Consider the following 57,671-nt stretch of genomic DNA (forward strand, 5'->3'; position numbering starts at 1 on the left):
GTGTCGTCGCGATCGCCCTCCCCGTGCTCCTGCCGCTCTTCGCCGTGCCGCTCATCGCTCTCGACTCCACGCTCTGGATAGCGCGCGCCCGGGCCGAGGAGCAACTGCGTGACCCCCTCACCGGACTGCCCAACCGACAGTGGCTGCTCGAACGGACCTGGCGGGCGCTGGACGACGCCGAACGGATCGGTGCGCGTTCCGCTCTGATGCTGATCGACCTGGACCGCTTCCGGTCCGTGAATGACACGCTCGGGCATCTCGCGGGCGACCGGCTGCTGTTGCAGATAGCGGACCGGCTGCGGATCGCCCTGCCGCGCGGGGCGGAGGCCGCGCGGCTCGGCGGGGACGAGTTCGCCGTGCTGCTGCCCGTCGCCGACTCGACGACGTCCGCGACGCGGGTGGCCCGCAACCTCGTGACCGCGCTCGGGTCGCCTCTCGACCTCGACGGCCTGACGCTCGTGCTCGAGGCCAGCGCCGGGCTCGCCGTCTTCCCCGATCACGCGCTGGACGCGGAGGGGCTGCTGCGGCGGGCGGACGTCGCGATGTACCAGGCGAAGAGGGACCGCACGGGGGTGGAGGTCTACGAGTCCAAGCGGGACTCCAACACTCCCGACCGGCTCGGCCTCCTGGGGGATCTGCGGCGGGCGCTCGACGCGGGGGACGTCGAACTGCACTACCAGCCGAAGGTGCGCTTCGACGGACAGGTCGCCGGTCTGGAGGCGCTCGTACGGTGGGTGCACCCCGAGCGCGGGAAGGTACCGCCGGACGAGTTCATAGCCATCGCCGAGTCCTCCGGTCTGATGCCGCATCTCACCGAGTACGTACTGGAGGCGGCCCTCGCGCAGGTGGCGCGCTGGCGGGCGCAGGGGCTTCGGGTCCCGGTCGCCGTCAACGTGTCGCCCCGGGACGTGCACACGCCCGGGTTCGCCGGTTCGGTGGCCGCGCGGCTCGCTCGGCACGGGGTCCCCGCGGGGGCGCTGCAGCTGGAGATCACGGAACACGTCCTGCTGGAGGACCCGCAGCGGGCCGGGGACACCCTGGCCGCGCTGACCGGGCACGGCGTGAAGATGTCGCTCGACGACTTCGGGACCGGGTACTCGTCGCTGGTGCACCTGCGGCGGCTGCCGGTGAGCGAGCTGAAGATCGACCGGTCGTTCGTGGCCCGGCTCGCCGTGGACACCGAGGACGCGGAGATCGTGCGCTGCACGGTCGATCTCGCCCATTCGCTGGGGCTGCTGGTCGTGGCCGAGGGCGTCGAGGACGACGAGACGTGGGAGCGGTTGCGGGACCTCGGGTGCGACGCGGTGCAGGGGTGGCTGGTGGCCGCGGCGATGCCTCCGGAGGAGGCCACGGCGTGGCTGCTGGCGCGGGGGTCGCGGGGGTGGCAACGGCCGAAGGCCGCGTTGCCTGCGGCGGCGGGGGACGAATGAAAGACCTTTCCCACCCGCCCGCCCGCCCGTCGTACGGCCCACCGGGAAACCGATGTACGGGGACGTTCGTGTGCCCCATAGGATTGGGGCACATCACACGTACTCACCCCTGAGGATCGCTGCATGGCTGGCATCACGCGCGAGGAGGTCGCCCACCTCGCCCGACTGGCGCGTCTGGAGCTGAAAAGCGAAGAGCTCGACCACTTCGCCGGGCAGCTCGACGACATCATCGGCGCGGTCGCCCGCGTCAGCGAGGTCGCCGACCAAGACGTACCGCCGACCTCCCACCCGCTGCCGCTGACGAACGTCATGCGCGCGGACGAGGTCCGTCCGTCGCTCACCCCCGAGCAGGCGCTCTCCGGCGCCCCGGCCCAGGAGCAGCAGCGTTTCAAGGTGCCGCAGATCCTGGGGGAGGACTAATCACCATGACGGACAGCACGATCGACCACGTCAAGAACGTCGACATCATCAAGCTCACCGCCGCCGAGATCGCCGCCGCGATCGCCGCCGGCGAGCTCACCGCGGTCGAGGTCACCGAGGCCCACCTCGCGCGCATCGGCGCCGTCGACGAGAAGGTGCACGCCTTCCTGCACGTCGACCGCGAAGGGGCGCTCGCCCAGGCCCGCGCCGTCGACGAGAAGCGGGAGCGGGGCGAGAAGCTCGGCCCGCTGGCCGGCGTACCGCTCGCCCTCAAGGACATCTTCACCACCGAGGGCATCCCGACCACGGTCGGCTCCAAGATGCTCGAAGGGTGGATCCCGCCCTACGACGCCACGGTGACCAAGCGGCTGAAGGACGCCGACGTCGTCATCCTCGGCAAGACCAACATGGACGAGTTCGCCATGGGGTCCAGCACCGAGAACAGCGCGTACGGGGTCACCGGCAACCCCTGGGACCTGACGCGCATCCCCGGCGGCTCCGGCGGCGGCTCGTCCGCGGCCATCGCCTCCTACCAGGCGCCCCTCGCCATCGGCACCGACACCGGCGGCTCCATCCGCCAGCCCGCCGCCGTCACCGGCACGGTCGGCGTGAAGCCCACCTACGGCGCGGTGTCGCGGTACGGCATGGTGGCCTTCTCGTCCTCCCTCGACCAGGGCGGGCCCTGCGCCCGTACCGTCCTGGACGCGGCCCTCCTGCACGAGGTCATCGCCGGGCACGACCCGCTCGACTCGACCTCCGTCGACGAGCCGGTCCCGGCCGTCGTCGAGGCCGCCCGCAACGGCAGCGTGGCCGGCATGCGCGTCGGTGTCGTCAAGCAGTTCCGCGGCGAGGGCTACCAGGCCGGTGTCGTGCAGCGCTTCGACGAGTCGGTGGAGCTCCTCAAGGAACTGGGCGCCGAGATCGTCGAGCTGGACTGCCCGTCCTTCGACCTGGCCCTGTCGGCGTACTACCTGATCGCCCCGTCCGAGTGTTCGAGCAACCTCGCCCGCTTCGACGGCCTGCGCTACGGCCTGCGCGTCGGTGACGACGGCACGCACTCCGCCGAGGAGGTCACCGCCCTCACCCGTGAGGCGGGCTTCGGCGACGAGGTCAAGCGCCGCATCATGCTCGGCACGTACGCCCTCAGCTCCGGCTACTACGACGCGTACTACGGCAGCGCCCAGAAGGTCCGTACGCTCATCACGCGCGACTTCGAGAAGGCGTTCGAGCAGGTCGACGTGATCGTCTCCCCGACGACCCCGACCACCGCCTTCCCGATCGGCGAGCGCGCCGACGACCCGATGGCGATGTACCTCGCGGACCTGTGCACCATTCCGACCAACCTCGCGGGCAACGCCGCGATGTCGCTGCCCTGCGGCCTCGCGCCCGAGGACAACCTGCCCGTCGGCCTCCAGATCATCGCGCCGGCCCTCAAGGACGACCGCCTCTACAAGGTGGGAGCCGCCGTCGAGGCCGCGTTCGTGGAACGCTGGGGTCACCCGCTGATCGAGGAGGCTCCGTCGCTGTGAGTGCCATGGCCAAGAAGGCAAAGAACTTCAAGAAGTCGAAGACCGGGCTGTACGTGTCGCTCGGCAGTACCGCGTTCGGCATGATCAGTGTCGCCAAGCAGGCCAAGCTGGCCCGCAGTGACGGCGACACGCTGAGGCTCGTCGACGCCGCCGTATCCGCCGCCGCCATCGTCACCGGCCTCGCCATCCTCTACCGGGAGCTCAAGCGCCTGGGCGACGAAGACGTCCTGCTGGGCTGAGAGGGAAAGTTTTCACCGTGACTGCCACGACTGACCTGGTGTCGTACGAGGACGCGCTGGCGTCGTACGACCCCGTCATGGGCCTGGAGGTCCATGTCGAACTCGGCACCAGGACCAAGATGTTCTGCGGGTGTTCCACCGAGCTGGGCGCCGAGCCCAACTCGCAGGCATGCCCGACCTGCCTCGGCATGCCCGGCGCGCTGCCGGTCGTCAACGCGATCGGCGTCGAGTCCGCCATCAAGATCGGTCTCGCGCTGCACTGCGAGATCGCCGAATGGTGCCGCTTCGCCCGGAAGAACTACTTCTACCCGGACATGCCGAAGAACTTCCAGACCTCCCAGTACGACGAGCCGATCGCCTTCAACGGCTACCTCGACGTGCAGCTGGAGGACGGCGAAACCTTCCGGGTGGAGATCGAGCGCGCCCACATGGAGGAGGACACCGGCAAGTCGCTGCACGTCGGCGGCGCGACGGGCCGTATCCACGGCGCCTCGCACTCCCTGCTCGACTACAACCGCGCCGGCATCCCGCTCATCGAGATCGTCACCAAGCCGATCGAGGGCGCCGGCGAGCGCGCCCCCGAGGTCGCCCGGGCGTACGTCGCCGAGCTGCGCGAGCTCATCAAGGCGCTCGGTGTCTCCGAGGCCCGGATGGAGCAGGGCCAGATGCGCTGCGACGTGAACCTGTCGCTGCGCCCGCACGGCCGGGAGAAGTTCGGTACGCGCAGCGAGACGAAGAACGTCAACTCGCTGCGCTCCGTCGAGCGTGCGGCCCGCTTCGAGATCCAGCGGCACGCGGCCGTGCTGAACGACGGCGGCACGATCATCCAGGAGACCCGGCACTTCCACGAGGACACGGGCTCCACGACCTCGGGCCGGGTCAAGGAGGAGGCGGAGGACTACCGCTACTTCCCCGAGCCGGACCTGGTGCCGGTCGCCCCGTCCCGTGAGTGGGTCGAGGAACTGCGCGCGGGGCTGCCCGAGCTGCCGCTGGCCCGCCGCAACCGGCTGCGCGAGGAGTGGGGGGTGGGCGCCCACGACATGCAGTCGATGCTCAACGCCGGGGCCATCGACCTGATCGTCGCCACCATCGAGGCGGGCGCCGACGCGGCGTCCGCGCGCAAGTGGTGGATGGGTGAGCTGGCGCGCACGGCCAACGAGTCCGGGGCGTCCCTGGACGCGCTGGCCATCACGCCCGAGCAGGTCGCCCGGGTGGCCGCCCTGGTCGACGAGGGTTCCCTCAACGACAAGCTGGCCCGTCAGGTCATCGAGGGCGTCGTCAAGGGCGAGGGCACGCCGGACGAGGTCGTCGACAAGCGCGGTCTGAAGGTCGTCTCGGACGAGGGCGCGCTGACGGCCGCCGTCGACGAGGCCATCGCCGGGAACCCGGGGGTCGCCGACAAGATCCGTGGCGGCAAGGTGGCGGCGGTCGGTGCGCTGGTCGGTGCCGTCATGAAGGCCACCCGTGGCCAGGCCGACGCCGCCCGTGTCAAGGAGCTGATCCTGGAGAAGCTGGGGGTCGAGGGCTAGCCCTCGGTCTCTCCCGTCTGCGCGGGAAGGGGCGGCGCGCCCGGCATCGGGCGCGCCGCCCCTTCCCGCGTTCCGCCCCCGGGCCGTTCTCCGGTTCCGCCGTCGGGTCACCTCGACGCCCGCGGGAAGAGCTGCTCCTGTTGTCGGTCGATCGGGGGGCGCGCCGAAACCGGTGTGCCTCTCCCTGGCGTGCCTGCGGACGCGGCGAGGGGCGACAGAGTTCAGTGGATTGTCGTGTGAACTGCCTCGCACTCTTGTGAGTAAGCCCACGAATGAGGCCAACGATCACTTTCGGCTGCAAGAGTGACAACGCATCGGTCATGCGTTCTTTGCGGGCAGTTCCCGATAAAGATCCACAAAACACCCAGGGAGCTCGTCCGTGGCAGCCCTAGCACGCTGGTGTGTCCAGCACCGCCTCGTCGCCCTCCTGCTCTGGCTCCTCGCCTTCGCCGGGACCACAGCCGCCGCCTCCGTCGTCGGCTCCGCGTACGCGAACGACTACCAGGTGCCGGGCACCGAGTCGGGCCGGGCCACCGAGCTCCTCCAGGACAACTTCCCCGGCCTCGGCGGTGACAGCGACACCGTCGTCTGGCGCTCCACCCCGGGCACGGTCCGCGCCGCCGACATCGAACAGACCATGACCCGCACCCTCGACGACATCGCCGACCTGCCCGGCGTGGCCGCGGTCGCCGGCCCGTACGAGGGCCGCGGCCAGGGCCAGATCAGCGGGGACGGCCGTACCGCCTACGCCACGGTGACCTTCGACGACCCGGCCGAGAGCATCGCCCGGGGCGAGGCCGCGGCGGTCGTCCGGACCGCGAAGGCCGCCGAGACCGACGGACTGCGGGTCGAACTGGGCGGGCAGGCCGTCGCCCTCACCGAGTCCTCGGGCGGACACCTCGCCGAGATCGTCGGCGTGGCCGTCGCCGCGGTGGTCCTCTTCCTCGCCTTCGGCTCCCTCGCCGCCTCACTGCTGCCCATCGCCACGGCCCTGGTCAGCGTCGGCACCGCCTACGCGGGCATCGTGCTCCTCGGGCACGTGATGACGGTCGCCGACTTCGCGCCCATGCTCGGCATGCTGATCGGTCTCGGCGTCGGCATCGACTACGCGCTGTTCATCGTGACCAGGCACCGCCGCGGCCTCAAACAGGGCCTCCCGGTCGAGGAGGCCGTACAGAACGCGGTGGCCACCACCGGGCGCGCCGTCGTCTTCGCCGGCGCCACCGTCTGCATCGCCCTGCTCGGCATGCTCATCCTGCGGCTCGGCTTCCTCAACGGCGTCGCGATCGCCGCGTCCCTCACCGTGGTCCTCACCGTCGCGGCCTCCGTGACCCTGCTGCCCGCGCTGCTGTCCCTCATCGGCATGCGGGCACTGAGCCGCCGCGAACGCCGCCGCCTGGCCGAGCACGGGCCCCGGCCGGAGGTCCCCACCGGGCTGGCCGCCCGCTGGTCCGCCTTCGTCGAACGCCACCCGAAGCTCCTCGGCGGCGCCGCCCTCGGCGTCATGGCGTTGCTCGCGCTGCCGATGTTCTCCCTGCACCTCGGCACCTCCGACCAGGGCAACAACCCGGGAACGGCCACCACCCGGCAGGCGTACGACCTGCTCGCGGACGGCTTCGGACCCGGCCTGAACGGACCGCTGACCCTCGTCACACCCGTCTCCGGCGCCCAGGACCGGCTCGCTCTCGACAACCTCGACGCCACGCTCCGCGCGACCGAGGGCGTGCGGGCCGCGACCCCGGTGACGTACGACAGCGACGGGGACACCGCCCACCTCGCCGTCGTGCCGGAGACGTCACCGCAGTCCCAGCGGACCAGCGAACTCGTCGACCGGCTGCGCGGCGAGGTGCTGCCGCGGGCCGAGACCGGGACCGGGCTCGACCTGCACGTCGGCGGCATGACCGCCGGACACGACGACTTCGCCGACGTCATCGTCGGCAAGCTGCCCCTCTTCGTGGGCGTGGTCGTCGGCCTCGGCTGCGTCCTGCTGCTGCTCGCCTTCCGGTCCGTCGGCATCCCCCTCAAGGCCGCCGCGATGAACGTCGCGGCCGTCGCCGCCGCCTTCGGAGTCGTCGTCGCGATCTTCCAGTGGGGCTGGGGCAGCGAACTCCTGGGGCTGGGCCGGGCGGGCCCGATCGAACCCTTCCTGCCGGTGATCATGGTCGCCGTGCTCTTCGGGCTCTCCATGGACTACCAGGTGTTCCTGGTCAGCCGGATGTACGAGGAGTGGCTGGAGACCGGCGACAACCGGCGGGCCGTCCGCGTGGGCCTCGCGGAGACCGGCCGGGTGATCAACTCCGCCGCCGTGATCATGATCTCGGTCTTCCTGGCCTTCGTGCTCAGCGGCGACCGCGTCATCGCGATGTTCGGCATAGCGCTGGCCGCCGCCGTCGCCCTGGACGCCTTCGTGCTCCGTACGCTCCTGGTGCCCGCCCTGATGCACCTGCTGGGCGGGGCCAACTGGTGGCTGCCCGCCTGGCTCGACAGGCGCCTGCCGCGCCTCAGCATCGAGCCGCCGGACATCCGTACCGCGGGCGGGGACCACCGTGCGAGGATCCCCGGGGCGCGCGACGACGCGCTCGTCGACGTGAGCGTGAAGGAGCGGCAGGCGGATGTACGCGATATCCCTGGGTGACGACGGCGCCGAACTGCGGCCCCTGGAACCCTGGCACGCCGAGGAGTTCCTCGCCCACCTCGACCGGGGACGCGAGTTCGTCCAGCGGTACATCCCCTTCGGGTCGAAGGCCACGGACGCCGCCTCCGCGCGCGGGCTGCTCCAGACGTACGCCGACAAGAAGGCCGCCGACACGGGCAGCCTGCACGGGGTGTGGCTGGAGGGAACGCTCGTCGGCGGCGTGCTCTTCCGGGTCTTCGACGCCGAACAGGGCACCTGCGAGGTCGGCTGCTGGCTGGAGCCCGCCGCGGCGGGCCGCGGCCTGGTCACACGCGCGGCACGCGTGCTCATCGACTGGGCGGTCGACGAACGCGGCATCCACCGCGTGGAGTGGTACGCCGCCTCCACCAACGAGCCCAGCCTGAACGTGGCACGGCGGCTCGGCATGAGCCGCGAGGGCGTCCTCCGGCAGAACTATCCGCACCGGGGCGAACGCCAGGACACAGAGGTGTGGTCGGTGCTCGCGGACGAGTGGCGGGCCGCCCGCGCGTGACGATCCGGGGAAGTTGAGGAAATTCTCATACAGCGTCCGTACGGTGCGGAGCATGGGAACCAAGACAGAGAACGAGGCCGGGATCGAGACCGGCACCGAGGCACAGCGCGACAAGGCCGGAGAACCGGGCAAGGGCGACGGGACGCCCGCGATCGGCGAGGTCGAGGAGGTCCGGGCCGCCGGAGAGGACGAGGACGGCGGGCCGGCCGGTGACCGTGCCGACTCCGAGGTCCTGGACGCCGGCGCCGACGAGGACGCCGCCGACGACACCGGGCGGGACGCGGCCACGGCGGGGACCGGCTCCGGAGTGGCCATGGGCGCCGCCGCGGTCGTCTCCGCCGGACTCGGCATCGTCTCGCTGACCGGCGGCTGGCTCGGCGGCGTCGCCCAGGCCCGCAGCTCACTGAAGGGCCAGCTGGAGACGGCCCAGGGCGCCGACGTGGCCGCACAGGTCAAGGTGCTCACCGACTCCTGGAACGCCAACGCGCTGGTCGCCGGCTTCTTCGCGCTGGCCGCGCTGGTCATCGGAGTCGTCGTGCTGGTGCGGCCCGCGTTCGGCAACCCGGACCGCATCCCCGCCCAGTCCCCGTGGATCAAGTCCGTCGCCTGGGCGGGCGTCGCACTCGGCGTCGTCGGCCTGCTGCTGGCCGCCCTCAAGTACTCCGACATTCTGCTCGGCATGCCGAGCACCGGCTGACCCGACCGCACGTCCCGAGGGGCCTTAGTCCCGCCGTGAGTCACCTACGGCGGGACTAAGGCCCCTCGCGCGTACAAGATGCGGAACTCTCCCGATGTGGCGCACCCCCCTCACGGACGAAGGTTGAGACATCGCAGACGAGCGAAGCCGACCGTCACTCTCCACGAGTGACCCAGCCCCAGGGGTACGAGATGTTCGAGTACGAGCGCCAGCAGTTCCGTTCCGCCGAACTGATCCGGGACGCCGACAACTACCGCCTCGCCCGGGAGGCCGTCCGCAGCCGTCGTGCCGCGAGGCGCGAGGCCGCCCGATCCGGTCGCGACGACAGCGAGAGGCGGGTGAAGGGCCACCGTCCGCGCGGGCCCCGGTTCGCGCGCGCCGCGTGAGCGCCGGAGCACGCAGGGGAGGCCGCACGGGGGGTGGCCGTCCGGAGCGGGACGAGGGCACGGTGACCGCTCTCCCGGTCACGGACGAGCCCTCGGTGACCTCGGGCCCGGCCGCCGTCGTGGCCGGGCCCGAGGCCGTGGCGGGGTTCGGGACCGTGGCCGGGCCCGGGATAACCAGTGCCGCGCTGTCGGACCCCTGTGCGATGCTCGGCGCTGTGGAGACCAGGTCCGTCAGTCCGGTCTTCGTCGGCCGGACCGACGAACTGGACGTACTGCACGACGCGCTCGCCCGCGCCGCCGCGGGCGAGCCGCAGGCGCTGCTCCTCGGCGGTGAGGCCGGCGTCGGAAAGACCCGGCTCATCGAGGAGTTCGCGACGGGCGCCTGCCGCGAGGGCGCCGTCGTGGCGGTCGGCGGCTGCGTCGAGATCGGCGCCGACGGGCTGCCCTTCGCACCGTTCTCCACCGCCCTGCGGGCCCTGCGCCGCCACCTGCCCGACGAAGTCACCGCGGCCGCCGCGGGGCAGGAGGAGGAACTGGCCAGGCTGCTGCCCGAACTGGGGGAGACCGCGCGCGACCGGCACGGCGAGGACGGCATGGCCCGCCTCTTCGAACTCACCGCCCGCCTCCTGGAGCGCGTCGCCGCCGACCGCCCCGTCGTCGTCCTCCTGGAGGACCTGCACTGGGCCGACGCCTCCACCCGCCACCTCCTCGCCTACCTCTTCCGGACCCTGCGCAGCGGCCGCCTCCTCGTCGTCGCCACCTACCGCGCCGACGACATCCACCGCCGCCACCCGCTGCGCCCGCTGCTCGCCGAACTCGACCGGCTGCGCACCGTCCGCCGGATCGAACTCGGCCGCTTCAGCCGCGCCGAAGTCAGCCGCCAGATCACCGGGATCCTCGCCTGTGAACCCGACCCGGCCCAGGTGGACGACATCTTCGCCCGCTCCGACGGGAACGCCTTCTTCGTCGAGGAACTGGCCGTGGCCGCCCAGGACGGCTGCCGCACCGGCCTCACCGACTCCCTGCGCGACCTGCTCCTCGTCCGCGTCGAGAGTCTGCCCGAGAGCTCCCAACGGGTCGCCAGGATCGTCGCCGAGGGCGGCTCGACCGTGGAGTACCGGCTGCTCGCCGCGGTGGCGCGGCTCTCCGAGGACGACCTCATCGAGGCACTGCGCGCCGCGGTCGGCGCCAACATCCTGCTCGCGACACCCGACGGGGACGGCTACCGCTTCCGCCACTCCCTGGTCCGCGAGGCCGTCGGCGACGACCTGCTGCCCGGCGAGCGCTCCCGCCTCAACCGCCGGTACGCCGAGGCACTGGAGGCGGACCCCTCGCTCGTCCCGGCCGGGGAGCGCGCCGCCCGGCTGGCCAGCCACTGGTACCACGCGCACGACGCCGCCAAAGCCCTGCCCGCCGTCCTCGACGCCTCCGTGGCCGCCCGCCGCCGGCACGCCTACTCGGAGCAACTGCGCCTGCTGGAACGGGCCATGGAGCTGTGGGAGACGGCCCCCGAGGCGGTCCGCGCCGAACTGCGCGCCGCCGACCACACCGAGGTCTACCCTCCCCCACAGCCGAAGAGCCGTGCGGGGACCACCGGCGACCACGACCGGGCCACCGCACCACTGCGCTACCTCGACCTGATGGCCGAAGCCGCGGTGGCGGGCCGGTTCTGCGGGGAACGCAAGCGCGCGCTGAAGATCACCAAACGGGCCCTGCGCCTCCTGGAGGACGAACGCGACCCCCTGCGCGCCGCCTGGTTCTGGATCCAGCGCTCCCGCCTCACCGAGGCACAGGGCCTCGGCGACGGCTGGCAGGAACTCGGCACCGCACAGGAGCTGGTCCGGGGACTGCCGCCGTCCGAGGTGCACGCCGACGTCCTCGCCCACGTCGCCAACTGGTCCATGGTGCACCGCCCCGGCCCGGACGCGCTGCTGGCCGCCGAGCGCGCCGTGCAGTACGCCCGCATGGTCGGCGCCCGCGACATCGAGCTGAACGCCCGGCTCACCCTGGGCGGACTCCTGGTCGAGTCGGGCGACATCGAGGCCGGACTCGCCGAGGTGCACGAGGTCAAGGACCGGGCCACGGAACTCGGCGCCGCCTATGTGCTGGGCCGCGCCCATGTGAACCTCCCGTCCCACCTGGAGGGCGTCGGCCGCTCCCTGGACGCCGTCCGCATCCTCCAGGAGGGCACCGAACTCACCCGCCGGCTCGGCCTGCTGGACACCGAGGCATGGGTCTGGGGCAACCTCGGCGACTCCCTCTTCTCCCTGGGCCGCTGGGACGAGGCCGCCGAGGCCGGGTACAACTCGGAGCGGGTCGGCCAGAGCGCCAGGCCCCGCGGCTTCCGCGCGACCCTCCACGCCCGCCTCGCACTCGCCCGCGGCGACCTGGCCGCCGCCGCGGACCAACTGGAGCAGGCACGCGGCCACTTCGGCACCCACGACACCGTCCCCCAGCAGGCGCTGCCGCTGACCACGATCGCGATCGGCATCGCCGCCGGGGAGGACCGCCTCGCCGACGCCCGCGCGGACCTGGACGAGGCCCTGAACCTCGGCTTCCCGCCCGGCACCCACCGCTACGGCTGGCCCATGCTGCTCGCCGCGGCCACCGCCGAGGCCGACGCCCGCGAGCTGCCCGCCGCCGAACCGGGTCGCGCCCAACTCGTCGAACGCCTCCGCGCCACCGCCAAGGCCCTCGCCACCAACGCGCCCGTCTGGCGGGCACACGAGCGCTGGGTGCGCGCCGAACTGCTGCGCGCCGAGGGCCGCGACACCGCCGACGACTGGTTCGAGGTGGTCTGCGCCTTCGAACCGCTGGAGCGTCCCTACGACCTGGCCCGCGTCCGGTACCGGCTCGCGCAATCCCTGCTGGGCCTCGCCGGTACGGAGGAGGGACGGGCCCGCGCCACCGAGCTCCTGCGGCTGACCGGGGCCGTCGCCGACCACCTCGGCGCGCGCCCGCTCGCCGACGCCGTCTCCCTGCTCGCGCAGCGCGCCCGCCTCACCCTCACCCGTGCGCCGGGGCGGACCCCCGCCGCGCCCGCCGACCCGGCCGAGGCATTGGGGCTCACCAGCCGCGAGCGCGACGTACTGCGCCTGGTGGCCGCCGGCCGCAGCAACCGGCAGATCGCCGAGGAACTCTTCATCTCCCCGAAGACGGCCAGCGTCCACGTCTCGAACATCCTGGCCAAGCTCGGGGTCTCCGGCCGGGGCGAGGCGGCGGCGGTGGCGCACCGCATGCGGCTGTTCCCGCCGGAGACGGCCGCCGCCGGCCCGGCCGGCCGAGCCGGGTGAGCTCACCTCAACAGGTCAGCTCACCTCCAGTTCCAGGATTCTGTCGTCAGTGCCGTTCGGAGTGCCGCGCCCGTCCGTCTCACTCGTGACCAGCCACAGCTTGTTGCCGCCCGCCGCGACCACCGTGCGCAGACGGCCGTAGTCGCCCTCCAGGAAAGCCTGCGGCTCCGCGGACTTCGCGGTGCCGTCGAGCGGGATGCGCCACAGCCGCTTGCCGCGCAGGCCCGCCATCCAGACAGAGCCCTTCGCGTGGGCGATGCCGCTGGGAGACGCCTCGTCGGTGCTCCACTGGTCGACCGGGTTCTCGTACCGGGAGTCGTCGGCCTTGCCCTCCGCGTCCGGCCAGCCGTAGTTGCCGCCCGGCTTGATGTGATTCAACTCGTCCCAGGTGTCCTGGCCGAACTCCGAGGCGAACAGGCGCTGTTCGGTGTCCCAGGCCAGGCCCTGCACATTGCGGTGACCGTACGAGTAGACCGGTGAGCCGAACGGGTTGCCCGGCGCCGGTTCGCCGTCCGGTGTCAGCCGCAGGATCTTGCCGCCCGTCGACTTCTTGTCCTGCGCCAGCTCGGTGACGTAGGTCTCGCCCGTGCCCACGTACAGCATCTTGTCCGGGCCGAAGGCGATCCGGCCGCCGTTGTGGTTCGTGCCCTTGGGGATGCCTCTGAACACCGTGTCCGGCGCGCCCAGCTGCTCGCCGGCCGGCTTCTTCGCGTCGTACAGCATGCGCACGATGCGGTTGTCCGAGTCGGACGTGAAGTACGCGTAGACCATGTGGTCCGACGCGTACGACGGGGAGAGGGCGAGGCCCATCAGGCCGCCCTCGCCGGCGGGGGCGACCCCGGGCACCGAGCCCAGTTCGGTCTTCCTGCCGGTCTTCTCGTCGACCAGGGTGATCGTCCCCTCGTCGCGCGAGGACACCAGGAGGCCCCCTTCGGGCAGGGGCGCCAGGCCCCAGGGCGTCTTCAGGTCCTGGGCGACGGTCCGCACGACCTTCACGGAGCCCTTGGCGGGCGGTGTCTCCTCGGCCGCCTGCCCGGAGGCCGGCGCGGAGGAGCCCGGTTCCGGGCTGCCCGGAGACGTACTCCTGCCGGCGTCCGGCTTTTCCCCGTCGTCCGAGGAGCACCCGGCCGTCAGCAGGAGTGTGGCTGCGGCCAACACGGCCGTCACAGCTCGACGTTGCACGATGCAGGATCCCTTCGACGCGGCAGGTTCTCCTTTTCATACACCGCTCGGGTCCCACGGGTTCCCGATCACGGACATCGAATCGCCGGACCCGCCCGGGCCGGGCGGGTGAGCGGAGCCCCGCTCAGTCCCAGGACCCGAGCGCCGCGGGCAGCGCCGCCACCTCGGCGAGGTCCTCCGTCGTCAGCCGCAGCCCGGCCGCCGCCGCGTTCTCCACGACCCAGCACTCCCGCTTGGCGCCGGGCACCGGGACCACGTGCCGCCCGCGCGACAGCACCCACGCGAGAGCCACCTGGGCGGGCGTGACGTCCGCCCCTCCCACCGCCGAGTGGCGGGCGGCTATCCGGCGCAGGCCGACGACGATCGGCTGGTTCGCGGCCATCATCTCCGCGGTGAAACGGGGATGCCGGGCCCGGAGGTCGTCGGGTTCGAAACCCTCACCCGGGGTGAGGGTCCCGGTCAGGAAGCCGTTGCCGAGCGGCATCGCCGCGAGGAAGCCGACACCGCGCGCCTCGCACCACGGCAGCAGGGTCTCCAGCGCCTCCGGCGACCACACCGACAGCTCGGCCTGCACCGCGCTCACCGGGAAGACCTGCTGCACCCGCTCCAGCTTCCGGATCGTCGCGTCGTGCAGCCGCGCCCCCGCCCTGCGGCCCGAGCGGGCGCCCACCGCGCACAGCCCGAGGGCCCGCACCTTCCCCGCCGAGACGAGCTCCGCCATCGCGCCCCACGTCTCCTCGACCGGCACCTCCGGATCCTCGCGGTGCAGCTGGTAGAGGTCTATGACATCCGTCTGCAGCCGGCGCAGCGAGGCGTCGCACGCCCGCTTCACGTACCCGGGGCGGCCGTTGGCCACGATGTGCTGCTCACCCACCAGCAGGCCGACCTTGGTCGACACGAAGGCCGCCGCACGCCGTTCCTTCAGCGCCCGCCCCACCAGCAGCTCATTGGTGAAGGGCCCGTACATGTCGGCGGTGTCCAGAAGCGTCGTACCGCGGTCGAGGGCCGCGTGCACGGTCCGCAGCGATTCGGCACCCCGCTGCCGCGAACCCGAGTACGCCCAGTTCATCGGCATGCACCCGAGGCCGACGGCCCCCACCTCGAGCGCCGCCGCGCCGATCGTCCTGCGCTCCACCTGGCCGTGCCCTCCCTTTCCTGGCACCCCAAACTAACCTCTGCGTCCACGGGCGCTTCGCATAGCCTCCTGACCATGACGTACGAAGTGTGGCTCCCGTTTCCCGCAGACGAACTCGACGGCCTCCCCGAAGGGCCGGACTACCGCTTCTGGGACGGCGGGGACGACTTCCCCGCCGATCCCGCGGACTGCTCCTTCTATGTCGTGCCCTACATGAAAGGCGGCGACGTCTCGGTGCGCCCGATGGCCGGGATGACGTCCGTGGAGGTCGTGCAGACCCTGTCAACCGGCATAGACCACGTCGAGCCCGGCCTCCAACTCCTGCCCAAGGGCGTGCGGTTGTGCAACGCGCGCGGGGTGCACGACGCCAGCACCGCCGAACTCACCCTCACGCTGATCCTCGCGTCACTGCGGGGGATCCCCGACTTCGTCCGGGGTCAGGACAGCGAGGAGTGGCGGTCGGGCTTCCGTCCCGCGCTCGCGGACCGGAGCGTCCTGATCGTCGGCTACGGAGCGGTCGGTTCGGCCATCGAGGACCGGCTCGCGCCGTTCGAGCTCGCGCGGGTCACGCGCGTCGCGCGCTCCGCACGTGAGACGGCGCGCGGCCCGGTGCATCCGATCGCCGCCCTGCCCGAACTGCTCCCGGAAGCCGACGTGGTGGTCCTCATCACGCCCCTCACCGAGCAGACGAAGGGCATGGCCGGCGCCGACTTCCTGGCCCGCATGAAGGACGGGGCGCTCCTCGTGAACATGGCCCGCGGCGGCGTCGTCGACACCAAGGCGCTCCTCGCCGAGCTGGAGAGCGGCCGGCTCCGGGCGGCCCTGGACGTCACCGACCCCGAACCGCTGCCCGCGGGACACCCCTTGTGGCATGCGCCGGGCCTGCTCATCAGCCCTCATGTGGGGGGCCCGACCTCCGCGTTCTTCCCACGGGCCAAGCGGCTCCTCGTGGACCAGTTGAACCGTTTCGTGAACCGGGAGCCACTGCAGAACGTGGTCCTTACGACGGGCTCGTAGTCCTCCCCGCTCCCGGCCGCAGGCGGGCGGGAAGGACCGGTGAGTACCCTCCGCGGTCCTTCGAACGCACGCCGTGGCCGCGACCCCACTGATCGTCACGGAGCGTAGAGGAACTATGTCCCTGAGTGACGAGACTGGTGTATCGTCCCGACAGGGGCTGCGCCGCGAACCATTCGGCGCCGGGGACTGAGAGACAGCAACAGCGAGGGGGGCGACGGGCGATGCACGGCCTATGGACCAACGATCCGACGCGACGGGGCCGGCGACGGCGACCCTGGTGTCCACCCAAGCGCAGAAGCGGCCACAGCGGCCACCATCACCGGCGTCCGGGCTGCCGCAGGCGGCACGCGCATCCGGCGCGCCGGGACCAGAGGGACTCGGGGGCGGCCCGGACCGGGGAAGCGCAGTGAGCTCCCCGGGAGCGCTGCTGGCCCGCAGGCCGGTCGCCACGGGCGGGACGGGCATGGTCCCGCAGCTCCTCCTCGCCCTGCTGTGCGCGGGATACGCCGTCGGTTCCGCGCTCGGCTGGGGGTCGCCGAAACTCGCCCTCATCATGGGCGACTTCGGGCTGAGCGCGGCGGCCGCCGCCGCGGCCGTCTCCTGCTTCCTCGGCGCCCGCACCCGGCGGAGCCGCTTCCGTCCGGCCTGGCTGCTCTTCTCGCTCTCCTCGGCCATGGCGGCGGCGGGCAACCTCGTCTGGGGCTGGTACGAGGTCGTCCTGGACCGCCCGGTGCCCAACCCGAGCTACGCCGACCTGTTCTTCCTGTGCTTCGCGCCACCGGCCATCGTGGGCCTGCTCGTCCTCGCCAAGCGGCCGGTGCGCAAGGCGGGTTGGGTCTGCCTGGGCCTCGACGCATGGCTGATCGGCGGCTCGCTGCTCACCCTCTCCTGGAGTCTGGCGCTCGCCCAGGCGGCGAAGGCGGGAGGCCCCAGCGTCCCGCACACCGCGCTGTCGCTCGCGTACCCGCTGCTGGACATCGCGCTCGTCAGCATGGTGCTGGCGCTGCACTTCAGGCGCTCGGCGGTGAACCGCTCCGCGGTGAACACCGCGATCGGGGCACTGGCCCTGACGGTGATGTGCGACGCCCTGTTCACCTCGCCACTGCTGCACGACGACTACCGATCCGGGCAGCTGCTCGACGCGGGCTGGTTCGCCGGATCACTGCTTCTCGCCTACGCCCCCTGGATGGGGCACCGACACGGACACCCGGAAGAAGAGGGGCACACGCGCGTGGTGCACGGCTACGTGCCCGGGCCCCGGCAGGGAGGACAACCGGCATACGTGCCCCTCCAGGAAGGGGGTCACAGTCGGTATCCGGCCAGCCGGCCCATCACCAGTTCACTGGCGGCACTCACTCCCTACCTGGCCGCCGCCGTCTGCACGCTGGGCATTCTCTACAACGTGCTCAACGGCCGCAGCGTCGACCGCGTGGTGCTCGTCACCGGCGGCACGGTCGTGCTCGCCCTCGTCGTGCGCCAGGGCATCATGCTCCTCGACAACATCACCCTCACCCAGGAGCTGGCCCAGAAGGAGAACCATTTCCGCTCCCTGGTGCAGGGCTCCAGCGACGTCATCATGATCGCCGCCCCGAACGGCATCCTCCGGTACGTCAGCCCGGCCGCCGCCGGTGTCTACGGGCGGCCCGCCGAGGAACTGGTCGGCTCCGAACTGGCCTCGCTGATCCACCCCGAGGACCTGGGCTGCGTGGTGCACGAGGTGCGCCGCTTCCTCGCCGCCGACCCCGCGGAGGAACCCACCACCCGCATCGAGTGCCGCTTCAAGTCCGGCGGCGGGGGCACCTCCCGGACGAGCGAGGCCGGGAGCGGGGGAGGCTGGCTCAACGTCGAGTCGACCGTCAACCGCCACCACGGCGGCCTCATCTTCAACAGCCGCGACGTGACCGAGCGGGTCCGCCTCCAGGCCCAGTTGCAGCACAACGCCGAACACGACCCCCTCACCGACCTGCCGAACCGCGCGCTGTTCACCAAGCGCGTCGGACAGGCGCTCTCCGGCCGCCGCTCCTCCGACCACGGCACCGCCGTGCTCTTCATCGACCTCGACGGCTTCAAGGCGGTCAACGACACGATCGGCCACCAGGCCGGCGACGAGCTCCTCGTGCAGGCCGCCCGCAGGCTCCAGGAAGCGGTCCGGAAGGGGGACACCGCCTCCCGGCTCGGCGGCGACGAGTTCGCCGCCCTGATCGTCGGCGACGGCTCCCGCGACCGCACCGCGAGAGAGCGCCACATCTTCGAACTCGCCGACCGGCTCCGTACGACGCTCTCCCAGCCGTACCTCATCGACGGCAACGATGTCCGTGTCGCCGCCTCCATCGGCGTGGCCTTCTCCGAGCCGGGCCTCGGCGCGGGCGAACTGCTGCGCAACGCCGACCTGGCGATGTACCGCGCGAAAGCGGCGGGCAAGGGCCGCGTCGAGCTGTACGCGCCACAGATGCAGCAGGACGTCGCCCGCAAGGCGAAACTGGCCACCCGGCTGCGCGCCGCCCTGCACGACGGGGAGTTCGCGCTGCTGCACCAGCCCGTCGTCTCCCTGGGCACCGGCCGGATCACGGCGGTGGCCGCACAGGCGCGCTGGCGCTCGGCGCAGGGCGTGCTGTTCACCCCCGCCGAGTTCCTGCGGGTCGCGGAGGACAGCGACCGCACCGCCGAGCTCGGCCGCTGGATGCTGGAGGAGGCCGTCGAGCAGGCCGCCGAGCGTGCCGCCACCGGGCTCGCGGTGCCCGTCGCGGTCCGGATGACCGCGCGCAGACTCCTCGACCGCTCCATGCCGCTGAGTTCCGTGGAAGCCCTGCTGACCCGGCACGGACTGCCCTCGGGCGGACTGATCGTCGAACTGGCCGAGACGGATCCCAAGATCTCCCTGGACGAGCTGGAGCGCCGGCTGAAGACGCTCAGGCGGCTCGGTGTCCGGATCGCCCTGGAGGGCTTCGGCAGCGGCTACGCCACGATCGCCGCACTGCGCCGCCTGCCCCTCGACGTACTGAAACTGGACCGCGGTCTGGTCGAGGGCGTCGTCGAGTCCGCCCGGCTCCACAAGATCACCAGCGGACTGCTGCGTATCGCGAACGATCTGGGACTGCAGTCCGTCGCCGACGGCGTGGACCTGCCCGAGCAGGTCGTCGCCCTGCGCGCGATGGGCTGCACCCACGGACAGGGCGCGGCCTTCTCGGGACCGCTGGACGAGTACCGCCTGCGCCGCGCTCTGTCGGCCAGCACCTACCCCCTGCCCCACGGCCCCGTGGAACCCGTCTTCGTGGGAGGCGGCAGCAGCGGCGTCTACGCAGGTGGCGGCGGTAGTGCGTACGCGGCGGGGGCGGCCTCGGCAGGCTACGGGACCGGGACAGCCCTGCGCTCACATGATGAGACTCCCGTCCCACCCACTTGACACGCACTGCGTGCCGGGGGGAGGGTCGGAGCCATGCGCACCCGAATTCTCGTACTTGGAAAGCGCGTCGGCTGAGCTGGGACGCACCGGATCGATGATCCGGAACTCCCAGCGATCGCACCCGACGCGCTCCCCTCGCCTGCCTCACGGCACGAGGGGTTTTTTGTTGCATCGATGACTGCCGATCAGTAATCGCAGACCGCTCAAAACTCGCAAAAACCCTCAGCATCGAGAAGAGAATGCCGATGACCGAGCAGGCCACCGGGGCCCACCACCCGCAGCCGCGGCCCCGTTCCGGAGGACAGCAGTCCGCCCCCGAGCAGGTGACGGGAGCGCAGTCCCTCGTCCGCTCCCTCGAGGAGGTCGGGGCCGAGACGGTATTCGGCATTCCCGGCGGCACGATCCTCCCGGCGTACGACCCGCTGATGGACTCCAAGCGGGTGCGGCACGTGCTGGTCCGCCACGAGCAGGGCGCGGGCCACGCGGCCACCGGCTACGCGCAGGCCACCGGCAAGGTCGGCGTCTGCATGGCGACCAGCGGCCCCGGCGCCACCAACCTGGTCACGCCGATCGCCGACGCCCACATGGACTCCGTGCCGCTGGTCGCGATCACCGGGCAGGTCGTGTCCAAGTCGATCGGTACCGACGCCTTCCAGGAGGCGGACATCGTCGGCATCACCATGCCGATCACCAAGCACAGTTTCCTGGTCACCAAGGCGGAGGAGATCCCCCAGGCGATCGCGCAGGCGTTCCACATCGCCTCCAGCGGCCGCCCGGGACCGGTCCTGGTGGACATCCCCAAGGACATCCTCCAGGCCAGGACCACCTTCTCCTGGCCGCCGGTCATGGACCTGCCCGGCTACCGCCCGGTCACCAAGCCGCACGCCAAGCAGATCCGCGAGGCGGCCCGGCTGATCACCCAGTCGAAGCGGCCCGTCCTCTATGTCGGCGGCGGCGTCATCAAGGCCGGCGCCACCGCCGAGCTGAAGGTCCTCGCGGAACTCACCGGAGCGCCCGTCACCACCACCCTGATGGCGCTCGGCGCATTCCCCGACAGCCACCCGCTGCACGTGGGAATGCCGGGCATGCACGGTTCGGTCACCGCCGTCACCGCGCTGCAGAAGGCCGACCTGATCGTCGCCCTCGGAGCCCGCTTCGACGACCGCGTCACCGGCAAGCTGGACAGCTTCGCCCCGCACGCGAAGATCGTCCACGCCGACATCGACCCGGCCGAGATCGGCAAGAATCGCGCCGCCGACGTGCCGATCGTCGGGGACGCCCGCGAGGTCATCGCCGACCTGGTCCAGGCCGTGCAGAAGGAGCAAAGCGAGGGTCACACCGGGGACTGCACCGCCTGGTGGAAGGATCTCGACCGCTGGCGCGAGACGTACCCGCTGGGCTACGAGCAGCCCGCGGACGGCTCGCTCTCCCCGCAGCAGGTCATCGAGCGCATCGGGCAGCTCGCGCCCGAGGGCACGATCTTCACCGCGGGCGTCGGCCAGCACCAGATGTGGTCGGCGCACTACATCCAGTACGAGCAGCCCGCGACCTGGCTGAACTCCGGTGGCGCCGGGACGATGGGTTACGCGGTGCCCGCCGCGATGGGAGCCAAGGCGGGCCGGCCGGACCGCACGGTCTGGGCCATCGACGGCGACGGCTGCTTCCAGATGACCAATCAGGAGCTCACCACCTGCGCCCTGAACAACATCCCGATCAAGGTCGCCATCATCAACAACGGCGCCCTCGGGATGGTCCGCCAGTGGCAGACCCTCTTCTACAACCAGCGATACTCCAACACCGTGCTGCACTCCGGCCCGGACGCGGACGGCAAGCAGCCGAGCGCCGGCACCCGCGTCCCCGACTTCGTGAAGCTGTCGGAGGCGATGGGCTGTTACGCGATCCGCTGTGAGTCGCCGGACGACCTCGACAAGGTCATCGAAGAGGCGAACTCGGTCAACGACCGTCCCGTCGTGATCGACTTCATCGTCCACGAGGACGCCATGGTGTGGCCGATGGTCGCCGCCGGCACCTCGAACGACGAGATCATGGCCGCCCGGGACGTCCGCCCCGACTTCGGCGACAACGAAGACGACTGAGAGCCGTAGGTAAAGGAAGCAGGCCCATGTCCAAGCACACGCTCTCCGTCCTGGTGGAGAACAAGCCCGGTGTCCTCGCCCGGATCACCGCCCTGTTCTCCCGCCGCGGCTTCAACATCGACTCGCTCGCGGTCGGTGTCACCGAGCACCCCGACATCTCCCGCATCACCATCGTGGTGAACGTGATCGAGGAACTCCCGCTCGAACAGGTCACGAAGCAGCTCAACAAACTCGTCAACGTCCTGAAGATCGTCGAACTGGAACCGGGCGCGGCCGTCCAGCGCGAACTCGTCCTGGTGAAGGTGCGCGCCGACAACGAGACGCGTTCCCAGATCGTCGAGATCGTCCAGCTGTTCCGCGCCAAGACCGTCGACGTCTCCCCGGAGGCCGTCACCATCGAGGCCACCGGCGGCAGCGACAAGCTGGAGGCCATGCTCAAGATGCTGGAGCCGTTCGGCATCAAGGAGCTCGTCCAGTCCGGCACCATCGCCATCGGCCGCGGCTCCCGCTCGATCACCGACCGGTCGCTGCGCGCGCTGGACCGGTCCGCGTAGGCCCGTACGCCTCGTGACCCGGGTGCGTCCCGCACGGGACGCAGGTACGGCCGGAAACGGGCGGTCGGCCGCCGTCGGCCGCCCGCATTCCGAGACCCCGGAACTTCCCCTCATCCCACCGGCATACGGTGGGGAGCAACACCTGCACACCAAGGAGAGAACCCAAAGTGGCCGAGCTGTTCTACGACGCTGACGCCGACCTGTCCATCATCCAGGGCCGCAAGGTCGCGGTCATCGGTTACGGCAGCCAGGGCCACGCCCACGCGCTGTCGCTCCGTGACTCGGGTGTCGACGTCCGGGTCGGTCTGCACGAGGGCTCCAAGTCCAAGGCGAAGGCCGAGGAGCAGGGCCTGCGCGTGGTGACCCCCTCGGAGGCCGCCGCCGAGGCCGACGTCATCATGATCCTCGTCCCGGACCCGATCCAGGGCCAGGTCTACGAGGAGTCCATCAAGGACAACCTGAAGGACGGCGACGCGCTGTTCTTCGGCCACGGCCTGAACATCCGCTTCGGCTTCATCAAGCCCCCGGCCGGCGTCGACGTCTGCATGGTCGCCCCCAAGGGCCCGGGCCACCTGGTCCGCCGCCAGTACGAGGAGGGCCGCGGCGTCCCGTGTATCGCGGCCGTCGAGCAGGACGCCACCGGCAACGGCTTCGCGCTGGCCCTGTCATACGCCAAGGGCATCGGCGGCACCCGCGCCGGCGTCATCAAGACCACCTTCACCGAGGAGACCGAGACCGACCTGTTCGGTGAGCAGGCCGTCCTCTGCGGTGGTACGGCCGCGCTGGTCAAGGCGGGCTTCGAGACGCTGACCGAGGCCGGTTACCAGCCGGAGATCGCCTACTTCGAGTGCCTGCACGAGCTGAAGCTCATCGTCGACCTCATGTACGAGGGCGGCCTGGAGAAGATGCGCTGGTCGATCTCGGAGACCGCCGAGTGGGGCGACTACGTCACCGGCCCGCGGATCATCACGGACGCCACCAAGGCCGAGATGAAGAAGGTCCTCGCCGAGATCCAGGACGGCACCTTCGCGCAGGCGTGGATGGACGAGTACCACGGCGGTCTGAAGAAGTACAACGAGTACAAGACCCAGGACGAGAACCACCTCCTGGAGACCACGGGCAAGGAGCTGCGCAAGCTCATGTCGTGGGTCAACGACGACGAGTGACTGAAGTCGGTTCGGCCGTGGTGCCGGGGTGCCGCCCCGTTGCCACGGCCGTGCCCGTCTGCCTGAGGTGCCGTCGCGGGGCTCTGCTCCGGACCCCGCTCCTCAACCGCCGGAGGGGCTGAAGTCCGCACGTGCGGGTGATCCTTCTGCGGAGGCGCGTGAACACGGCGCGCCACCACTAGACTGCTCCACTAATACGCGTCGGGCCCACAGCGTCGTGGTCTGCCACGCGGCAAACCCTCCACCGCCTGCGGCCGTCGGGACGGCCGTCCGCAATGGACCTGTGAGGACTCACGTGAGCTCGAAACCTGTCGTACTCATCGCTGAAGAACTGTCGCCCGCAACTGTCGACGCCCTGGGCCCGGACTTCGAGATCCGGCACTGCAACGGCGGGGACCGCGCCGAGTTGCTGCCCGCCATCGCCGACGTCGACGCGATCCTGATCCGCTCCGCGACGAAGGTCGACGCCGAGGCCGTCGCCGCGGCGAACAGGCTGAAGGTCGTCGCACGAGCCGGCGTCGGCCTGGACAACGTCGACGTCTCCGCCGCCACCAAGGCCGGCGTGATGGTCGTCAACGCCCCCACCTCGAACATCGTGACCGCCGCCGAGCTGGCCTGCGGTCTGCTGCTCGCCACCGCGCGCCACATCCCGCAGGCCAACACCGCCCTGAAGAACGGCGAGTGGAAGCGCAGCAAGTACACGGGCGTCGAACTCGCGGAGAAGACCCTCGGTGTCGTGGGCCTCGGCCGCATCGGCGCGCTCGTCGCCCAGCGCATGTCGGCCTTCGGCATGAAGGTCGTCGCCTACGACCCCTACGTACAGCCCGCGCGGGCCGCGCAGATGGGCGTCAAGGTCCTCTCGCTGGACGAGCTGCTCGAAGTCAGCGACTTCATCACCGTCCACCTGCCGAAGACGCCCGAGACCCTCGGGCTCATCGGCGACGAGGCGCTGCACAAGGTCAAGCCGTCGGTGCGGATCGTCAACGCCGCGCGCGGCGGCATCGTCGACGAGGTGGCGCTGTACTCGGCGCTCAAGGAGGGCCGCGTCGCCGGCGCCGGCCTCGACGTGTACGCGAAGGAGCCCTGCACGGACTCCCCGCTCTTCGAGCTCGACCAGGTCGTCTGCACCCCGCACCTCGGCGCCTCCACGGACGAGGCGCAGGAGAAGGCCGGTATCGCCGTTGCCCGCTCGGTGCGGCTCGCACTCGCCGGAGAGCTGGTCCCCGACGCGGTGAACGTCCAGGGCGGGGTCATCGCCGAGGACGTCAAGCCGGGCCTGCCGCTCGCCGAGAAGCTCGGCCGCATCTTCACCGCGCTCGCGGGCGAGGTCGCGGTCCGCCTCGACGTCGAGGTGTACGGCGAGATCACCCAGCACGACGTCAAGGTGCTCGAACTCTCCGCGCTCAAGGGCGTGTTCGAGGACGTCGTCGACGAGACGGTGTCGTACGTCAACGCCCCGCTGTTCGCGCAGGAGCGCGGTGTCGAGGTGCGGCTGACCACCAGCTCGGAGTCCCCGGACCACCGGAACGTGGTGACCGTGCGCGGCACCCTCGGTGACGGCCAGGAGGTTTCGGTCTCCGGCACGCTCGCCGGGCCCAAGCACCACCAGAAGATCGTGGCCGTCGGTGAGTACGACGTGGATCTGGCGCTCGCCGACCACATGGTCGTGCTCAACTACACCGACCGTCCCGGCGTCGTCGGCACCCTCGGCCGGATCCTCGGCGAGGCGGGCATCAACATCGCCGGGATGCAGGTCGCCCGTGCGGATGTGGGGGGCGAGGCGCTTGCCGTGCTGACGGTGGACGACACGGTTCCGCAGCCGGTGCTCACGGAGTTGGCGGAGGAGATCGGCGCGACGCAGGCTCGGTCGGTCAACCTCGTCTGAGGCTGCCCGAACCTGGTCGGCTGGGGGCTGCCGACCCCAGGCCCCCGCCCGGTGCTTCGTCCGCGGCCCCGGCGGGGGCTGATCGCGCAGTTCCCCACGCCCCTGAAAAGACTGCGCAGTTCCCCGCGCCCCTGAGAGGGCTGCGCTGTTCCCCGCGCCCCTGACAGGGGTGCGCAGTTGCCCGCGTCCCTGGATGTCTAGGGGTGCGGGGCGTCATCCCGTTGCTGACGGGTTGTTCAGGGGGTGGTGGTCTCAGATGCGCTGCGCCTTCAGGGTCATGTGCAGCAGCAGTCGGGCCTCGCCGTCGTCCAGGTCGAGGCCGGTCAGCTGTTCGACGCGGGACAGGCGGTAGTAGAGGGTCTGGCGGTGGATGCCCAGTGCGGCGGCGGTGCGGCCGGCCTGTCCCGCGCAGTCGAGGAACACCTCCGCCGTGTGGGCGAGTTCGCGGTGGGCCGGGTCCAGGAGCGGGCGTACGGCGGGGTCGTCCGCGGCGGTCGGGGGCAGCGTCGTCAGCAGGCGGTACGGGCCGATCGACGACCAGTGCGCGACCGGACCCAGCCGGGACTCGGCCAGGGCCGCACGCGCGGCGGCCGAAGCCTCCTGCCAGGCGGTGCCGAGGTCGGCGAGGCCCGTGCGGGACGCGGAGAGCCCGGCCGCGACGCCGGTGACGGCCGGACCGGAGCGCGGGCCGGACGGCTCCGGCCGGGCGGGGCCGTGTCCCGGGGTGCCCTCCGCCGGCGGCCCGGGCGATGTCGCGGGGCGCAGCGCCTCGGCCCTCTCCAGGAAGCGGGACGCCGCGGTCGTCGCCGGGGTGAGGACCTCCGGCGAACGCAGGCGGACCAGGAGCGCCAGGCTCTGGCCGGCGGTGGGCCACGGGGCGGCGCACAGGGCGGTGGCGCCCGGGACGGTACGGACGGAAGGGGTGTCGTCGGGGTCGGCCGAGGGCCAGGGCGCCACGCAGACCAGCGTGTGGAGGCCCTCGCCGCGAGGGCCGAGCGCCGTACGCAGTTCCGTCACCGCCAGCTCGCGCTGCCAGCCGCTCCCGGCCTCCAGGACGGCACGCAGCTCCCGGCTCAGGTCCGCCCCCGCCTGGGCCTCGTCCGCGAGGAGGGCGCCGATGCGCGGTGTCACCTCCATGGCCGCCGCGAGCTGTCGCTCGGTGGGGCCCGGGTCGTCGGCCAGCAGCCAGACGTACCCGAGGGCGACACCCCGATGGCGTACCGGGAGACAGACGCGGCCCCGGTGGACGCCCGCCTCCGGGGTCGGCGGGATGCGGACCGGTCCGGTCGCCCGGGTGATGCCGAAACTCTCGAACCAGGTCCGGACCGCCGGTGTGGAACGGCGGGTGAGGATGGAGCGGGTGCGCACAGGGTCCAGGGCGGCGGCGTCGAGTTCGCCCTCGCTGTCGTACACCCCGAAGGCGATCAGCTCGAAGTCGCGGTTCTCCAGCGTCGCGGGGGCGCCCAGGAGCTCGGAGATCTCGTCGACCAGCTCCTGGTAGTCACCCCTGTGTTCCGACGTCACCTGGGCATTCTCCCTTATGTCACCCCTGTTTCTCCGCGGCTTCATACATCTGTCTGACATCGGGGGCGCCGATGCGTGACAGCTGTCGATGGCCCACGATCGGAGGGATCCTTAGGTTTCACGGTGGTTCTCCGTCTACCGGCCTTTTGTGGAGGTGCCCCGTGCTGGGTCCCGTGATTCTCGCCGCCTCGCGCAGCGACCGGATGCGTCGTCTGATCTCGGCGGCCCCGGTGACCAAGCCGGTCGTCGACCGCTTCATCCCGGGGGAGAGCGTCGACCAGGTCGTGCCGATCATCCGCGACCTCACGGCCAAGGGCCTGGAGCTGACCATGGACGTGGTCGGCGAGGACATCACCACCCCCGAGCAGGCCGGGGCCGCCCGTGACGCCTACCTGGAGCTCGTCGGCCGCCTGGCGGAGCTGGACCTCGGGACGCGCGCCGAGATGTCGGTGAAGCTGTCCATGTTCGGGCAGGCCCTGGACGGCGGCCACGAGCTGGCGCTCGCCAACGTGCGGCCGGTCGTCGAGGCCGCCGCCGCGATCGGCACGACCGTCACGCTCGACGCGGAGGACCACACCACGCTCGACTCGATGTTCGCCATCCACGAGGAGCTCCGCGAGGACTTCCCGGAGACCGGCTGCGTCATCCAGGCGTACCTCTTCCGCACCGAGGCCGACGCCCGCCGTCTCGCCGCGAACGGCAGCCGCGTACGGCTCGTGAAGGGCGCCTACAAGGAGCCCGCCGAGGTCGCCTACCAGCGGAAGCCGGAGATCGACAAGGCGTACGTCCGTGTCCTGCGCATCCTGATGGAGGGCGACGGCTATCCGATGATCGGGTCGCACGACCCGCGCCTGATCTCCATCGCGCAGGAGCTGGGGCGGCGCGCCGGCCGCAAGGTGGACGAGTACGAGTTCCAGATGCTGTACGGGATCAGGAGCGACGAGCATGTGCGGCTCGCCGCCGAGGGCCACCGCATGCGGGTCTACACCGCGTACGGCACCGATTGGTACGGCTACTTCATGCGCCGTCTCGCGGAGAAGCCGGCCAACCTGCAGTTCTTCGCCCGTTCTGTCCTCACCAGGGACTGACCCCCCGCACACCGGCACCGGGCGCGAGCCCCGGCACACCCGCTCACTAAGGAGTTACGGAACCCATGGACGCTGTGACCCAGGTCCCCACCCCCGTCAACGAGCCGGTGCACGGCTATGCCCCCGGCTCGCCCGAGCGCGCCCGCCTGGAGGCCAAGCTCAAGGAGCTGGCCGACAACCCGATCGACCTGCCGATGACCATCGGCGGCGAGAAGCGCATGGGTGGCGGCGAGCCGTTCCAGGTGGTGCAGCCGCACAACCACAAGGCCGTCATCGGCACCCTGCGCAACGCCACCCGGCAGGACGCCCAGGACGCCATCGACGCGGCCCTCGCCGCCGCGCCCGCCTGGCGCGCGATGTCCTTCGACGACCGCGCCGCGATCATCCTGCGCGCCGCCGAGCTGCTGGCCGGACCGTGGCGCGAGACGCTCGCCGCCTCCACCATGCTGGGCCAGTCCAAGACCGCCCAGCAGGCCGAGATCGACTGTCCCTGCGAGCTCGTCGACTTCTGGCGCTTCAACGTCAAGTACGCCCGTGACCTGCTCGCCGAGCAGCCGCCGGCGAACGCGCCCGGCGTCTGGAACCGCCTCGACCACCGTCCGCTCGAAGGCTTCGTCTACGCGATCACACCGTTCAACTTCACGGCCATCGCGGGCAACCTGCCCACCGCCCCGGCGCTCATGGGCAACGTCGTCGTCTGGAAGCCGTCCCCGACGCAGACCCACGCCGCCGTGCTGCTGATGCAGCTCCTGGAGGAGGCCGGCCTGCCCAAGGGCGTCATCAACCTCGTCACCGGCGACGGCATCGAGGTCTCCGGGGTCGCCCTGGAGCACCGCGACCTCGCCGGCGTCCACTTCACCGGGTCGACCAAGACCTTCCAGTACCTGTGGAAGACGGTCGGCAACAACATCGAGAAGTACCGCACCTACCCGCGGATGGTCGGCGAGACCGGCGGCAAGGACTTCGTCGTCGCGCACCCGAGCGCCGACCGCGCCATCCTGAAGACGGCCCTGACCCGTGGCTCCTTCGAGTACCAGGGGCAGAAGTGCAGCGCGTCCTCGCGCGCGTACATCCCGGCCTCCATCTGGAACTCCGGGTTCAAGGAGGAGTTCGCGGCCGAGGTCGACGGCATCACGATGGGTGACGTCACCGACCTGTCGAACTTCATCGGCGCCGTCATCGACGAGCGGTCCTTCGCCAAGAACAAGGCCGCGATCGACCGGGCCGCCGCGGACCCGACCTGCACGATCGTCGCGGGCGGCACGTACGACGACTCGGTGGGCTATTTCGTGCGCCCGACCGTCGTCGAGTGCTCCGACCCGGCCAACGAGGTCTTCACCACCGAGTACTTCGGCCCGTTCCTCGCCGTGCACGTCTACGAGGACGAGAAGTACGACGAGATGCTGACCCAGATGGAGTCGGCGTCGGACTACGCGCTCACCGGCTCGGTCATCGCGGGCGACCGTGCCGCCGCCGCGTACACGATGGAGAAGCTGCGCTACGCCGCGGGCAACTTCTACATCAACGACAAGTCGACCGGTGCCGTCGTCGGGCAGCAGCCCTTCGGTGGCGGTCGCGCGTCGGGCACGAACGACAAGGCCGGTGCCCCGCAGAACCTGATGCGCTGGACGCTGACCCGCGCCATCAAGGAGACGCTGGTCCCGCCGACCGACTACCCGTACCCGCACATGGGCTGAGTCCTGCCCGCACACGGACCGGGACGCCGGCTCGTGTGCGGGTCGATCGTGGCTGGTCGCGCGGTTCCCCGTGCCCCTGAGGGGTGCGGGGAACCGCTGTACCGTCTCAGATAGTAGGAAGTCCGACTAACCATGCAGACAGATGCGCGCTCCTCGCCTAGCTTTGAAGGAGCCGAACGTCTCGCTCGACCCAGCGAATGGCGGTCGTGAGCCGGAGCCCCTGGCAGGCAACCCCTGCGGCACCGCTCCCCGCCCCATCCGGCGTCTCGCACATCCCTTCACCCCCCACTTCCGGCTGCCGCTGCCGGAGGCAAGGAGTCGATTCATCATGGCCGAGACGACCGTCCGCCGAGTCCGTCACGTCTCCCGTACCACCGAGTCCGACCGGAAGAACGCCGCCGCCGCGCTCCAGCGCGCCCTGGACCGCCGGGACAACGGCGGCTCGACGGGCCATTGAGCCGAACCGAGAAGGAACCGAGCCGCCGCGTGGCGCGGGGCCTCACGCCCCGCGCCGCACCTCGAAGTGGTCGATGCGCCTGCCGTTCTCGGCCAGCGCCGACACCTTGAGCCGGGGAGCCGCACCCGCCACCGCCTCCACGGAGAGGAAGGAGTAGCCGGTGTACCGCACCCGCGACCACTCCACGGTGTCCGGGTTCCGGTTCCGCGCCTTCGTCCAGTGGTACGTCTCCACGGACTCCCGGTCCGCGACCTTGCCCTCGTAGCTGTCCTTCACCCCTGCCGGGAAGCTGTACAGGCTCTTGCCCGCCCCGCCGGCGGTGACGTACACGATCCCGTCGCGCGTCGGATCGGTCGACGCGCCGACCGGGACCTGCCTGCCCACCCGGCCGTTCCTGATGGCGTCGGTGCGCTCGTACACGTGGTTGTGGCCGTTGATCACCAGGTCCACCTGGTGCTTGGTGAACAGCGGCAGCCAGGCGTCCCGTACGCCGCCGTCCGAGGCGTGCGTCGACGTCGAGTAGGCGCAGTGGTGGAAGAAGACCACCACGAAGTCGACCTGCTCGCGCAGTTCCCCGAGCCGCCTGTCGAGCCAGGCCGTCTGCCGGCCGTCCGAGTAGCCCTTGTTGGCGGGGATCTCGTACGACACGTCGTTCGCGTCCAGTGCCACGATGCCGACGTTGCCGTACGTGAACGAGTAGACGCCCGGGGCGTTCTTCGCGTCGAAGCCGTTGTCCGGGAGCGAGAAGCGCGCCGACTGGCCGCCGTAGCCGTTCGGCGAGTACCACGCCTCCATGTCGTGGTTGCCCGTCGTCACCATCCACGGAACGGTCTTCGCCACCGTCTCCGTCTGCTTGAGGAACAGGTCCCAGGCGGTGGGGTCGTAGATGTCCGACTCCTTCCCGTGGCCCGTCACGTCCGCGTAGCAGATGTCCCCCGCGTGCAGGTGGAAGGCGGGCTCCCGGCCGAGGATGAGCTTGTCGTTGGCGAGTGCGTCGGGGGTGACGCCCTGGTCGCCGAAGGCGGTGAACACGAACGTCTCCGCACGGGCGGGCGCCGTGGTGAACGAGCCGACCGTGGCGTGCCGCTCCTTCGACGCCGGGTCGAACCCCTCGTGACCGACGCCGTAGTAGTACGTCGTCCCGGGCCGCAGGCCGTCCAGCGCCGCGTGCAGGTAGAACTGGTCGAGGGCGAGACGGACCCCTTCGAGCCCGGGGGTGTGCAGGTCGCGTACCTCGGCGTCGATCCTGCGGCTCAGCTCCCAGGGCTTCAGGCCCACCCGCACGTACGGCTTGCGCACCGCGAGCGGCACCTGCCAGGAGATCCGCATCTGGGTCCTGGGGTCCGCGCCGAAGGCCAGATGGCGGCCGAAGGGGGCGACGACCGCGCCGTCCACCTGCTCGGTCGGCGTGGGCGAGGAGGACGGCGCAGAGGCGGACCGGCTCGCCGCGTCCGTGCCGGAGCCCGTGCCCGAACAGCCGGTCAGCAGCCCGCCGGCCACCGCGCCCGCACTCACCAGGGCGCGGCGGCGGGAGAACTTCGTCCGCAGGTACTCGTACTGCTCCGCCATGCTCATCCGGCGTGCGAGCTGCGGCGGAATGCCGACGTCGGGAGTGTCCATGCCGGTGAACTTCCCATCGCGCGCCGACATCCGCCATACGTACAGGTGAACGCCGGTTGACGGATTGTCGCGCGCGCTCCGGACGGCACCCCGGGCATGTCCGTATCGCGGACATCCCGTGTCATCCCGTGGGACGAGGAGTAGGGTGCCGACATGTCTCGCAGCCTCGATCTCGCAGTGATCCCCGGTGACGGCATCGGCCAGGAAGTCGTGGCCCAAGGTCTCAAGGTCCTCTCGGCCGTCCTCCCGCAGGATGTGAAGCTGGAGACCAAGGAGTACGACTTCGGCGCCCGGCGCTACCACGCGACCGGTGAGACCCTCACCGACGCCGACCTGGACGCCCTGAAGCAGCACGACGCGATCCTGCTCGGCGCGATCGGTGACCCGTCGGTCCCGTCCGGTGTCCTGGAGCGCGGCTTCCTGCTCAAGCTCCGCTTCGCCTTCGACCACCACGTCAACCTGCGTCCGTCGAAGCTCCTCCCCGGCGTGGCCACCCCGCTCGCGGGCCAGCCGGAGATCGACTTCGTCGTCGTCCGCGAGGGCACCGAGGGCCCGTACACCGGCAACGGCGGCACGATCCGCAAGGGCACCCCGCACGAGATCGCCACCGAGGTCTCCGTGAACACGGCCTTCGGCGTCGAGCGTGTCGTGCGCGACGCCTTCGCCCGTGCGCAGGCCCGCCCGCGCAAGAAGCTCACGCTGGTCCACAAGAACAACGTGCTGACCTTCGCGGGCCACCTGTGGACGAACACCTTCCACAAGGTGGCCGAGGAGTTCCCCGAGGTCACCACGGACTACATCCACGTGGACGCCGCGACGATCTACCTCGTCACGGACCCGGCCCGGTTCGACGTGATCGTCACCGACAACCTCTTCGGCGACATCATCACCGACCTCGCCGCGGCCGTCTCCGGCGGCATCGGCGTCGCCGCCTCCGGCAACATCAACCCGAGCGGCGAGTTCCCGTCCATGTTCGAGCCGGTGCACGGCTCGGCCCCGGACATCGCCGGCCAGGGCAAGGCCGACCCCAGCGCCACCGTGCTGTCCGTCGCCCTTCTGCTGCGTCACCTCGGCCACGAGAGCGAGGCCGCCCGCATCGAGGACGCCGTCTCCGCCGACCTCGCGGAGCGCGGCACCACGACCCGTACGACCGAGGAGATCGGCGACGCGCTCGCCGCCCGAGTATCCGGCTGACCCGCCGGTACCACCCAAGCCGCCGGGTCGCATCCGCACCCGGCGGCTTTTCGTATGCCTCGCCGGGTGCCACCATCAATCCTGGGCCGCATTCACACCGTTTCGCCCCCATGGCCTCCTGGGCATGGGTGGTGCCCCCACTCGGCTCACCTCGCGCGATAATCGAACGCGGAGCCGCCGAATGAGGGAATGCTCGGACGTCCTAACACTGGCCACTGGCAGTAGAGGCGTGAGCGCGGCCCGTCACACACAACCGGTGAAGGACAACCACTCATGACGACGCCCACGATCGAGCTCAAGCCCTCCTCGTCCCCGCTGTCCGCGGCGGAGCGCGAGGCGATCCTGACCGGCCCCGGATTCGGCCGCCACTTCACCGACCACATGGTGACGATCAAGTGGACCGAGGGCCGCGGCTGGCACGACGGCCAGCTCACGCCGTACGGTCCGCTCTCCCTCGACCCGGCGACCAACGTCCTGCACTACGCGCAGGAGATCTTCGAGGGACTCAAGGCGTACCGGCAGCCGGACGGCTCCGTCGCCACGTTCCGCCCGGACCGCAACGCCCTGCGCTTCCAGGCGTCCGCCCGGCGCCTCGCGATGCCCGAGCTGCCCGTCGAGACCTTCGTCGAGGCATGCGACGCGCTGGTCCGGCAGGACAAGGCGTGGGTGCCGGCGCACGGCGGCGAGGAGTCGCTCTACCTGCGCCCGTTCATGATCGCGACCGAGGTCGGCCTGGGCGTGAAGCCCGCGAACGAGTACCTCTTCATCGTCATCGCGTCCCCCGCCGGCGCCTACTTCCCGGGCGGCGTGCAGCCCGTCTCCATCTGGCTCTCCGAGGACCGCGTGCGCGCCGTCCCGGGCGGCATGGGCGACGCGAAGACCGGCGGCAACTACGCGGCGTCCCTGCTCGCCCAGGCCGAGGCCGCCGCGAAGGGCTGCGACCAGGTCTGCTACCTCGACGCCGTCGAGCACAAGTGGGTCGAGGAACTGGGCGGCATGAACCTGTACTTCGTGTACGGGGACCGGATCGTCACGCCCACCCTCAGCGGGTCCATCCTGGAGGGCGTCACCCGCGACTCGCTCCTCACCGTCGCGCGTGACCTCGGCTACGGGTCCGAGCAGGCCCGCGTCTCCAGCGAGCAGTGGAAGCGCGACGCGGAGAACGGCACCCTCACCGAGGTCTTCGCCTGCGGCACCGCGGCCGTCATCACCCCCGTCGGCACCGTCAAGAGCAACACCGGCGAGTGGCAGCAGAGCGGAGGCCGTCCCGGCGAGGTCACGATGAAGCTCCGCGAGGCACTCCTGGACATCCAGCGGGGCATCGCCGAGGACAAGCACGCCTGGATGCACAACCTGGGCTGACGGCCCGCCCCCACCCGCCGCATGGACAGCGCCCGCGTGTTCGTCCGCCATCTGCGGTGATGGACCGAGTGCTCGCATCCTGAGACGGACGGTGAGCGCGGAGGAGGTCTGTGCCAGACTGCCTCCGTGCTCTCGTTCGCCATGATTATTGGCAGCAGGCGCGCCGGTCCGCAGTGACCACCACGTACGACCAGGTACGGGTGGACACCGTCGTCTCGACCCGCGCGCAGACCTCTCGCACCCGCGAGGGGTTTTTCGCTTTTCTGGCCCACCCTCAGCCGGAGGCGAGAGCGCGAGGGACCATGTGGGGACGGTGGAGCCGGTCATTCCGGTACCGACCGAGATCTGATCCTCAGGAGCCTTGACACCATGACCGACACCAGCGAGCTCGACGATTCGTTCCACGTCTTCGACACCACCCTGCGCGACGGCGCGCAGCGGGAGGGCATCAACCTCACCGTCGCGGACAAGCTGGCCATCGCACGGCACCTGGACGACTTCGGCGTGGGCTTCATCGAGGGCGGCTGGCCGGGCGCGAACCCGCGCGACACCGAGTTCTTCGCCCGCGCCCAGCAGGAGATCGACTTCAAGCACGCCGAGCTCGTCGCCTTCGGGGCCACTCGGCGCGCAGGCGGCAGGGCGAGCGAGGACCCGCAGGTCAAGGCACTCGTGGCCTCCGGCGCACCCGTCGTCACCCTCGTCGCCAAGTCCCACGACCGGCACGTCGAACTGGCGCTGCGCACCACCCTCGACGAGAACCTGGAGATGGTCCGCGACACCGTCTCGTACCTCCGTGCGCAGGGCCGCCGCGTCTTCGTCGACTGCGAGCACTTCTTCGACGGCTACCGGGCCAACCCGCAGTACGCGAAGGCCGTCGTCCGGGCCGCCTCCGAGGCCGGCGCCGACGTCGTCGTCCTGTGCGACACCAACGGCGGCATGCTGCCCGCGCAGGTCCAAGCCGTCGTCGCCACCGTCCTCGCCGACACCGGGGCACGCCTCGGCATCCACGCACAGGACGACACCGGCTGCGCCGTCGCCAACACCCTCGCCGCCGTGGACGCGGGCGCGACCCACGTCCAGTGCACGGCGAACGGCTACGGCGAGCGCGTCGGCAACTCCAATCTCTTCCCCGTGGTCGCCGCCCTGGAGCTCAAGTACGGCAAGAAGGTCCTGCCCGCGGGCGCGCTGTCCGAGATGACCCGCATCTCGCACGCCATCGCCGAGGTCGTGAACCTCACCCCGTCCACGCACCAGCCGTACGTCGGTGTCTCGGCCTTCGCCCACAAGGCCGGCCTGCACGCCTCGGCCATCAAGGTCGACCCGGACCTGTACCAGCACATCGACCCCGAGCAGGTCGGCAACACCATGCGGATGCTCGTCTCCGACATGGCGGGCCGCGCCTCCATCGAGCTCAAGGGCAAGGAGCTCGGCGTCGATCTCGGCGGCGACCGGGAGCTGATCGGGCGGGTCGTGGACCGGGTCAAGGAGCGCGAGCTCAAGGGCTACACGTACGAGGCCGCGGACGCCTCCTTCGAACTGCTGCTGCGGGAGGAGGCCGAGGGGAGGGCGCGCACGTACTTCGACGTGGAGTCCTGGCGGGCCATCGTCGAGGACCGGCCCGACGGGAGCCACGCCAACGAGGCCACGGTCAAGCTGTACGCCAAGGGGGAGCGGATCGTCGCCACGGCCGAGGGCAACGGGCCGGTCAACGCGCTCGACCGGGCGCTGCGGGTCGCCCTGGAGAAGCTGTACCCGCAGCTCGCCAAGCTGGAGCTGGTCGACTACAAGGTCCGCATCCTGGAGGGCAAGCACGGGACGCAGTCCACGACGCGGGTGCTCATCTCGACGTCGGACGGGGCGGGGGAGTGGTCGACGGTGGGGGTCGCCGAGAACGTGATCGCGGCGTCGTGGCAGGCGCTGGAGGATGCGTACACGTACGGCCTGCTGCGGGCCGGGGTCGAGCCGGCGGCGTAGCCACCGAGGGGTTTTCTCGCCCCCGCCGCCCCTTCCCGACCCGACCCTGGGGCTGCGCCCCAGACCCCCTTTGTCCTCAAACGCCGGACGGGCTGAGTTCTTCAGCCCGTCCGGCGTTTGAGGACCGGGGGTTCGGGGGCTGGCCCCCGAAACAGGAACCCCCTACCTCAGCTGCCACTTCTGGTTGGCCGCCCCCGTGCAGGACCAGATCTGCGCCCGCGCCCCGTTCGCCGACGAGTTGTCACTCACGTCCAGGCACTTGTTCGCGGCCGTGTTCACCACGTCACCGGTCGAGGCGTTGTACGACCACCGCTGCGCCCCCGACCCGTTGCAGTCGTAGAGCTGCACCTTCGCCCCGTCGGACACCGACGCGGAGGTGACGTCGAGGCACTTGCCGAGGGCCCGCACGGACCCGTCCGCCGCGACCGTCCAGCTCTGCGCCGCGGACCCGTTGCAGTCGTACAGCTGCACGGCGGACCCGTTGGCCGACGAACCGCCCGCCACGTCCAGGCACTTGCCCGCGAGACCGACGAACGCCCCCGACCGCTCCCCGCCGCCCGACTGCGTACCGGACCAGGTGAAGGTCGCCGACGTCTTGCCGGGGAGCGAGTAGGTGGCGTGCTGCGAGCCCCAGTTGACCGTCACGGTCTTGGCGGCGGACGCCTCGTTGTACGCGATCAGCGCCTTCGACCCGTCCGGGTTGCGCCACGCCACGTTCGGCACCGACGAACTCGCCGTGGAGGCGATGCGGTGCGCGCCGGGCCGGACGAACTTCGTCAGGTGGCCCATCGTGTAGTACTCGACCGTGTAGTCGACCTGCCCGTGCCGGGAGTCCCCGTTGTGCACGGTGACCAGCCCGTCGCAGGTGCCGCAGCCGCCGTTGTGCGGACCGCGGTTCTGGTCCACGGCCAGCGACCACTTGGTGACCGACTTCGCCCAGTTGCGGGTGTAGTCGATGATGTTGTGCATGTCCTCCCGCTGCTGGTTGGCGATCCAGGTGCCACCGGAGTGCTCGGTGCCGAAGGCGTCCAGCTGCGGGTACTGGTTGTGCACGGACGTCTGCTTGGCGACGTCACCGCCGTAGCCGTGCCAGGCGATCCCGCCGAAGTTCGGGTGCGAGCGGACCGCCGCGTCGTCGACCGTCTGGGCGGCGTACGCGTCGTACGTGTCCCAGTTCCAGTCGTGGGCCAGCACCTTCGTGGACAGGCCCGCGCCCTGCAGCTTGGGCAGCAGCTCGTTCTTGGTGAAGTACGCGAGGCCGGAGCCGTTCCAGCTCATGGAGGGGTAACCGGCGCAGCAGGTCGGCTCGTTCTGGGCGGTGACGTAGTCGACGGGGACGCCCTGGTCGCGCCACGCCTGGAGGTACTTCACGAAGTAGTTCGCGTACGTCCCGTAGTTCTCGGCCTTCAGCCAGCCGCCGTTGAGCTGCCCGTTGTCCTTCATCCAGGCGGGCGCGGTCCACGGCGAGGCCACCAGGGTGAGGGCCGGGTTGAGCTGTCTGGCCTGCCGGGTCAGCGGCAGGACGTCCTGGAGGTCGTGCGCGATCGAGAACTCGGACAGGTCCGGGTCGCTCTGCCCGGCCGGCACGTCGTCGTACGTGTAGCCGAAGCGCGCCAGGTCGGAGCCGCCCATCGGGTTGCGGACGAAGGACAGGCCGATGCCGTCGGTCGGCGAGAACAGCTTGCGCATGGTCGCGTCCCGGGTCGCCTGGGAGAGGGCGCCGCTGCCGTCCATCAGCCAGGCCGCGGTGTCCGTGAACGAGGCGCCGCCGCCGGAGAAGGTCTGGTAGCGGGTGTTCTCGTCGACCGTGATGTTCTCGCCGCCGCCACCGCTGCCTGCCTGGAACGCGAACGGGGTCTGCGCCTGCAGGCCCCGCACGACGTGCCGGCCGCCCGCGTCGTCCGTCGTGGTCAACCAGGCCGTGACCTGCTCGCCCGCGGCCTGCGCCGGCGGGGCGCCGACGGTGCTCAGACCGGCCGTCGTGAGCAGCCCGGCGAGGAGGAACCGGGCCACCCGGAGGGGTCTTCTGGGGACAACCATGGTGCGCCGCCCTTCTGGAGGTGGGGGGATGGGGGCGTGCGAGGCGTGAGTAAATGACGGCTGCGGGTCCGCGTCAAGAGGGTGGGCGTTCAGTTTCCGAACGGGCAACGGCCCTGATCCGGCCGGGACTTCGCTCTGTACCGGCTTTGGTGTGAAGTCTTGACGGCACGGCGGTGCATGAGTTAACTCACGGCGTGATTTAAGCCGTACGAGGTGTCGTGTCAGGTCACGTCATCACCGCTCCACGAGTGCCGAGGGAAGGTCCATGCGAAGAACCGCCCTGCTCGTCTCCGCCGCCCTGCTGACCGGTCTGCTGCCGTTCGCGGCAGCAGGGCCGGCTTCCGGAGCGGACGAACCCGCCCCCGTGCCCGTCGACAACTTCGAGGGCGAGATCCCGTTCGCGAACCCGCCCGCCGAGGGGATCTTCACCTGGGGCAGCGACACGGACGACCCGCCCACGCTGGAACTCGCCGCCCGCGACGACGCCCCACAGGGCGACAAGGTCCTCGCCGGCACGTACGAGATCAGCGGCTACGGGGGATTCACGCACGACTTCGCCTTCGCCGAGCCGGCCCACGACTGGTCGGCGAGCAAGGGCATCCGCTTCTGGTGGGACGGCCGGAACAACGGCAAGAAGGTCAACTTCGAGCTCAAGGACGGCGGCGCCAACGGCGAGGCGTCCGAGCTGTGGACGACCTCCTTCACCGACGACTTCACCGGCTGGAAGCAGCTGGAGATCCCCTTCACCGACTTCACCTACCGCACGGACTACCAGCCCGTCGGCGGCATCGACCAGGTCCTCGGCCTCACCGAGATGTGGGGGTACGCGCTCACCCTCCCGGTCGGCGTCCAGGACCGGTTCGCCATGGACGGCGTGGAGCTGTACGGCAGGGCCGACCAGGCGCTGCGGGCCAACGTCGTCACCGACGCCGCCGTCCACCCGGTGAAGGAGGGCCGCTCGGCCGCCGTGAAGGTCACGGTCGCCACCACCGGTTCCGCGCCGATCGAGGAGCCGGTCACCGTCGCCTACGAGACGGCCGGTGGCACCGGCGAGTCCGGCAAGGACTACACGCCGGTCAAGGGCGAGGTGACCTTCCCGGCCGGCACGGCCTCCGGCACCTCGCGGACCGTCACGGTGGCGACCCTGCGCGACAGGGCGGGCGAGAACGCCGAGACCGTCCCGCTGAAGCTGACGGTCACCGGCGCCAAGGCGCCCGCCGAGAACCCGCAGGTCGTCATCGACGCCCACGGACTCCCGTACCTCGACGCGAAACTGCCGGTGCAGAAGCGGGTCGCCGACCTGCTCTCCCGGCTGTCCCCCGCGGAGAAGGCCGGCCAGATGACCCAGGCCGAGCGCGGGGCGCTCACCGCGCCGGCCGACATCGCCGCGTACGACCTCGGCTCGCTGCTCTCCGGCGGCGGCTCCACGCCGACCCCGAACACGCCCGAGGCATGGGCGAAGATGATCGACGGCTTCCAGCTCCGGGCGCAGGCCACCCGCTTCCAGATCCCGCTCATCTACGGCGTGGACGCGGTGCACGGCCACAACAACCTCGTGGGCGCCACGATCCTGCCGCACAACATCGGCATCGGCGCCACGCGTGACCCCCAGGTCGCGTACGACGCCGGAAAGGTCACCGCCGCCGAGGTCCGGGCCACCGGCATCCCGTGGGACTTCGCGCCCTGCCTGTGCGTGGCGCGCGACGAGCGCTGGGGCCGGACGTACGAGGCGTTCGGCGAGGACCCGGCCCTGGTCGAGTCCATGGAGACCGTCATCCAGGGCCTCCAGGGAGCGGCGAGCGGCAAGGACCTGAAGCGCGACGACAAGGTCCTCGCCACCGCCAAGCACTTCGTCGGTGACGGCGGCACGGAGTTCGGCTCGTCCACGACCGGCTCGTACACGATCGACCAGGGCGTCACCAAGGTCACCCGGCAGCAGCTGGAGGCCGTGCACCTGGCTCAGTACCAGGACGCCGTGGACCGGGGTGTCGGCACGTTCATGCCCTCGTACTCCTCGCTGGACATCCTCGGCGACTCCGAGGGCCCGGTGAAGATGCACGCGAACGCGGCGATGCTCAACGGCGTCCTCAAGGGCCGTATGGGCTTCGACGGCTTCGTCATCAGCGACTGGCAGGCCATCGACCAGATCCCGGGCGACTACGCGAGCGACGTCCGTACGTCCATCAACGCGGGCCTCGACATGATCATGGTCCCGTACGCGTACAAGGACTTCCACGCGACGCTCCTCGACGAGGTGCGGGCCGGACGCGTCAGCGAGAAGCGGATCGACGACGCCGTCTCGCGCATCCTCACGCAGAAGTTCAAGCTGGGCCTCTTCGAGAAGCCGTACGCCGACACGAGCGGGGCCTCGAAGATCGGCTCGGCCGAGCACCGGGCCGTGGCCCGCAAGGCCGCCGCCGAGTCGCAGGTCCTGCTGAAGAACGCCGGCGGGGTGCTGCCGCTGAGGAAGTCGCAGAAGGTGTACGTCGCCGGGTCCAACGCCGACGACATCGGCAACCAGAGCGGTGGCTGGACCATCACCTGGCAGGGCTCGTCCGGGGACATCACCGACGGGACGACGATCCTGGAGGGCATGAAGAAGGCCGGGAGCGCGGTCACGTACTCGAAGGACGCGTCGGCGCCGACCGGCGGACACGACGTGGGTGTCGTGGTCGTCGGTGAGACCCCGTACGCGGAAGGCATCGGTGATGTGGGCAACGGACACGACCTGGCCCTCTCGGCCGCCGACCGGGCCGCCGTCGACACGGTGTGCGGTGCCATGAAGTGCGCGGTCCTGGTCGTCTCGGGGCGGCCGCAGCTGATCGGTGACCAGCTCGGCGACATCGACGCGCTCGTCGCGTCCTGGCTGCCGGGCACCGAGGGCGACGGGGTCGCGGACGTGCTCTACGGGAAGCGGGCCTTCACCGGGCAGCTCCCCGTGACCTGGCCGAAGTCCGAGGCGCAGCTGCCGATCAACGTCGGTGACGCCTCGTACGACCCGCAGTTCCCGTACGGGTGGGGGCTGACCACGCTCACCAAGGTGCCGGAAGGCGGCAAGGCCACGCTCAAGGCCCTCGCCGTCGCGGCCGCGCTCGCCGAGCGGGCCGGGTCCGAGGAGGCGGGACGCGTGATCGTCGGCAAGGCGAGGCTGCTCGTCCAGCAGAAGGTCGGACAGGACATCACGGCGGCGGTCGCGAAGCCGTTCGCCGACGCCGATCACCTGCTGCTCACGGGCAAGTACGCGCGGGCGGTGGAGAAACTGACGGCTGCCTACGCGGCGGCCTGACCGGCCGCCCACCGGGCCCTGGACGTCATGTGTCCGCGGCCCGGTGGGGGCTGGTCGCGCCCCCGCGTCATACAGCCTCGCGCCCCAGAAGCAGGCCGGCGGACCTGGCCACCCGCCGAAAGGCGAGGGCTGGGAGTAGCTTCGAGGTATGAAAGGCGTACTTGTACGAGGGCTGGCCGTTCTGCTGATGGTGTTCGCCGGGACGGCGGTGGCCGGTGCCGGGGCTTCGGAGGCCCGGGCCGCCACGGACGTCTCGGTCGTCGCGGACGCGCTGCGCGAGCGTCCCGTGTACGTCGATCCGTCCATGACCCGGGTGCTGTCCGACGCCGACGCCGATGCCCTGGCCGCGAAGATCGAGAAGGCGGACAAGCCGGTGTTCGTCGCCGTTCTCCCCGGGGACTTCCCCACGGAGAACCTCTTCCAGGACCTGCGCACCGACACCGGCATCACGGGCCTGTACGCGATCCGGCTCGGTACCCGGTTCGACGCGCGCGCCGACTCCTCCGTCCTGCCGGACGCCGCCGTGCGCAACCTGGTGACCAGCGTCCGGGGCGAGGACGCGAAGACCCAGCTGGACCACTTCACCGACCGGGCCCTCGTCAACATCGGCGGCTCCGCGCCCAGCGGCTGGGACGGCGGCGGTGGCGCCGTCGACACGGGTGCCCTGATCGGCGCGGGCGCGGTGGTCGTGGTGGGCGGCGCCGGCGCCTACGCCCTGGTGCGGCGCAACCGCCGCCGGCGGGAGGCGGAGCAGCGGGCGGCGCTGGAGCGGCTGCGCGTCGTCGTGGACGAGGACATCACCGCCTTCGGCGAGGAACTCGACCGGCTCGACTTCCACCCCGCGGAGGCCGGCGCGGACGACGCGATGCGCGCCGACTACGAGCGCGCTCTCGACTCGTACGACAAGGCGAAGTCCTTCATGGCCGCGGCCACCCGCCCCGAGGACGTGCGCGCGGTGACCCAGGCCCTGGAGGACGGCCGCTTCTCGCTCGCCGTGCTGGCCGCGCGCCGCGAGGGCCGGCCCCTTCCCGAGCGCCGGGCGCCCTGCTTCTTCGACCCGCGCCACGGACCCTCCGTCGCCGACGCCGCCTGGACGCCGGCCGGCGGGGCACCCCGCGAGGTGCCCGTCTGCGCCGCCGACCGGGTGCGGCTCGCCGAGGGCACCGACCCCGCCGTGCGCGAGGTCGACACGGAGTACGGGCGGCGGCCCTACTGGGACGCGGGCCCGGCGTACGGGCCCTGGGCGGGCGGCTACTTCGGCGGGGGCATCCTGCCCGGCCTGCTCGTCGGCACGATGCTCGGCTCGATGATGACCGGACCGGCCTACGCGGCCGGGTACGGGGACGTGGGCGGAGGCGGCGGGTACGAGGGCGGGGACGTGTCCGGCGCCGACTTCGACTCCGACGACTTCGGCGGAGGGTTCGGCGGCGGGGACTTCGGGGGCGGCGGGGGAGGCGGCGACTTCGGCGGGGGCGGAGGCGGCGGCGACTTCGGCGGGGGTTTCTGAGGCACCCGCCCGTCACCGGAACCCCCGGACGGGTACGCCCGCGGGCCCGGCGCGACAGGGCGCCGGGCCCGCGGGCGGTGTCACCGCGGACCGCGTGCGGGGGAGATCAGAGAGTGGCCGCCGCCGAGGCGATGGCGGAGGAGAAGGTCGAGACCTCGCTGTAGACGCCGGGGGCGTTCGCGCGGGCGCAGCCTATGCCCCAGCTGACGATGCCGACCTGGATCCAGGCACCGGCGTCGTCCTTGCGGAACATCGGGCCGCCGGAGTCGCCCTGGCAGGTGTCCACACCGCCGGCGGCGTAGCCGGCGCAGATCTCGTCGCTCGCGACCAGGCCGCTGTACCCGCTGTAGGTGCGGCAGGTGGCGTCGCTGATGAACGGCACGTTGGCCTTGAGCATGTAGCGCTGCTGGGCGCCGCCCTCGCTGGCCGAACCCCAGCCGGCGACGGTGAAGGTGCCGGAGTTGTACGCGGTGGTCGTCGCGATCTTCAGCGTGGGCAGGTTGATGGGCTGGGCGAGCTTGATGAGCGCCCAGTCCTTGCCGTTGCCGTTGTAGCCGGGGGCCCGGTACACCTTGGTGGACCTGACCTGCACCCGGCCGCTGGTGGACTGGAGGTCCACGACGCCTGCGGTGGCGGTGATGCCCGTGTTGTTGCCGGTGGCGCCCACACAGTGCGCGGCGGTCAGCACGATCTGCTGGGTGTAGAGCGCGCCGCCACAGCCCATGGAGAGCCGGACCATGAAGGGGAACTCGCCCTGCGCGGCCCGGGTCCCGCCGACGACGGGCGCGGGGGCCGCCTGTGCGGGGGAGACGGGCTGGAGGCTGATGACCGCGAGGGCGGCGGCGCCCGCCACCGCGCATCTCTTGAGCGTCTTGAGGAGGTTCTTCACCGGGATGCCTTCCGTGGGGGGTGGAAGTGACAGGCGCATGCCAATCAGACCGGAAAAAGTGACGCGGTTCCTGGCATGAGCCGGTCAATTTCTGTTGAGGGATTATGGGAACGCTGTGAGCGCCGCCACAAGGGGTGAGAACCAGCCGTTCCTATCCGGTCACCCGGGCTGCCGTCGGGTTCGGGACGTCGTCAGCTTCGGGGCGTCGTCAGGTCCGCGGTGTCGTCAGGTCCGGTCCGGCAGGGACAGCCATTCCTTCCACGACAGGTCCCGGCCGATGAACCGCGGCCGCTCGAAGGGCCACGCCCCGGCGATCCAGCGCGGTACGAACGCGTCCAGGTCCCGCTCCAGCGGGGTCCCCGCCCGGTCGTCGACGACCCACCAGGAGATCTCGGCGTCGGCGCCGGCCTTCTCCGGCGGGTCGATGTAGACGCAGCCGTACTCGGTGGTCTCCGCCTCGTCGAACAGCACGTAGTTGAAGGACTCGTGCGCCTCGATCTCGGCCGCGTGCCGTTCCAGGTCCGCGAGGTTGGCCTCGTACGTCATCGTGGCGGCGGGCCAGCCCCAGGCGTCCCCGAAGATCGACCACAGCCGTTCCCGCGACCCCATCACCGCCGGGTAGTCGATCGCTGCGTCCGCCCCGGAGATCGGCCGGAGGTGACACCCGCCGGGAACGTCGACGCGCAGGGGATGGGTGAAGTCAGCGGGCAGCCAGGTCATGCCCGGAATCTAGCGCCCGGCCCACGGGGCCCGCACCGGGATATCCGCAGTGCGCCCCCGTCCGGGACAGGACGGGGCCCGGCCCCTCGGACTGTCTGCCCGCCCGGACCGTCCGCCCGCCCGGAACGCCGAGCGCCCGCCTTCCGCTCGCGGGGAGTCGGAGGACGGGCGTGCTCGCACGGCGCACCGGGCCGGTGTCCGCACCGGCCGGTGCACGGCTCGGCTCAGGCGGCGTTCCTGATGGCCGAGATGTCGAAGGTCAGCTTGATCTTGTCGGAGACGAGCACGCCGCCGGTCTCCAGCGCCGCGTTCCAGGTGATGCCCCACTCGGAGCGCAGGATCTCCGCCTTGCCCTCGAAGCCGACGCGCTCGTTGCCGAACGGGTCCTTCGCGGCGCCGTTGAACTCCAGGTCGATGGAGAGCGGCTTGGTGGTGCCGAGGATCGTCAGGTCACCGGTGACGCGGTAGTCGTCGCCGCCGAGGGCCTCCGCCGAGGTGGAGCGGAAGGTCATCGTGGGGAACTCCTCCGTCTTGAAGAAGTCCGCGCTCTTCAGGTGACCGTCACGGTCGGCGGAACCGGTGCTGATGCTGTCCATCGTGACGTCGATGGTCGCCGTCGAGAGAGCCGGGTTGCCGCCGTCCAGGTGCAGGCTGCCGGTGAACTCCGAGAAGCCGCCCTTGACGTTCGTCACCATGGCGTGGCGCGCGACGAAACCGATCGTCGAGTGGGCCGGGTCGATGGTGTAGTCGCCGGTGAGGGCGGCGAGGTCGGGACTGACGGCGGCGGGCGCCGCGGTGGTGGTGTCGGTGTCCTTGCGGCCGAAGATGCCCATGACTGACTCCTTGGGGGACGAGCCCCGGCTCCGCGCCGAAGCTGTTTAATGTTCAACTACGGCGACCATAGACCTATTCCCTACGGGTTTCAACCGTGAGCACGGCGTGTTGCCCCGGTTGCACCCGGTTGTCATTGGTCTACTCCTAAGGTCATTCCTCGGCCCCCTGGTGGACACGTGTAGACCTCGGGCACCATCGCCTTGCTCCACCTGCACAGCCGTTCGCCCACCCCCACAGCCAGCACGGTCATCCGCAGGAAGGCTCCCCATGAATTTCCGTTCCGCCCTGACCGCCCTCGTCCTCGTCGCCGCCCCGGCCGCCGTCGTGCTCGGCGGCGCGGCGAGCGCCACCGCGGCTCCCGAGGCCGTCGCGGTCACCAAGATCAGCCACGCCACCGCGACCTCGATGTTCAGCCAGTCCGGCATCACCTGGTCCTCCTCCGGCGGCTGCTCGGACCGCAACAACCCCACCTGTACGTCCTTCACGCAGCTCAACCTCGCGACCGCGCAGGGCGCCCAGACCCTGAAGAGCGCCACCGGCTGCGCCCTCAACATCACCGGCGGCACCGAGACGGGCCACGCGAGCGGCACGTACAGCCACTGGAACGGCTACAAGCTCGACTACGCCAAGAGCACCTGCGTCACGAACTACATCAAGAACACGTTCACCTACATCGGCCCGCGCGGCGACGGAGCCCTCCAGTACAAGTCGGGCTCGGGCAACATCTACGCGGACGAGGGCAACCACTGGGACGTCCTCTACTACAACTGCGGCGGCTGCTAGGGCATGACTCCGACCCGCCGTACGTTCCTGCTCGCGGCGGCGCTCGCACCGGGCGCCCCGCTCCTCCCGTCCGCCCCCTCCGCGTACGCGGAGGGGGCGCGGGCCGACGCGTACGACACGCTCCGCCGCCGCTGGCTGGAGATCTCCCTCGGCACCGGCTACGACCCGGCCGCCGAGCCGTACGCGTCCCGCCTGGCCGAGACCGGCGAACTGGCCCGGGGCTTCCGGGCGTCCATGGCCCCGGCGGCGAACTCGCTGTGGCCCGGTCACCCGTACGACCCGCCCGCCGGCATCACCCAGAGCTACAGCAGGCTGTGGACGATGACGCAGGCGTACGTCCAGGACGGCACCGGCTCCACCGGCGACGCCGGGCTGCTCGCGGACGTCCTGCGTGGCCTCGACCACCTGTCCGCCACCGTCTACAACCCCGCCACGACCCGCTACGGCAACTGGTGGGAGTGGCAGATCGGCAGCCCCCGGCTCCTCACGGACATCGTGGCCGCCCTCCACGACGAGCTCACGCAGGCGCGGATCACCGCCGCCTGCGCCGCCGTCGACCACTTCGTCCCCGACAGCATGCTCGGCGACTACACCGGCACCTCGACCGGCGCCAACCGCGTCGACCTCTGCCGGTCCGTCGCCCTGCGCGGCATCCTCGGCCGCGCCCCGCAGAAGATCGCCCTCGCCCGGGACGCGCTCTCCCCGGTCTTCCCGTACGTCACGCGGGGGGACGGGCTCTACGCCGACGGGTCCTTCGTCCAGCACACCTGGGTCGCGTACTCGGGGACGTACGGACAGGTCCTGCTCGACGGACTCGGCCGCCTCTTCGCGCTGCTCGCCGGTTCCGCGTGGGAGGTGACCGATCCCGGCAGACAGATCGTCCTCGACAGCGTGGAGCGGGCGTACGCCCCGCTGATCCACGACGGGCTGATGATGGACAGCGTCAACGGACGCGCCATCAGCCGGGGGTACCTGAAGAGCGACGACCGGCAGGTGATGCGCAGCGACCACTTCCACGGCCAGGCGCTGATCGCCGCGATCGCGCTCCTCGCCCGGGGCGCGAGCGCGGCCGTACGCGAGCGCTGGCACGGACGGATCAAGGGCTGGATCGAACGGGACACCGTCACACCCGTCCTGACGGCGCGGCAGTTCGGGGTCGCCGACCTGGCCCGGCTGCACGCCGTCGCCGGGTCGGACCTCTCCGCCGCGCCCGAGCCGGCCGGGCACCACCTCTTCGCCGCGATGGACCGGGCCGTCCACCGCGGCCCCGCCTTCACCGCGAACATCGCCATGGCGAGCGAGCGGATCGCCCACTACGAGTGCGGCAACGGGGAGAACCCGCGCGGCTGGCACACGGGCGCCGGAATGCTCTACTGGTGGGCGCACGAGGAGCGTTCGGACCAGTACACGGACTGGTTCTGGCCGACCGTCGACTGGTACCGGCTCCCCGGAACGACCGTGTCCACCAAGCGGCTCGCCGACCGGGCGGGCGGCGAGTGGGGCGAGCCGAGACCCGCCGTGCGCTGGGTCGGCGGCACCACGGACGGGCGGTACGCGGCAATCGGGCAGCACGTGAAGGGCCTGGGATCGACCCTCGAAGCCCGCAAGTCGTGGTTCTGCCTCGACGACGCGATCGTCTGCCTCGGCGCGGGGATCACCGCGACGGACGGCGTCCCGGTCGAGACGGTCGTCGACAACAGGAACCTGGGGGAGGGCGGCACACAGGCTTTCGTGCGGGGGCCCGGCTGGGCGCACCTGGAAGGCCACGGAGGCTGGATCCTCCTGAACGGACCCGGACCGGACGGATCGGGGCAGGGCGGATCCGGACCGGACGGGCCCGTCCTGCGCACGCTGCGGGAGGACCGCACCGGCGCCTGGTCCGACATCAACACCACCAGCACCACCGAACGCCGTACCCGCCGCTGGCAGACGCTCTGGCTCGACCACGGCACGGACCCGGTGGACGCCACGTACGCCTACGTCCTGCTGCCCGGTGCCTCGCGGCGCACGGTCGCCGCCCGCGCCGCGGACCGGCGACGGCTGTCGGTCCTCGCCAACGACTCCGGCCGCCAGGCCCTGTCCGTACCGTCCCTGGGACTGCTCGCGGCCACCTTCTGGCGGCCGGGCACGGCGGGACCGCTCACCTCCTCCGCCCCCGCGAGCGTGCTCCTGCGCCGCCGGGGCCGCACCGCCACCCTCTGCGTCAGCGAACCGCCCCGCACCGGAGACGCCCTGGAGATCGTCTGGGAGCATCCCGTACGAAGGGTCGAACGCGCCGGCCCGGGTATCGAGGTGCTCGCCACCGGACGCCGGCTGCGGCTGCGCGTCACTCCGGGGACGGCATGCGACACGCATGAATGTGAGGCGACTCTCAGCTGACAGCTTTGTGCAACCCCTACAAGCCCCAGGCCCTCTGAGCAGTCGGATCGCCTGTATGTGGTCGAGGTTCTGTTCAGGGCTACCAGTAAAACGGGCCGGAGACTGTACGGAGTCGACGGCCCGCTTTCCTTGGTGGGTTTCGTAAGGTCGCTACATGACCGTTTTGGACGAGACCGAATCCTCGACCGGCGAGCCCGCGGATTCCCGTGGGCGGGTGGCCGAGCTGCAGGCGATCCGTGCGGAGGCTCTTCGCGGACCCAGCGACAAGGCGACCGCGGCGCAGCACGCCAAGGGCAAGCTGACCTCCCGCGAGCGGATCGAGCTGCTGCTGGACGAGGGCTCGTTCAACGAGGTCGAGCAGCTGCGGCGGCACCGGGCGACCGGCTTCGGCCTGGAGACCAAGAAGCCCTACACCGACGGAGTCGTCACCGGCTGGGGCACGGTCGAGGGCCGCACGGTCTTCGTGTACGCGCACGACTTCCGGATCTTCGGCGGAGCGCTGGGCGAGGCCCACGCCACGAAGATCCACAAGATCATGGACATGGCCATCGCGGCCGGGGCGCCGCTGGTCTCGCTGAACGACGGCGCGGGCGCCCGTATCCAGGAGGGCGTCAGCGCGCTCGCCGGCTACGGCGGCATCTTCCAGCGCAACACCCGCGCCTCGGGCGTCATCCCGCAGATCTCGGTCATGCTCGGCCCGTGCGCGGGCGGCGCGGCCTACAGCCCCGCGCTGACCGACTTCGTGTTCATGGTCCGTGAGACCTCGCAGATGTTCATCACCGGACCGGACGTCGTCAAGGCGGTCACCGGCGAGGAGATCACCCAGAACGGTCTCGGCGGCGCGGACGTCCACGCCGAGACGAGCGGCGTCGCGCACTTCGCGTACGACGACGAGGAGACCTGCATCGCGGAGGTTCGCTACCTCCTGTCGATGCTGCCGCAGAACAACCGCGAGAACCCGCCGACCACCGAGTCGGAGGACCCGGCGGACCGCCGCTCGGACGTGCTCCTGGACCTGGTGCCGGCGGACGGCAGCCGTCCGTACGACATGACCAAGGTCATCGAGGAGCTCGTCGACGACGGCGACTACCTGGAGGTCCACGAGCGCTGGGCCCGCAACATCATCTGCGCCCTGGCGCGGCTCGACGGCCAGGTAGTGGGCATCGTCGCCAACCAGCCGCAGGCGCTGGCGGGCGTGCTGGACATCGAGGCGTCGGAAAAAGCTGCGCGTTTCGTGCAGATGTGCGACGCTTTCAACATCCCGATCATCACGCTGCTGGACGTTCCCGGGTTCCTGCCCGGTGTCGACCAGGAGCACGGCGGGATCATCCGCCACGGCGCGAAGCTCCTCTACGCCTACTGCAACGCGACCGTGCCGCGGATCTCGCTGATCCTGCGCAAGGCGTACGGCGGCGCGTACATCGTCATGGACAGCCAGTCCATCGGCGCCGACCTCACCTACGCGTGGCCGACGAACGAGATCGCCGTGATGGGCGCGGAGGGCGCGGCGAACGTCATCTTCCGCCGGCAGATCGCGGACGCGGAGGACCCCGAGGCGATGCGGGTACGCATGGTCAAGGAGTACAAGGCCGAGCTGATGCACCCCTACTACGCCGCCGAGCGTGGTCTGGTCGACGACGTCATCGACCCCGCCGAGACTCGCGAGATCCTCATCCGCTCGCTGGCGATGCTCCGCACGAAGCACGCGGATCTGCCCTCCCGCAAGCACGGAAACCCGCCGCAGTAGTAACCGGGTCGACCCATCGCGGCAACGCCGCGTACCTCTCTCTCACGGAGACTGACACCCATGGACATTCCTGATATCCGCGTCGAGAAGGGCCTTGCCGGGCCCGAGGAAGTCGCCGCGGTCACCGCGATCCTGCTGGCCCGCGCCGCCTCCGCCCCGACGGACGCCGCGCCGGCCCACCGCGGCCGAGCCCGCGCCGGCTGGCGCCGCCTGGAGCGCGAACCGGGCTTCCGCGCCCCGCACAGCTGGCGCTGAGCCTTCCCGAAAGGGCCCCCGCTCTCAGAGCGGGGGCCCTTCCGCATACCCTCACCCGCACCCCGGTGGGGGCCACCCGCGCAGTTCCCCGCGCCCCCAGGTACCTGGGGGCGCGGGGAACTGCGCGCTCAGCCCCAACGCACCCGCACTCGACGGCGGTCTTTGAGGGGCGCGGGGAACTGCGCGAACGGCCACGACGCGGTCGCAGACGACGACGTACGGGGCATGAGGCACCAAAAAGGGGGCCCCTGGAGAGGGGCCCCCTTTTTGCAGGGCTGGGCGGCGCCGCAGGCTACCGCAGGCGCGCCATCAGCGCATGCTCCACCAACGTGATCAGCGCCGACTTCGCGTCGGCCCGATGCCGCGCGTCCGTCGTGATGATCGGCGTGTCCGGACCGATCTGCAGCGCCTCCCGGACCTCGTCCGGATTGTACGGCTGGCTGCCGTCGAAGCCGTTGAGGGCGATGACGAACGGCAGTCCGCTGTTCTCGAAGTAGTCGACCGCCGGGAAGCAGTCGGCGAGACGGCGCGTGTCGACGAGCACGATCGCACCGATCGCGCCGCGTACCAGGTCGTCCCACATGAACCAGAAGCGGTCCTGGCCGGGCGTACCGAAGAGGTACAGGATCAGGTCCTGGTCCAGGGTGATACGACCGAAGTCCATGGCCACCGTGGTGGTGGTTTTGTCCCCGGTGTGGGTGAGGTCGTCGATGCCCGCCGAAGCGGACGTCATGACGGCCTCGGTACGCAGCGGGTTGATCTCCGAGACGGCCCCGACGAACGTGGTCTTGCCCACGCCGAAGCCACCCGCCACCACGATCTTCGCCGAGGTGGTTGAGCGGGAAGGACCGCCGCTAGAGCTTGCGAAGTCCACTGAGCACCCTTTCGAGCAGTGTCACATCTGGCTGGCCGCCGGCGTTCTCGTCGCCGCCGGGCTGATGAATGGCGACCAGGCCCGCCTCCGCCAAGTCGGCGACGAGGATCCTGGCCACGCCGAGAGGGATCGTCAGCAGGGCCGAGATCTCGGCCACCGACTTGATCTCCCGGCAGAGGTTGCAGATCCGCTGATGCTCGGGCAACTGGCCCTGCATCTGATGCGGCTGCGCGGTGGTGTGCACCAGTGCCTCGATGGCGAGCTGGTACCGCGGCCTGGTACGGCCGCCCGTCATCGCGTAGGGGCGGACCAGCGGGTTGCTGGCACCTCCCGCGGGAGACGGTTCGGGCGAGCGCCGATGCGGCTGCACGGGCTGGATGCGCGGCGCCGGCGGCTGGTCGTACGGCGAGGGGCCGGGACCTTGGGGTGAGTACGGCTGCTGGCGTCGTGGGCTCGGTGCGGAGGGGAAGTTGTACCGGTTCGGCGAACCGTCGCCGCCCTGGCCGCCCTGGCCGTAGGACCAGTTGCCCGAAGACGAACCGCCTGGGGGTGTCGCCACTTTCTCCTCCTCCAAATGTGCCGGGCCCATCAATATGAGGCCGCGTCCCGAAACCTTACGGCCACGGGACGCCAAAACGCATCGCTTGTCTGCTAGTTGAGAAGGCTCCCCTGGAGCTCCGCACGCAGATCCGGCGTCAGGACCGTACCGGCACGGTCGACCAGAAGGGCCATCTCGTACCCGACGAGACCGATGTCCGCTTCCGGATGTGCGAGAACCGCGAGTGAGGAACCGTCGGAAATGGACATGATGAAGAGGAATCCGCGCTCCATCTCCACAACGGTCTGGTTCACGCTCCCGCCCTCGAAGATGCGGGACGCGCCCGCGGTCAGTGAGGTCAGGCCCGACGCGACGGCTGCCAGCTGGTCGGCACGGTCACGCGGGAACCCTTCGGACATCGCCAGAAGGAGTCCGTCGGCGGAGACCACCACCGTGTGGGACACCCCGGGGGTGTTGTCCACGAAGTTGGTGATCAACCAGTTCAGGTTCTGTGCCGCCTGGCTCATCGGGCTCACACTAACGCTCCTGGTTGTAGGTGCTGTCAGAGCCGAAACCCTGACCGTTCGTATCGCTGCCTGCGTCACGCCCCCGCTGGACGCCCCGGCGCAGGTTGCTCAACCTGCCCCGGATGTCCTCGGGAGCGCGGGAGACCTGGGGGCCGCCCTGTGGGGTCGATTCCGCGGTGCCCTCGACCAGGTTGGCCTTGGGTACCCGCCGCGGCAGGCCGGAGGAGGTGACCCCGCCCGCCTTGGGCTGCTTCAGCGCTTCGGCCCGGTGCCACATCTGGTCGTTGTTCGACCGCCAGTCGCCCTTGCCCGTGCCGTTGCCGCCGTTGGTGCTGTCGTTGTTCGCGAAGGGTGCCGGTGACTCCTGGCCCGCGGACTGCCGGCCGCTCGCGGTGGATCCGCGGCGGGGGAGTCCGGCGTCGGTGGTTCCGCGGCGCGGAAGCCCGGCGTCGGTGAGCTCGGGGGCGCTGGAGGGGACCGGTCCCGGGACATCGAAGCCTACGCGGTCCTGCTCGGCCACGTCAGCGGCCTGCGGGGATTCCGTTTCGGGAGCGTACTCGGCGGAGTAGCCGTTCTGGTACGTGTCCTGCTGCGGCCAGTCGTCCTGGTAGGTCTGCTCACCGAAGGCCGGGAACCCGTCCTGCCCGGGGACCTGCGCCTGCTGCTGCCCCTCCTGGACCGGCTCCGTATAGGAGGGGTCAGGGTATCCGCCGGCCGGCGGGAAGTACGTCTCGTCGTACGACGTCTGCTGCTGGTCCTCGTACGGCGTCTGCCGGGTCTCCTGCTCGTACCCGGGCGCCTCGCCGTACGACGCGGGCGCCGTGCCCTCGAACGCGGCCTGCCCGTTCTCGTAACCGGCCTGCCCGTTCTCGTAGCCCGGCTGCCCGTTCTCGTACGCCTGCTGCGGGTCGAACTCACCCTGGAAGGACGGGGCCTCGCCCTCGGGACCCTGCGCCTGGGCCTCCAGGGCCGCGCGGCGCTCCTCGCGCATCAGCGAACGGCCCACCGGGTCCAGTTCCCGTATGTCGTCCGGGACCTCGGGGTTGTAACGGCTGTCGTCGAAGCCCAGTTCGGCGGCCGTGCGCAGCGGCGGCTGGACGCTCTGGAACTCCTCGCCCTGGAAGGGCTGCTGCGCGTGCTCCGGGATGATCTGCGAGACCGTGAAGTCGTCGCGCTGCACCTGGTGCTCGCCGCCGCCACCGTGGGTGATCGCGTCAGGGAGCATGACGAGCGAGGTCGTGCCGGCCTGTTCGCCGGAGGGGCGCAGCTGGACGCGGATGCCGTGCCGGTCGGACAGCCGGCCGACCACGAAGAGGCCCATGCGCTGCGAGATCGCGGCGTCCACGGTCGGCGGGTTGGCCAGCTTGTGGTTGATGTCCGCGAAGTCCTCGGCGGTCAGGCCGATTCCCTTGTCGTGGATCTCGACCATGATGCGGCCGTCCGGCAGCCGGGTCGCGGTGACGCGGACCTTGGTCTGCGGGGAGGAGAACGTGGTGGCGTTCTCCAGGAGCTCGGCGAGCAGGTGCACGAGGTCGGTCACGGCACGGCCGTGGATCTCGGCCTCCGGAACCCCGGAGAGCTCGACGCGCTCGTACTGCTCCACCTCGGAGGAGGCGGCGCGCAGCACGTCGACCAGCGGGACCGGCTGGTCCCAGCGGCGGCCCGGCTCCTCGCCGGCGAGGACCAGGAGGTTCTCGCCGTTGCGGCGCATACGGGTCGCGAGGTGGTCCAGGCGGAAGAGGCTCTCCAGCTGGTCCGGGTCGGCCTCGTTGTTCTCCAGGTCGGTGATGAGGGTCAGCTGGCCCTCGATCAGGGACTGGTTGCGGCGCGACAGGTTGGTGAAGATCGCGTTGATGTTGCCCCGCAGCAGGGCCTGCTCGGCGGCGAGCCGCACGGCCTCGCGGTGGACCTGGTCGAAGGCGCGGGCGACCTCGCCGATCTCGTCCGTGGTGGTGATCGGGATGGGCTGCACGCGGGTGTCCACGCGGCCCGGGTCGGTGCGGGAGAGCTGGTCGACCAGCATCGGCAGGCGCTGCTCGGCGACACCGAAGGCCGCGTTGCGCAGCTGGCGCATGGCGCGGCTCATCTGGCGGGCCACCATGCCGGCCAGGATGAAGGCGGCGAGCAGGGCGATGACGACGGCGGCACCGGTGATGAAGGCGTCGCGCCTGGCGTCGGAGGCGATGGTCGACGCCTCGGCCACGGCCTTGTCCGCGAGGTCCGCCTCGATCGTGCGGTAGGCGTTGTACTTGGCGGTGTTCACCGCCCACCAGTTCTGGTCCGTGATGCCCTTGTCGGCGAGCGCGGAGCGGGCGGCGGCGTCGGTCGACGTGAGGGTGCCGAGTCCGCTGACCATCGCGGTGGGGTTGGACGGCGGCGGGACGTAGGTCTGGCCCCGGGCCTGGGCGGCCTCCGCGGCCTCCTTGGCCTGGGCCGCGCCGTCGGTCTCGATCTGCTTCCTGGCCTGGTCGAGCTTGGCGGCGTCGGCGTCGGTACCACCGCCGATGTACTCCTCGATGGCGATGCCCTCGAGGTAGGCGTAGGAGGTGAGGGCGACCCGCTGCTTGGCCAGGCTGTCGTCGGACGGGCCCGGCTTGATCAGCAGGTGCATGCCGATGGAACGCTGGAGCGAGAGAGCGGCCTTGGAGAGGGAGATCGCGTAGACCGTACGGCCGTAGCTGGTGATGTTTCCGGTACCCAGACCGAGTTCGTTGGCGAACTCCATCAGCGGGTGCTGGATCTCGACGTAGCCCTCTTCGGTCTCCACGCCCTTGAGTTTCGTCGTGTACGCGGCCTTGCGCAGCGTCGCGAGCTTGGGCTCCTGCTCCCGGAAGATACCGAGGCGGCGTTCGAGGCCGGGCTTGGCCGGCATGCTCTCGACGGCCTCGTTGAAGGCGACGGCAGCGGTGTCCGTCTCACGGCGGGCCTTGACGACGGTCGCGTCCTTCTCACCCTTGCCCTGCAGCAGGGGAGCGGCCGTGATGTCACGCTCGGCGTACAGCTTGTCGCCGTAGGTCAGGGCGGCACGGACCAGGCGCGCGGTGTTCTCGGCGTCCTCGGCCTCCTGCCAGGTGTCGATCGAGCTCTTCACCTGGAAGCCGCCCATGACGAGGCCGACCAGCACGGGTATGAGCAGGATCGCGTTCAGCCTGGTCGGTACGCGCCAGTTGCGCGGAGAGAGACGGCCGCCGCTGGGCGGGGGTGGGGCCGTCGGCTCCGAGCCGGGCACATGTGCAGGTGCCGCTCCGCGCGGCGGCGGGGTGAAGTTGCCCCGTGCCGACGGCTCGGGACCGTTCTTGCTTCGCCTCACTCGACCAACAACCTCTCGGCTCGGCACTCTCGTCGTGCCGGTGTGTCTTCCGGCCCTTACTACTGGGCAGTTCTGGCATTCCAGCACGTCAGGGTGGGCTCCTCCAAACACTCGGAACCAAAGATTCCGGGTGATGTGAGCCGCAGATAAAACGGTCATAAAGAACGAGCCCCGCCAAAAGACGGGGCTTTTGTGAGCACAGCGGCATCAGACGACCGCGACGCGTGGCAGCACCACTCGATATCTCTGTCGAAACGTTATGAACACCGAGGCCGACCGTGTCAAACGACACAGCCGGCTCCGATGCGTCTACGACAACTTCCGTACGGCGTTGCCGACTTGCTTGCCAGGACATACTCCTCCGGACGGGCCCTACCGCAGGCGCGCCATGAGGGCGTGCTCGACCAGCGTGATCAGGGCGCTCTTGGCGTCCGACCGGTGGCGGGCGTCGGTCGTGATGATCGGGGCGTCGGGCCCGATCTGCAGCGCCTCGCGGACTTCTTCGGGGGTGTACGGCTGGTGTCCGTCGAAGCCGTTGAGGGCGATGACGAACGGCAGTCCGCTGTTCTCGAAGTAGTCGACCGCGGGGAAGCAGTCGGCGAGCCTGCGGGTGTCGACCAGGACGACGGCACCGATGGCGCCGCGTACCAGGTCGTCCCACATGAACCAGAAGCGGTCCTGACCCGGCGTACCGAAGAGGTACAGGATCAGGTCCTGGTCCAGGGTGATGCGGCCGAAGTCCATGGCGACGGTGGTCGTCGTCTTGTCCCCGGTGTGGGTCAGGTCGTCGATGCCCGCCGAGGCGGACGTCATGACGGCCTCGGTACGCAGCGGGTTGATCTCGGAGACGGCACCCACGAACGTGGTCTTGCCGACGCCGAAACCACCCGCCACCACGATCTTCGCGGAGGTGGTCGCCCGCCCTCCGTCAGAGCTTGCGAAGTCCACTGAGCACCCTTTCGAGCAGTGTCACGTCCGGGGCGCCGCCATTGCTCTCGTCGCCACCCGGCTGGTGGATCGCGACGAGTCCGGCCTCCGCGAGGTCCGCGACAAGAATCCGTGCCACGCCCAGGGGCATGGACAGCAGGGCCGACACCTCGGCCACCGACTTCACTTCACGGCAGAGGTGGCAGATCCGCTGGTGCTCGGGGAGCAGTCCCATGAGCGCTGCCGGATCGGCCGTGGTGCTGATCAGTGCCTCTATGGCGAGCTGGTAGCGCGGCCGGGTCCGGCCGCCGGTCATCGCGTAGGGACGTACCAGCGGCTGGTCGCCCTCATCCTCGTACGAATGTGCGTACGGATCATGAGAGGCGGTGGGCGGGGTCATGGATCCTCCGGGCGGGACAGCAAGTCGGTCAGTCGTGCCGTCTGACGGGGCCGGTGGGGGGAGGGCGGCCGGACGGTTTTTCCTGTGTGCGGTAGAACCTTGCTAGTGGAGCAGGCTGCCCTGGAGCTCCGCCCGCAGATCCGGTGTGAGCACGGCGCCCGCACGGTCCACCAGCAGAGCCATCTCGTAACCGACGAGGCCGATGTCGCAGTCCGGGTGGGACAGGACCGCGAGGGACGACCCGTCCGAGATGGACATCAGGAACAGGAAACCCCGTTCCATCTCGACGACGGTCTGGGCCACCGTGCCGCCCTCGAAGATGCGTGAGGCGCCGGCTGTCAGGGACGTGAGTCCGGAGGCGACGGCCGCGAGCTGATCGGCGCGGTCGCGCGGGAAGCCCTCGGACATCGCCAGAAGGAGTCCGTCGGCGGAGACGACGACGGTGTGGGACACCCCGGGGGTGTTGTCAACGAAGTTGGTGATCAACCAGTTGAGGTTCTGTGCCGCCTGGCTCATCTGGCTCAACTAACGCTCCTGCTGGTGAGTGGGGCTGGGGAAGCTGCCGGTCTGGCCGGTACCGGCCTGGCGACCCTGCTGAATGCCCCTACGAA

44 protein-coding genes (2 of these 44 cut by a window edge) are annotated in these 57,671 nt (G+C 70.8%); 28 read left to right on the forward strand and 16 right to left on the reverse strand.

The window, feature by feature from the left end:
• From ACFYXC_RS23855 to ACFYXC_RS23900, 10 genes are all read left to right on the forward strand, one after another.
• On the forward strand, positions 1-1,430 hold the 3' portion of the coding sequence (locus ACFYXC_RS23855) for a putative bifunctional diguanylate cyclase/phosphodiesterase (RefSeq protein ID WP_389553983.1). It extends 877 nt beyond the left edge of the window; only the last 1,430 of its 2,307 coding nucleotides appear in the window; its start codon lies off the left edge, out of view; its stop codon occupies positions 1,428-1,430.
• A 123-nt stretch (positions 1,431-1,553) separates the two neighbouring features.
• Positions 1,554-1,850, forward strand: coding sequence for an Asp-tRNA(Asn)/Glu-tRNA(Gln) amidotransferase subunit GatC (gene gatC / locus ACFYXC_RS23860; RefSeq protein WP_149509469.1), 297 nt, complete (start codon positions 1,554-1,556; stop codon positions 1,848-1,850).
• Positions 1,851-1,855: 5 nt separating this feature from the next.
• Positions 1,856-3,379: an Asp-tRNA(Asn)/Glu-tRNA(Gln) amidotransferase subunit GatA gene (gatA, locus tag ACFYXC_RS23865; RefSeq protein ID WP_388911030.1), complete on the forward strand. Its 1,524-nt coding sequence runs from the start codon at positions 1,856-1,858 to the stop codon at positions 3,377-3,379.
• Between the two features lie 5 nt (positions 3,380-3,384).
• Entirely contained in the window at positions 3,385-3,618 is a 234-nt protein-coding gene (locus tag ACFYXC_RS23870) for a hypothetical protein (RefSeq protein WP_221354496.1), read from the forward strand.
• A gap of 17 nt (positions 3,619-3,635) precedes the next feature.
• On the forward strand, positions 3,636-5,147 hold the full coding sequence (gene gatB / locus ACFYXC_RS23875) for an Asp-tRNA(Asn)/Glu-tRNA(Gln) amidotransferase subunit GatB (protein WP_388911035.1): 1,512 nt from the start codon (positions 3,636-3,638) through the stop codon (positions 5,145-5,147).
• A gap of 379 nt (positions 5,148-5,526) precedes the next feature.
• Positions 5,527-7,782, forward strand: a complete 2,256-nt coding sequence (locus ACFYXC_RS23880; RefSeq protein WP_389553984.1) for an MMPL family transporter — start codon at positions 5,527-5,529, stop codon at positions 7,780-7,782.
• Entirely contained in the window at positions 7,760-8,314 is a 555-nt protein-coding gene (locus ACFYXC_RS23885; RefSeq protein WP_388911041.1) for a GNAT family N-acetyltransferase, read from the forward strand. Before ACFYXC_RS23880 ends, ACFYXC_RS23885 begins: the two co-directional genes overlap by 23 nt.
• 52 nt (positions 8,315-8,366) lie before the next feature.
• On the forward strand, positions 8,367-9,011 hold the full coding sequence (locus ACFYXC_RS23890; protein WP_388911045.1) for a hypothetical protein: 645 nt from the start codon (positions 8,367-8,369) through the stop codon (positions 9,009-9,011).
• A gap of 191 nt (positions 9,012-9,202) precedes the next feature.
• Positions 9,203-9,397 (forward strand): hypothetical protein, encoded by a 195-nt coding sequence (locus tag ACFYXC_RS23895; protein ID WP_389554079.1) that lies wholly within the window; start codon positions 9,203-9,205, stop codon positions 9,395-9,397.
• Between the two features lie 203 nt (positions 9,398-9,600).
• A complete protein-coding gene (locus ACFYXC_RS23900) occupies positions 9,601-12,690 on the forward strand; it encodes an AAA family ATPase (RefSeq protein WP_388911491.1) in 3,090 nt (1,029 codons plus the stop codon).
• 15 nt (positions 12,691-12,705) lie between these two features.
• Here ACFYXC_RS23900 and ACFYXC_RS23905 read toward each other — a convergent pair whose 3' ends face one another.
• Both ACFYXC_RS23905 and ACFYXC_RS23910 read right to left on the reverse strand, forming a co-directional pair.
• Complete coding sequence (locus ACFYXC_RS23905; RefSeq protein WP_389553985.1) at positions 12,706-13,872, reverse strand: PQQ-dependent sugar dehydrogenase; 1,167 nt, start codon at positions 13,870-13,872, stop codon at positions 12,706-12,708.
• A gap of 124 nt (positions 13,873-13,996) precedes the next feature.
• Complete coding sequence (locus tag ACFYXC_RS23910; RefSeq protein WP_389553986.1) at positions 13,997-15,007, reverse strand: aldo/keto reductase; 1,011 nt, start codon at positions 15,005-15,007, stop codon at positions 13,997-13,999.
• Between the two features lie 75 nt (positions 15,008-15,082).
• Between ACFYXC_RS23910 and ACFYXC_RS23915 the strand changes: the two genes are divergently transcribed.
• The 6 genes from ACFYXC_RS23915 (at position 15,083) to serA (ending at position 25,128) form a co-directional block, all read left to right on the forward strand.
• Positions 15,083-16,024, forward strand: coding sequence for a 2-hydroxyacid dehydrogenase (locus ACFYXC_RS23915; protein WP_389553987.1), 942 nt, complete (start codon positions 15,083-15,085; stop codon positions 16,022-16,024).
• 463 nt (positions 16,025-16,487) lie between these two features.
• On the forward strand, positions 16,488-19,427 hold the full coding sequence (locus ACFYXC_RS23920) for a putative bifunctional diguanylate cyclase/phosphodiesterase (RefSeq protein WP_389554080.1): 2,940 nt from the start codon (positions 16,488-16,490) through the stop codon (positions 19,425-19,427).
• A gap of 245 nt (positions 19,428-19,672) precedes the next feature.
• Entirely contained in the window at positions 19,673-21,523 is a 1,851-nt protein-coding gene (locus ACFYXC_RS23925) for an acetolactate synthase large subunit (RefSeq protein WP_389553988.1), read from the forward strand.
• Between the two features lie 26 nt (positions 21,524-21,549).
• The gene (ilvN, locus tag ACFYXC_RS23930; RefSeq protein WP_388911064.1) at positions 21,550-22,077 is read left to right on the forward strand and encodes an acetolactate synthase small subunit; all 528 of its coding nucleotides are present in this window, start codon (positions 21,550-21,552) and stop codon (positions 22,075-22,077) included.
• Between the two features lie 167 nt (positions 22,078-22,244).
• The gene (gene ilvC, locus ACFYXC_RS23935; protein ID WP_388911067.1) at positions 22,245-23,243 is read left to right on the forward strand and encodes a ketol-acid reductoisomerase; all 999 of its coding nucleotides are present in this window, start codon (positions 22,245-22,247) and stop codon (positions 23,241-23,243) included.
• A 295-nt stretch (positions 23,244-23,538) separates the two neighbouring features.
• On the forward strand, positions 23,539-25,128 hold the full coding sequence (gene serA, locus ACFYXC_RS23940) for a phosphoglycerate dehydrogenase (protein ID WP_388911070.1): 1,590 nt from the start codon (positions 23,539-23,541) through the stop codon (positions 25,126-25,128).
• A gap of 252 nt (positions 25,129-25,380) precedes the next feature.
• Here the strand turns inward: serA and ACFYXC_RS23945 are convergent, their stop codons facing one another.
• On the reverse strand, positions 25,381-26,697 hold the full coding sequence (locus ACFYXC_RS23945; protein WP_389553989.1) for a PucR family transcriptional regulator: 1,317 nt from the start codon (positions 26,695-26,697) through the stop codon (positions 25,381-25,383).
• Positions 26,698-26,813: 116 nt separating this feature from the next.
• Here ACFYXC_RS23945 and ACFYXC_RS23950 point away from each other — a divergent pair, with 116 nt between their 5' ends.
• From ACFYXC_RS23950 to ACFYXC_RS23960, 3 genes are all read left to right on the forward strand, one after another.
• On the forward strand, positions 26,814-27,740 hold the full coding sequence (locus ACFYXC_RS23950; protein WP_388911076.1) for a proline dehydrogenase family protein: 927 nt from the start codon (positions 26,814-26,816) through the stop codon (positions 27,738-27,740).
• 65 nt (positions 27,741-27,805) lie between these two features.
• Positions 27,806-29,437, forward strand: coding sequence for an L-glutamate gamma-semialdehyde dehydrogenase (gene pruA, locus ACFYXC_RS23955; RefSeq protein ID WP_389553990.1), 1,632 nt, complete (start codon positions 27,806-27,808; stop codon positions 29,435-29,437).
• Positions 29,438-29,765: 328 nt separating this feature from the next.
• Entirely contained in the window at positions 29,766-29,894 is a 129-nt protein-coding gene (locus ACFYXC_RS23960; RefSeq protein WP_388911081.1) for a hypothetical protein, read from the forward strand.
• A 42-nt stretch (positions 29,895-29,936) separates the two neighbouring features.
• Here the strand turns inward: ACFYXC_RS23960 and ACFYXC_RS23965 are convergent, their stop codons facing one another.
• The gene (locus ACFYXC_RS23965) at positions 29,937-31,514 is read right to left on the reverse strand and encodes a purple acid phosphatase family protein (RefSeq protein WP_389553991.1); all 1,578 of its coding nucleotides are present in this window, start codon (positions 31,512-31,514) and stop codon (positions 29,937-29,939) included.
• A 153-nt stretch (positions 31,515-31,667) separates the two neighbouring features.
• On the opposite strand from ACFYXC_RS23965, the gene ACFYXC_RS23970 reads away from it, so the two are divergent.
• From ACFYXC_RS23970 to cimA, 3 genes are all read left to right on the forward strand, one after another.
• Entirely contained in the window at positions 31,668-32,708 is a 1,041-nt protein-coding gene (locus ACFYXC_RS23970) for a 3-isopropylmalate dehydrogenase (RefSeq protein ID WP_389553992.1), read from the forward strand.
• Between the two features lie 273 nt (positions 32,709-32,981).
• Positions 32,982-34,070, forward strand: coding sequence for a branched-chain amino acid aminotransferase (locus ACFYXC_RS23975; RefSeq protein WP_388911090.1), 1,089 nt, complete (start codon positions 32,982-32,984; stop codon positions 34,068-34,070).
• 369 nt (positions 34,071-34,439) lie between these two features.
• Positions 34,440-36,044, forward strand: a complete 1,605-nt coding sequence (gene cimA, locus ACFYXC_RS23980; protein WP_389553993.1) for a citramalate synthase — start codon at positions 34,440-34,442, stop codon at positions 36,042-36,044.
• 162 nt (positions 36,045-36,206) lie between these two features.
• On the opposite strand, the gene ACFYXC_RS23985 is transcribed toward cimA, so the two are convergent.
• Positions 36,207-38,084, reverse strand: coding sequence for a ricin-type beta-trefoil lectin domain protein (locus ACFYXC_RS23985; protein WP_389553994.1), 1,878 nt, complete (start codon positions 38,082-38,084; stop codon positions 36,207-36,209).
• A 265-nt stretch (positions 38,085-38,349) separates the two neighbouring features.
• Here ACFYXC_RS23985 and ACFYXC_RS23990 point away from each other — a divergent pair, with 265 nt between their 5' ends.
• Both ACFYXC_RS23990 and ACFYXC_RS23995 read left to right on the forward strand, forming a co-directional pair.
• On the forward strand, positions 38,350-41,370 hold the full coding sequence (locus ACFYXC_RS23990; RefSeq protein ID WP_389553995.1) for a glycoside hydrolase family 3 N-terminal domain-containing protein: 3,021 nt from the start codon (positions 38,350-38,352) through the stop codon (positions 41,368-41,370).
• A gap of 148 nt (positions 41,371-41,518) precedes the next feature.
• A complete protein-coding gene (locus tag ACFYXC_RS23995; protein WP_389553996.1) occupies positions 41,519-42,877 on the forward strand; it encodes a hypothetical protein in 1,359 nt (452 codons plus the stop codon).
• A gap of 106 nt (positions 42,878-42,983) precedes the next feature.
• Here ACFYXC_RS23995 and ACFYXC_RS24000 read toward each other — a convergent pair whose 3' ends face one another.
• From ACFYXC_RS24000 to ACFYXC_RS24010, 3 genes are all read right to left on the reverse strand, one after another.
• Positions 42,984-43,766: a serine protease gene (locus tag ACFYXC_RS24000; protein ID WP_388911106.1), complete on the reverse strand. Its 783-nt coding sequence runs from the start codon at positions 43,764-43,766 to the stop codon at positions 42,984-42,986.
• A 225-nt stretch (positions 43,767-43,991) separates the two neighbouring features.
• On the reverse strand, positions 43,992-44,486 hold the full coding sequence (locus ACFYXC_RS24005; RefSeq protein ID WP_389553997.1) for an N-acetyltransferase: 495 nt from the start codon (positions 44,484-44,486) through the stop codon (positions 43,992-43,994).
• A gap of 224 nt (positions 44,487-44,710) precedes the next feature.
• A complete protein-coding gene (locus ACFYXC_RS24010; protein WP_388911112.1) occupies positions 44,711-45,319 on the reverse strand; it encodes a YceI family protein in 609 nt (202 codons plus the stop codon).
• 268 nt (positions 45,320-45,587) lie between these two features.
• On the opposite strand from ACFYXC_RS24010, the gene ACFYXC_RS24015 reads away from it, so the two are divergent.
• The 4 genes from ACFYXC_RS24015 to ACFYXC_RS24030 all read left to right on the forward strand — a co-directional run bounded on the left by ACFYXC_RS24015 (position 45,588) and on the right by ACFYXC_RS24030 (position 50,484).
• Positions 45,588-46,103: a hypothetical protein gene (locus ACFYXC_RS24015; RefSeq protein WP_389553998.1), complete on the forward strand. Its 516-nt coding sequence runs from the start codon at positions 45,588-45,590 to the stop codon at positions 46,101-46,103.
• A 3-nt stretch (positions 46,104-46,106) separates the two neighbouring features.
• The gene (locus ACFYXC_RS24020; protein WP_389553999.1) at positions 46,107-48,482 is read left to right on the forward strand and encodes a polysaccharide lyase 8 family protein; all 2,376 of its coding nucleotides are present in this window, start codon (positions 46,107-46,109) and stop codon (positions 48,480-48,482) included.
• Positions 48,483-48,636: 154 nt separating this feature from the next.
• Positions 48,637-50,229, forward strand: coding sequence for an acyl-CoA carboxylase subunit beta (locus ACFYXC_RS24025; protein WP_388911122.1), 1,593 nt, complete (start codon positions 48,637-48,639; stop codon positions 50,227-50,229).
• A 60-nt stretch (positions 50,230-50,289) separates the two neighbouring features.
• Positions 50,290-50,484 carry an acyl-CoA carboxylase subunit epsilon gene (locus tag ACFYXC_RS24030; protein WP_389554000.1) on the forward strand — a complete coding sequence of 65 codons (195 nt, stop codon included), beginning with the start codon at positions 50,290-50,292 and terminating at the stop codon, positions 50,482-50,484.
• Between the two features lie 292 nt (positions 50,485-50,776).
• Here the strand turns inward: ACFYXC_RS24030 and ACFYXC_RS24035 are convergent, their stop codons facing one another.
• From ACFYXC_RS24035 to ACFYXC_RS24070, 8 genes are all read right to left on the reverse strand, one after another.
• Positions 50,777-51,358 carry an ATP/GTP-binding protein gene (locus ACFYXC_RS24035; protein WP_006375305.1) on the reverse strand — a complete coding sequence of 194 codons (582 nt, stop codon included), beginning with the start codon at positions 51,356-51,358 and terminating at the stop codon, positions 50,777-50,779.
• A complete protein-coding gene (locus ACFYXC_RS24040) occupies positions 51,339-51,917 on the reverse strand; it encodes a DUF742 domain-containing protein (RefSeq protein WP_388911128.1) in 579 nt (192 codons plus the stop codon). The genes ACFYXC_RS24035 and ACFYXC_RS24040 overlap by 20 nt, the downstream gene beginning before the upstream one ends.
• A 92-nt stretch (positions 51,918-52,009) precedes the next feature.
• A complete protein-coding gene (locus ACFYXC_RS24045; protein WP_033321188.1) occupies positions 52,010-52,423 on the reverse strand; it encodes a roadblock/LC7 domain-containing protein in 414 nt (137 codons plus the stop codon).
• A gap of 10 nt (positions 52,424-52,433) precedes the next feature.
• A complete protein-coding gene (locus ACFYXC_RS24050) occupies positions 52,434-55,733 on the reverse strand; it encodes a nitrate- and nitrite sensing domain-containing protein (RefSeq protein WP_388911130.1) in 3,300 nt (1,099 codons plus the stop codon).
• A gap of 372 nt (positions 55,734-56,105) precedes the next feature.
• A complete protein-coding gene (locus tag ACFYXC_RS24055) occupies positions 56,106-56,681 on the reverse strand; it encodes an ATP/GTP-binding protein (RefSeq protein WP_055520027.1) in 576 nt (191 codons plus the stop codon).
• Complete coding sequence (locus ACFYXC_RS24060) at positions 56,662-57,060, reverse strand: DUF742 domain-containing protein (protein ID WP_221362254.1); 399 nt, start codon at positions 57,058-57,060, stop codon at positions 56,662-56,664. Before ACFYXC_RS24060 ends, ACFYXC_RS24055 begins: the two co-directional genes overlap by 20 nt.
• Positions 57,061-57,162: 102 nt before the next feature.
• Complete coding sequence (locus ACFYXC_RS24065; protein ID WP_055520031.1) at positions 57,163-57,576, reverse strand: roadblock/LC7 domain-containing protein; 414 nt, start codon at positions 57,574-57,576, stop codon at positions 57,163-57,165.
• A 9-nt stretch (positions 57,577-57,585) separates the two neighbouring features.
• Positions 57,586-57,671, reverse strand: partial view of a nitrate- and nitrite sensing domain-containing protein gene (locus ACFYXC_RS24070; RefSeq protein ID WP_389554001.1) — the final stretch only. The gene runs 3,748 nt beyond the window's last position; 86 of the gene's 3,834 nt are visible here — the last part of the coding sequence; its start codon lies off the right edge, out of view; the stop codon is at positions 57,586-57,588.

The sequence above is a fragment of the Streptomyces sp. NPDC002701 genome (genome assembly GCF_042889045.1).
GTDB lineage: Bacteria > Actinomycetota > Actinomycetes > Streptomycetales > Streptomycetaceae > Streptomyces.

Bases quoted from the DNA above. Each gene is read 5' to 3' on its own strand.
- gatC (WP_149509469.1), top strand. From the start codon at position 1,554: ATGGCTGGCATCACGCGCGAGGAGGTCGCCCACCTCGCCCGACTGGCG.
- gatA (WP_388911030.1), top strand. From the start codon at position 1,856: ATGACGGACAGCACGATCGACCACGTCAAGAACGTCGACATCATCAAG.
- ACFYXC_RS23870 (WP_221354496.1), top strand. From the start codon at position 3,385: ATGGCCAAGAAGGCAAAGAACTTCAAGAAGTCGAAGACCGGGCTGTAC.
- ACFYXC_RS23885 (WP_388911041.1), top strand. From the start codon at position 7,760: ATGTACGCGATATCCCTGGGTGACGACGGCGCCGAACTGCGGCCCCTG.
- ACFYXC_RS23890 (WP_388911045.1), top strand. From the start codon at position 8,367: ATGGGAACCAAGACAGAGAACGAGGCCGGGATCGAGACCGGCACCGAG.
- ACFYXC_RS23895 (WP_389554079.1), top strand. From the start codon at position 9,203: ATGTTCGAGTACGAGCGCCAGCAGTTCCGTTCCGCCGAACTGATCCGG.
- ACFYXC_RS23900 (WP_388911491.1), top strand. From the start codon at position 9,601: ATGCTCGGCGCTGTGGAGACCAGGTCCGTCAGTCCGGTCTTCGTCGGC.
- ACFYXC_RS23915 (WP_389553987.1), top strand. From the start codon at position 15,083: ATGACGTACGAAGTGTGGCTCCCGTTTCCCGCAGACGAACTCGACGGC.
- ACFYXC_RS23920 (WP_389554080.1), top strand. From the start codon at position 16,488: ATGGTCCCGCAGCTCCTCCTCGCCCTGCTGTGCGCGGGATACGCCGTC.
- ACFYXC_RS23925 (WP_389553988.1), top strand. From the start codon at position 19,673: ATGACCGAGCAGGCCACCGGGGCCCACCACCCGCAGCCGCGGCCCCGT.
- ilvN (WP_388911064.1), top strand. From the start codon at position 21,550: ATGTCCAAGCACACGCTCTCCGTCCTGGTGGAGAACAAGCCCGGTGTC.
- ACFYXC_RS23945 (WP_389553989.1), bottom strand. From the start codon at position 26,697: ATGAAGCCGCGGAGAAACAGGGGTGACATAAGGGAGAATGCCCAGGTG.
- pruA (WP_389553990.1), top strand. From the start codon at position 27,806: ATGGACGCTGTGACCCAGGTCCCCACCCCCGTCAACGAGCCGGTGCAC.
- ACFYXC_RS23960 (WP_388911081.1), top strand. From the start codon at position 29,766: ATGGCCGAGACGACCGTCCGCCGAGTCCGTCACGTCTCCCGTACCACC.
- ACFYXC_RS23965 (WP_389553991.1), bottom strand. From the start codon at position 31,514: ATGGACACTCCCGACGTCGGCATTCCGCCGCAGCTCGCACGCCGGATG.
- ACFYXC_RS23970 (WP_389553992.1), top strand. From the start codon at position 31,668: ATGTCTCGCAGCCTCGATCTCGCAGTGATCCCCGGTGACGGCATCGGC.
- ACFYXC_RS23975 (WP_388911090.1), top strand. From the start codon at position 32,982: ATGACGACGCCCACGATCGAGCTCAAGCCCTCCTCGTCCCCGCTGTCC.
- cimA (WP_389553993.1), top strand. From the start codon at position 34,440: ATGACCGACACCAGCGAGCTCGACGATTCGTTCCACGTCTTCGACACC.
- ACFYXC_RS23985 (WP_389553994.1), bottom strand. From the start codon at position 38,084: ATGGTTGTCCCCAGAAGACCCCTCCGGGTGGCCCGGTTCCTCCTCGCC.
- ACFYXC_RS23990 (WP_389553995.1), top strand. From the start codon at position 38,350: ATGCGAAGAACCGCCCTGCTCGTCTCCGCCGCCCTGCTGACCGGTCTG.
- ACFYXC_RS23995 (WP_389553996.1), top strand. From the start codon at position 41,519: ATGAAAGGCGTACTTGTACGAGGGCTGGCCGTTCTGCTGATGGTGTTC.
- ACFYXC_RS24005 (WP_389553997.1), bottom strand. From the start codon at position 44,486: ATGACCTGGCTGCCCGCTGACTTCACCCATCCCCTGCGCGTCGACGTT.
- ACFYXC_RS24010 (WP_388911112.1), bottom strand. From the start codon at position 45,319: ATGGGCATCTTCGGCCGCAAGGACACCGACACCACCACCGCGGCGCCC.
- ACFYXC_RS24015 (WP_389553998.1), top strand. From the start codon at position 45,588: ATGAATTTCCGTTCCGCCCTGACCGCCCTCGTCCTCGTCGCCGCCCCG.
- ACFYXC_RS24020 (WP_389553999.1), top strand. From the start codon at position 46,107: ATGACTCCGACCCGCCGTACGTTCCTGCTCGCGGCGGCGCTCGCACCG.
- ACFYXC_RS24025 (WP_388911122.1), top strand. From the start codon at position 48,637: ATGACCGTTTTGGACGAGACCGAATCCTCGACCGGCGAGCCCGCGGAT.
- ACFYXC_RS24030 (WP_389554000.1), top strand. From the start codon at position 50,290: ATGGACATTCCTGATATCCGCGTCGAGAAGGGCCTTGCCGGGCCCGAG.
- ACFYXC_RS24045 (WP_033321188.1), bottom strand. From the start codon at position 52,423: ATGAGCCAGGCGGCACAGAACCTGAACTGGTTGATCACCAACTTCGTG.
- ACFYXC_RS24060 (WP_221362254.1), bottom strand. From the start codon at position 57,060: ATGACCCCGCCCACCGCCTCTCATGATCCGTACGCACATTCGTACGAG.
- ACFYXC_RS24065 (WP_055520031.1), bottom strand. From the start codon at position 57,576: ATGAGCCAGGCGGCACAGAACCTCAACTGGTTGATCACCAACTTCGTT.